Here is a 57671-nt window from a genome sequence, read left to right on the forward strand (position 1 = left end):
TTTCTGACAAATATTTCTCAAATAAACTTCGAGTCATTTCTACCATCAATCAATGAAAATAATTTCGATCGATCAACCAGTAAAAATCCACACAAGTTGTTCTTCATAATCTCTTAATGATCTTCTTTCTGATTCGTCACCAGCAAGCTAGGTCGGCTATATTACACTGAATTTCTAAAGTGTCAATCCGTAATTCAAATTAATTTAAACTTATCCAACAAAACCTAATCTTAACACTTCGTGCTAAGTTACTGTTTTATCAGAAGTTTTAATCTTCATCACTGCCGATGGATGTGCATTCTACAGGATTTCACACCCAACACAACCCCTATTTCTAAATAATTCAGCAAAAAACCAACGACTGTTTATTTATTCTACAAAAAGTGCAGGTTTTCCTATTTCCTGAGTAAAAAATATACATTCCAAGGAGGTTTATAGTGTTTATTTACTTATAAAAGATATTTCTGGTGGATTTCAGATTTATATTGTAATTCATCTTTTCTTTAGTAAGAAAAATATAGATATCAAGACTGATAAATTATTTATATTTCCCTTTTATATAAATGCTGAGGAACGCATACACTTCACCAAAATAAAATAGTATGAAAATGAGAATGCCTCAATATTCCCCCATCCTTAAACGCATCATAATCCTTCTTCAGCAAAAGACATAAAATAAAAAACCCATCTCACCTGCATAGCTATATTGAGTGAAAAATAAATTGATATAGAGATACAAGTGATTACATAAACAATTATTAAAAAGGCGACTATAAATAATATTGTGTATTTTTTATATTTATTAAATTTTAGGCATAAAAAAACCGCTTAACGCGGTATCTTTTATCTCGACCATCTTTAAGGAGATGGTCGGAGCAGTAGGATTCGAACCTACGACCCCCTGGTCCCAAACCAGGTGCACTACCAGGCTGTGCTATGCTCCGATTTCAACTTTAAAAGTTGGGGTGAATGACGGGATTCGAACCCGCGACAACTGGAATCACAATCCAGGGCTCTACCAACTGAGCTACATCCACCATCATTTTGATTCTTAACATCAAGCGACCAAATGGCGCGCCTGACAGGATTCGAACCTGTGACCATCCGCTTAGAAGGCGGATGCTCTATCCAACTGAGCTACAAGCGCGTTACTGATGCAAACATCATTTGCCTTGAAGAATTGGTCGGAGCAGTAGGATTCGAACCTACGACCCCCTGGTCCCAAACCAGGTGCACTACCAGGCTGTGCTATGCTCCGATTCATCTCAGCTTTCGTATCGAACATCGTTCGGTACGGTGTGCATTCTAGGCGTGACGCCCGGAGACGTCAACACCTATCTTAAAAAAAAACCTAAAAAACGCGCCAAGCGTTTATTTATCAAGCGCTTCAGACATTTTTTATACAAATTTTAACGTTTTAGTCCGGCACTAAAATTCAACATGCGATCTAGAGGCAGTTTTGCGCGTTCAGCCAGTACAGGATCGACATGTACTTCCTGATCCTTATGCTGTAATACATGCAAAATACCATCCAGCTCATTCATTGCCATCCACGGACAATGCGCACAAGAACGACAGGTTGCCCCTTCCCCCGCAGTTGGTGCCTCAATCAGGACTTTATCGGGAACTGCTTGCTGCATTTTATAGAAGATACCACGATCCGTAGCCACAATTAAACGCTGATGTGGCAAAGTCTGTGCGGCTTTAATCAGTTGCGAGGTACTGCCTACTGCATCGGCAATCTCAACTACAGACATGGGGGATTCCGGATGTACCAACACCGCAGCATCTGGATAGAGTGCTTTCATATTGACAATACCGCGTGAACGGAATTCTTCATGCACGATACAGGCACCATCCCAGAGCAACATTTCTGCACCGGTTTTGCTTTGGATATATCGGCCCAAGTGCTGATCCGGCGCCCAGATAATTTTTTCACCGAGACTATCCAGATGTTCAATAATTTCCACTGCACAGCTAGAAGTCACTACCCAATCGGCACGCGCTTTCACCGCTGCGGAAGTATTGGCATACACCACCACGGTATGATCGGGGTGCACATCGCAAAAAGCTGTAAATTCATCAACCGGACAACCAAGATCCAGTGAACAGGTTGCTTCCAGGGTTGGCATCAGCACGGTTTTATCTGGAGATAAAATTTTTGAGGTTTCACCCATAAATTTCACTCCTGCCACCACCAACGTAGAGGCTGGATGATCGCGACCAAAACGTGCCATTTCCAGAGAATCCGAAACACAACCACCGGTCAACTCAGCCAGTTCTTGCACTTCAGGATCGCAATAATAATGCGCCACCAAAACGGCATCCTGTTTTTCCAGCTCAGCCTTGATTTGTGCAAATTTGTCTAATTTTTCCTGCTGGCTCATTTGATGTTCTTGAGGAACGCCTAAACGATCTAAATGCGCCTGCACAATCGACTTTGCTTCATTGGCTATTAATTTGGTCGCACTATTCATAACAACTCTTACTCTACCCTAATTATCCGTTATGACACGGACATTTACCCTACACCCTAATCACAATTGGCAAAATGCCATTTTTGACCAGTCATTAAAAATCATAAGATATAAAAAAAGCCCCACAACGGAGGCTTTAGAAACGATCTGAATTATGAACGATAATCTGCATTAATCTTGACGTAATCATAAGACAGGTCACAGGTATAGACCGTGTCTTTCGCTGTACCACGTCCAAGATCAACACGAATCGTCATTTCAGCTTGGGCCATCACACCTGCACCAGCTGCTTCAGTATAGTCTGCCGCCGCACCACCATCTTTACAGATTTGTACATCATCTAACCAAACCTGAATTTTTGCAACGTCTAAATTCGGCACACCAGCATAACCAATCGCTGCCAGAATACGCCCCCAGTTTGGATCAGAAGCAAAAATCGCAGTTTTAACCAATGGCGAATGTGCAATGCTATAAGCCACATCACAGCATTCCTGAATATTAGCACCACCTTCTACCGCAACTGTAATAAATTTGGTGGCACCTTCACCATCACGCACAATCAGTTGCGCCAAGCGTTTCATGGTACGCATTAACACATCAAGCACGACTGCATAACGTGGATCTTCAGTCGAAGTAATTTCAGCCCCCCCGCCTTGACCTGTGGCAATCAAGATGCAGGAATCATTGGTTGAAGTATCACCATCGATGGTAATGCGGTTAAACGACACATTTACTGTTTCTGTTAATAACTGCTGAACCAGTTCACGGCTGATTGGAGCATCGGTTGCCACATAACCCAGCATAGTCGCCATATTTGGACGAATCATGCCGGCACCCTTGGAAATACCGGTCATGGTATAGGTGGCACCATCCAGCTCGAACTGCTCTGAAGCGCCTTTCGGTGTAGTATCTGTGGTCATGATTCCCGTTGCAGCATCGACCCAGGCATCATCACGCAATGAGTCTAGCGCAGGTTGTAAACCGCTGAGCAAACGCTCCATTGGCAATTGCTCGCCAATGACACCCGTAGAGAATGGTAAAACTTCAGCAGCCTGTACCCCTGCCAGTTCAGCCAGCTTGGCACAGGTAGCTTCTGCATTTGCCATGCCTGTAGGGCCGGTTCCTGCATTGGCATTGCCGGTATTGATCACCAGGTAACGCGGATTCCCTACCTGTAAATGCGCTTTAGATACATGCACAGGGGCTGCACAGAAGGCATTTTGAGTAAATACCCCTGCAACATTGGAGCCTGCAGCCAGTTCAAATATCACCAGGTCACGTCGGTTCTGATAGCGCACATAGGCTTCAGCCGAACCAATTTTAACCCCTTTCACCACATGCATCTGTGGCATAGATACGTCACCAACTGCCATTTTAAAGTCCAATATTGAAGTTTCGGAAAAATACAGCTTAGTTGATCTGCAACAAAAAATCGAGCCAAAGCCTGAGTCAGCTTGAGATTTATGATGGATTTTCACAATAAAAAACCAGTCATCAAGACTGGTTTCTGCATTTTAAAAAATCGGAGATTTTAATTTTTCGCAAGTTGCCCTGCTTCATTTAATAAAGCCTGCTTCGCTTGCTGCTGACTCGCAGCAGAAAGTGCCGGATTAGATGCCACAATACGATCTGCATTGGCCGCATTGGCCGGTGCGATCGCAGCGGTCTGCAACACAATCGGGCGATTCTGATTGGCAAAGGTATAACGAATCCCGGTACGCGGGCTGGCCACGGTCACTTGTTCATCTGTACGTTGTACTTGAGCTGTAGTAGAACCCACTGCTTGCTGAACTTTATCAAGTGTCGTGGTGGCTGCAGTTTCTGCAAAACTTAAAGCAGGCATGGCCAAAGCGGCAATCATGAGCGTTTTTAATACTTTTTTCATTCAGGTTATTCCACTTTTCGGTGTTGAATGAGCCATTAAATACCATTTAATCCGCAGGACTGCAAATAGTATTCAGTTTCTGAAAAATCTTTATACATAAAAAGTCAGAGCCATGTGGCTCTGATTTTCAATATCGCTTAGATTCTGCCATGACACTGTTTATATTTCAGGCCTGAACCACATGGACAAGGTGCATTACGGCTTGCCGGCGCTTCAAAGACTGGCGCTACCGGATTTGCCTCAGCATTTTGTTCAGTCGTATTTTCATGTTCATCTGCCAGTAAACCGTCGAACTCATCATGAGATAACTGCAAACGCATTGCCTCAGCCTGTGCCAGCTGCTGCGCTTCCATTTCAGCCAGCTCTTCAGGTGTTGGAACATGAATACGCGATAAATCTGTAACGACATCCGATTTGATGACACCCAGCATATTCACAAACAGGTTATAGGCTTCTTTTTTATATTCCTGCTCTGGATTTTTCTGTGCATAGCCACGTAAATGGATGCCCTGACGCAAGTAATCCATCGCTGCCAGATGTTCTTTCCAGTGACGATCCAGAGAATTCAGCATAAAGTGACGTTCAAGCGATGCTGCAGATTCCGCACCCATTTGTTCACGACGTGAACGGTAACGATTCAGTACTTCATCGCTAATACGCACCACCAATGCCTCTTCATCGAGACGACGGTCCTGTTCCAGCCATTGTGCGATAGGAAGATCCAGTGACATGTCTTCACGCAAGGCCAATTCCAGACCTTCAATATCCCACTGGTCATGAATCGATTCAGGTGGAATATAGTTGGCGATCACACCCTGCATCACTTCACGGATCATTTCTTCAATATAATCCTGCAGTGAATTTTCTGCCAGAATGTCATCACGCTGACTATAAATAATCTTACGCTGTTCGTTATTCACGTCATCGTATTTCAGCAAGTTCTTACGAATATCGAAGTTACGTGCTTCGACTTTACGCTGTGCATTCTCAATCGAGCGAGACACCATTTTGTGTTCAATCGCTTCATCTTCCTGCAAGCCCATGGCACGCATCATACCCACCACACGGTCACCGGCGAAAATACGCATCAAGTCATCTTCAAGCGACAGGTAGAAACGCGATACACCCGGATCCCCCTGACGGCCTGCACGACCACGCAACTGGTTATCGATACGGCGTGATTCATGACGTTCAGAACCGATAATATGCAAGCCACCCGAATCCAGAACAGATTGATGATTAACATCCCATTCCGCTTTCAGACGCGCTTCGTCATCGCTTGTCGGATTTTCAATTTTGGCCAGCAGCGCTTTCCAGTTACCACCCAGCAGAATATCGGTACCACGCCCCGCCATGTTGGTGGCAATGGTTACGGCACGCGGCGCACCGGCTTGCGCAATAATATCCGCTTCACGTTCGTGCTGTTTGGCATTCAGTACTTCGTGGGTAATACCGGCAGCTTTCAGCTTATCGGATAGAATCTCAGATGCTTCGATGGTTGCCGTACCAATCAAGATTGGCGCAACACCGGCTTCATGCACACGCTGAATTTCTTGAATAATCGCGTTATATTTGCCTTCACGATTTAAATAGATTAAATCGTTCTGGTCATCACGGATCATTGGACGATGGGTCGGAATCAGCACCACATCCAGACCATAAATTTCTTTCATTTCCGCGGCTTCAGTATCAGCAGTACCGGTCATACCCGATAATTTTTTATACAGACGGAAATAGTTCTGGAAGGTTGTGGTTGCCAGGGTCTGGTTCTCTGGTTGAATTTCCAGACCTTCTTTGGCTTCTACCGCCTGATGCAAACCTTCAGACCAGCGACGGCCCGGCATGGTACGACCGGTATTTTCATCGACGATAATCACTTCACCATCATTGATGATGTATTGCACGTTACGTTGATATAAATAATGGGCACGAATTGCCGCAGTCACATGATGCAACAGGTTCAGGTTTGAAGCCGAATACAGGCTCTCACCTTCAGCCAGCAAGCCCATTTCAATCAGTTCACTCTCAATGGTTTCAAAACCCACTTCAGTGATTTCAACTGAACGCTGTTTTTCATCAATCCAGAAGTGACCACCATCCGGCACTTTCTCTTCTTTTTGCGGTTGTAATTTTGGTGGAATATTATTAATGGCTGCATAAAGCTGCGAAGAGTCTTCACTTTGACCGGAAATAATCAGCGGAGTACGTGCTTCATCAATCAGGATCGAATCGACCTCATCAATAATCGCATAGGTTAAACCACGCTGCTTTTTCTCAGCCAGCGAGAACACCATGTTGTCACGCAGGTAATCAAAGCCAAATTCGTTATTGGTACCGTAGGTAATATCGGCACGATAAGCTTCCGCTTTTTCCATCGGATTTTGCATGGAATAAATAATCCCGATGCTTAAACCCAAAAATTCAAATAATGGACGGTTGAGCTCGGCATCACGTTGTGCCAGGTAATCGTTCACGGTAATGACATGCACACCCTGACCGCTGATGGCATTCAGGTAACAGGCCAAGGTACCCATCAGGGTTTTACCCTCACCGGTACGCATCTCTGCAATTTTACCTTCGTGCAAGGTAATACCACCGATCAGCTGCACGTCATAATGACGCATGCCCATGACCCGCTTGGCGGCTTCACGACAGACTGCAAATGCTTCAGGCAATAATTTATCGAGGTTTTCACCCTTATTATATCGTTGTTTGAATTCTTCAGTTTTTGCAGATAAGTCTGCATCGCTAAGGGTAGATATCGTCGGCTCGAGCACATTAATCTTGTCTACGATTTTACGCATGCGTTTGAGTTCGCGCTCATTTTTGGTACCGAAGATTCCTCCGATCAGACTTGCCAACATGAATAGACTCTCTAAATCTTGCTTGTCAAATGAATATGTTCTTAGTCGTTATTATGGTGCTAGAAATTTGAACTACAAGGGTTTTGCTATAAAACCGCTGAAAAAAATCTGATCCTGAGTTCTAGCCCCGAGATCTAAGGCAAAGTAATGTAGCAAACTTTAGCTGTGCAATATAGTCAATTAGACGACTGATTTGTTTGATTCTAGATAGATAAAACAAATCACTTATGCATTTTATTCATAAAGAAAGCTAAAAACACTATTTTTAATCATAAAAAAATTAGTTCATATTAAATCTCATCTCTACATTAAAAGACCAATTGAGGCAAAAAGATGAGTTTACGTCTAGGCGACACCGCACCGAATTTTGAACAGCAATCCAGTAAAGGCCTGATTAATTTTTATGATTTTCTGGGCGATAGCTGGGGCATTTTATTTTCACATCCGGCGGACTATACGCCGGTATGTACTACTGAACTTGGTTATACCGCAAAGTTGAAAGATGAATTTGAAAAACGTGGTGTCAAAGCCATTGCCTTATCGGTTGATGATGTTGAATCACATCATGGCTGGATTAAAGACATCAATGAAACGCAAAATACCACGGTCAATTTTCCGATCATTGCCGATCAGAATCGTAAAGTGTCTGAACTATATGACTTTATTCACCCGAATGCCAGTGAAACGCTCACAGTTCGCTCTTTGGTGGTCATCGATCCAAACAAAAAAGTACGTTTAATCATTACCTACCCTGCATCGACGGGTCGTAATTTCCATGAAATCTTGCGTGTGGTGGATTCATTACAACTCACCGACAGCCATAAAGTCGCAACACCTGCCAATTGGCAGCATGGCGATGATGTGGTGATTGTGCCATCGCTAAAAGATGAGACTGAAATTGCACAACGTTTTCCTAAAGGGTATACCGCGATCACGCCTTACCTGCGCTTAACGCCACATCCTGAGTGAGGATCAGCAAGACACTGCCTTGCCCGAACGCAAGACGAGAAGCTATGCTTCGAGCAACAAATTAAAAGGATTCCTTTTTAATTTTGCGCAACACAAGTGAAGTGCGCAGTAATAGATAAGCAGAGCACTGCTCTGTTCATAAAGAATATGTATAAGTACATCCACTCTTAACGTTGATGTATCTATATAAAAAGCAGCAAGATTAAAACTGAATTTCTAACCCGAATGACGTGCCGGTTTCGAAGTTCATCACCAGCCTATCTTTAGATAGGCTTTTTTAATCCTGAGAGTTTTGTCACCTTTTTAATTTTTGCTCCCCAATAAAAATGGATCCAGGCATAACCTGAATCCATTTTAAACCAAAGTACAGTAATACGCTGTCTTAGTTACGCTTATCTAAAGGCACCCAGTCAATCACCCAGGCAGATTTCATATTCAGACTGTCATCTGCAGCGATTTTTTTACGCGAAGCATCAGCAGTTTCCCGATCCTTTGATGGACCGACCATGATACGAATCCCTTTAGAGGTTGGACTCTTGGTCACTTTATAACCCTTGGCACGCAGTTTTGCCGCAACCGCATCTGCATTGGCTTCATTGGCTGCCAGTGCGACCTGCACCATCCACTGCTTGTCACTTTCACCTTCCAGCAATTTACGTGCCTGCTCAGCTTCTGCTTTCTTTTTGGCGTCTTCTGCTGCCTTTTTCTTGGCTTCTTCAGCCTTACGTTTGTCTTCGGCTTTACGTTTTTCTTCGGCGGCTTTACGTTCAGCTTCTTTCTTCTCGGCTGCCTTACGCTCTTCCTCAGCCTTACGTTTTGCCTCAGCCGTCTTACGTTCTGCTTCGGCTTTTTGCTGTTGCTCCAATTTACGTTTTTCTTCAGCCGCTTTGCTTTCAGCGGCTTTACGCTCCGCTTCTTTCTTGGCCGCTTCAGTTGAACTGTTGGCTTTTTGCTGCTCAAGCTTCTGCAGGGCTAGCTTTTTGTCTTGTGCAGCCTTTTCTTCAGCCAAGCGTTTCTGTTTGGCCTGTTCGTCTTCGACCAGTTCTGGTGGAATATTATCCGAGCTTTGCTGTCCCATACGATGCGCATTAAGTGCAGCATATTCTTCAGCCGCTTTACGCGCCGCATCTGCTTCTGCCTGCTGCTGCATCGCTAAAAATTCAGCCGCACGAGCCTCCTGCTCTGCCACAGATTTTTCCCGATCACGGCGTTGCTGTTCAAGTAAACGCTTTTCTGTTTCCACATCGACCGTCAAGGAACCCAGCGAATGATTCACTGCATCCTTAGTTTCCACTTCCGCAACCTGTGCCGGTTTCTGCTGACGATCCTGCTTGATTTCATCTTGACCTTTCAGGAGTAATGCTGCCAATAAAACACCACCACCGAGTAAAACAACACCGCCCATCCAGCGCTGTTTGTTATTCATTGACATTCTTCCAAATACTCCCATACCGCTTCTAAGGTATGAAATGATCCACATACCAAAATCAGCTGATTATTATCTGTTTGATCCAGTGCTGATTTAAAAGCTAATTTCACATTGTCAAATTGTTCTACCGCCTCACCGCCTAGAGCCTCAGCTAAAATTGTGAGCTCTGCCGCACGTGGGACGGATAATGGTGCAATTTTCCACAATTGAACCGTGTCTTTCAATAACTTGGTGACAGAATTTATATCTTTATCTGCCAACATTGAAAACACACAAACGATATTTTTATAGTTTTGATTGTAATTTAAATAGTTTCGCAACTGTTTCAGCAGAAACTCGACCCCATGCGGGTTATGTCCGGCATCAAAAATCACGGTTTTATTCTGGATTTGACAGACTTCAAAACGTCCCGGCAACTTTGCCGTTTGAATCCCTTGTGCCATCACATCCTGACTGACGTTTAATCCGCTCAGCAGAATGGTAGCCACAGCGGTAGAAATATTATCTAGCGCCAACGATCCTGTAGAAAGTTTTAAGGTCGTACCCGAAGAGGCAAAGACCCAGCTTTGCCCATCTGCACATGCTTCATAGAAATAATCACGATTCACCGCATATAGGGGCGCGTTGCATTGCTGAGTTTTAGCTAAAATGGCTTGTGGAATCTGTTGCTGTCCACCAAACACCACCGGAATATTCGGCCGGATAATTCCGGCTTTTTCAAAGGCAATTTTCTCGATGCTATCACCGAGCCAATCGGTATGATCCAGACCAATATTGGTAATCACTGCTACATCCGGATTAACCACATTGACCACATCCAGACGACCGCCCAGACCGACTTCCAGCACCCAGACATCACATAACTGATCTTTAAAAATCACAAAAGCGGCCAAAGTGGTCGCTTCAAAGAAAGACAGGCTCAAATCACATTCGCGACGAGCCTGATCCACCTGAACAAAAGCATCCACCAACAACTGATCTTCAACTTCAATGCCGCGCAGTTTTACCCGCTCATTGAAACGGTACACGTGTGGAGATTGATACAGTCCGACCTTGAAGCCTTGTGCATTCAAAATCGCAGCCAGTGTGGTGGTGGTTGAACCCTTACCATTGGTTCCAGCCACCGTCAGCACTTTGGCCGCCGGACGTGTCACACCGAGCTTTTCAGCCACCGGAATAACCCGTTCCAGACCTAAATCAATACCCGTAACGTGAACATGGCTCCAATAATCGAGCCATGTACTTAAAGAATCTGTTGCTAGCGGTGCTGTGTTCAATGCAGGTTCATCAATTTCGTAACAATACGGTAAACTGTATCACGTAATGCGTGACGGTGAACAATCTGATCGATTACCCCATGATCAAGCAAATATTCCGCGCGCTGGAACGGTTCTTCCAGTTTTTCACGGACAGTTTGTTCGATCACTCGTTTACCGGCAAAGCCAATCATCGCCTTCGGTTCAGCCAGATGTACATCACCCAGCATCGCCAATGATGCAGTGACACCACCGTATACCGGATGCGTCAATACCACCACATAAGGCAGGCCTGCTTCTTTTAAACGCTGGATAGCAGCCGAAGTACGTGCCATTTGCATCAAGGACAACATGCCTTCCTGCATACGTGCACCGCCTGAAGCAGCAAAGCAGATCAAGGGCTGACGGGCTTCAATCGCACGCTCTGCCGCCTGAACAAAACGGTCACCGACCACTGTCCCCATAGAGCCGCCCATGAAATCGAATTCAAATGCACAGGCAATCATTGGGACATCTTTTAGCAGGCCTTGAATCACGACCAACGCTTCGGTTTCGCCGGTTTTCTTTTGCGCTTCTGCCATACGCTCTGGATAAGCTTTGCTATCGACAAACTTTAACGGATCTTTAGCCTTAAACTCCTGACCCAGTTCAGTCTGTACCTGGTCAAAGAACCAGTTCAGGCGATCACGGGCTTTCATGCGTAAATGCTCATCACACTGCGGACAAACATAGGCATTGAATGACATCGCGGTACGGGTCACCAAAGCATGACATTCAGGACACTCGACCGTAGGCTCGGTAAATGTCGCTTTGTAGATCGTTTGCTCATCAGGTACATGAATGCCTGGAACAATGCGTTCCGTCCATGGGGTCGATGGGCTCAGAATTTTGCCTGATTTCACGGGTTGACTCATACTATAACTCATCGAGCGCTGCTCGAAGCTCCTTGACTTTATTCACCGTCGCAATAACGGCTTGTTCTGGTGCAAGCGTTGCAAACTGCTTTACAAACGCACTTCCCACAATAACTGCATCGGCAGCAACACCCATCGCTTTCGCAGATGCAGCATCGCTGATACCGAAACCTACGCCTACAGGAACATCAGTCACAGCTTTAATCTTTTGAATGCGGGCAGCGGCTTCAGAGACATCTAAAGTTGCTGCACCGGTCACGCCTTTCAAGGATACATAGTAGATAAAGCCAGTGGCCTGTTTCGCTACGTGTTGAATACGTGCATCGGTTGAAGTAGGTGCCAGCAGGAAAATCTGATCCATGTCATATTTTTCCAGTACTTCACCCAGACTTTGTGCTTCCTCTGGCGGTAAGTCCACCAGCAGCACGCCATCTACTCCACATTCGTAAGCATAAGCCACAAACTTTTCATAGCCAATCACTTCGACCGGATTCAGATAACCCATCAGCACCACAGGTGTTTCGCGATCTTTCAAGCGAAATTCTTTCACCATGTGCAGTGCGTCCAAAGTATTGGTTCCGCCTGCCAGCGCACGTTCAGCCGCTAAAGCAATTACGGGACCATCTGCCATCGGGTCTGAGAAAGGAAGTCCCAGCTCAATCACGTCGACACCCGCTTCCACCATCTCATGCAGCAAAGGCACTGTGACTTCTGGATGCGGATCACCCGCCATGACATAAGAAACTAAAGCTTTACGCTGTTGAGATTTAAGTTGTCCAAATCGTGTGGCTAAACGTGACATAGGGTGGTATTTTCCTTAACGTGTTTCAAACTTGAGGCATTGACTATGTAGAAATACAAGACATCGCATTGTAACGCTATTTTTTGTCCAATGAACAGTCTGCGATACCGACCTCGAGTACTTCATTTCCTGTGCGAAGATTTCAAAACAATTCGGAAGGGTCTATTTACGATTATTTTGATTTTTTTCACAATGATCAAAGATGCCTAATTTTGCTATTAGCTAAAATCTTGAATATTTAGATAAACTTATTTTTATCATATAAAAATTAATAAAAATGCAGATGTTAGCGCATTCATTTAAAGTTTTCTGAAATAGCAAAACCTGCTTTATACTAGTCCTATTCTCTTACTTTTTTATCTCCTATGCAGACTGATTCTGAGGCGACAGTGCAGGCACGCGCCATTGCACTGCTGCCACTTATTGTATTTTTAACCCTATTTTTGGGTAGCGGGATCTATCATTCCCTGATCGGAACCGAGTTCGCGTTCTATCAGGTGAAAGCGCCTGTGGCTGCCCTGCCTGCGATTATCTTGGCTGCATTAGTGTATCGCGGCAAACTCAACCAGGGCATTGAGGAATTCCTCAGAGGTGCCAGTCATCCGAACTTAATTCTGATGTTTATGGTGTTTATGTTGGCCGGCGCTTTTGCCAGCGTCAGTAGCGCCATTGGCAGTGTTGATGCCACCGTGCAGATGGGCTTGTCGGTGATTCCACCCACATTTATTCTGCCGATGTTATTTGTGATCTCGGCCTTTATTGCCACGGCGATGGGTACCTCCATGGGCACCATTGCGGCCTGTGCGCCGATCGCTTTTGGTTTCACCCAGGTGACCGATATCGATGTGATTTATGCCATTGGTGCAGTCGTAGGCGGTGCCATGTTTGGTGATAACCTGTCCATGATTTCAGACACCACCATTGCGGCGACCACCAGCCAACGCGTACAACTGCGTGACAAGTTCAGGGTCAATATCTGGATTGCGGTTCCTGCATCGATCGTCACTATTCTGATTTACGTGTTGAGTACTGGCAGTAGCAATGCGGTGGAATACAAGGCCTTTAACTGGCTTCTGGTTTTACCTTATATCGCCGTATTTATTTTAGCCTTTAGCCGTTTACACGTTCTGGCTGTACTGACCATTGGGGTGCTACTTTCCGGGTTGTTTGGCCTGTTTGCCACAGCTGAATTTGATCTGCTCAAACTGAATACTTCAATTTATGACGGCTTTGTCGGCATGTTTGAAGTGGCGTTATTGTCGATGTTCCTCGGTGGCCTGTCGGCAATCATGCAACGTGAAGGCGGTTTACGTTGGCTGATCGAGCGTATTTATAGCCTGACTCGTCTGTTTAAAGTCGGTCAGCAACGTGCCGGTGAAATCGGGATTAGTTTTCTAGTGGTGTTTTCGAATATCTTTGTGGCCAATAATACCGTGGCAATTATTCTGTCGGGTGATATGGCACGTGAAGTCGCCAAAGAATACGGCGTGGATCCCAAGCGTTCTGCAGCACTGATGGATATTTTCTCCTGCGTGGTACAAGGTCTGATTCCTTATGGTGCACAGTTGCTCCTCGCCTGCTCGATTGCAAAAATCTCACCGGTTGAACTGATTGGCGGCTTGTACTATTGCTGGATTCTGGCCATCTTCGCAATTGCTGCGATTGCGTTGAGATTCCCCAACCTTAAAGCAACCGCTTAATCTCTGTATCATCCTCACATCAAAAAGCGATCTGATTGGGTCGCTTTTTTATTGCTGTGCATGCTTTAACTGTTTCTTGCGCTGGAACAAAGTCTGTCCGGTGGCTGCTTTATAGGCGCGGGCCAAGGCCGACTGGTCGGAATAATCCAGCGCTTCAGCAATCTCGCTCAGACTAAGCCCCTGCTGTAACAAAATCTCACAGCGTTTGATGCGCTGCTGTTGCAGCAGTTTTTTAAATGAAGTTTGATATATGCTGAATAAGCGTTGCAAGCTTCGGGTCGACATCCACAACTGCTGGGCAAGCTGCTCAATTTTGATCGCCTGTTGCCTGGTTCGCAACTGTTCGGCAATGATTTGCTGTGCTTGCTGCAAGGTATTTTCAACAGGTACTTTTGCTGCAATCGCCTGTTCCGCCTGAAGAGTCAGCAACTGCAATAATATGGGGTCAGCATGCTCAGACCCATGAGCTAACCCCTGTACATCCAGTTCCAGAGCATAATAATCTTGAGAAAACTGAACCTCACAGGCAAAGAATTTTTGATAATGCATTTGTGCCATTTCAGCTGCATGAGCCAGTCGTACACAACGCAATAAAAGTGGCTGCTCTTGCAAAATAACCCGTCCCAGTTGCACCATTGCTGCCATGGTGAGCTCATTTAACAAATTATATTTTTCATCTAAATAGCCCCAATAGAGTTCCATACTGTGTTCATGCTGCTTCAACTGTAAAGGCACGAATTCACTGCCATCAATCACCAGCCGCTGAAAGCGCATGCTATAGCCGATCATTTCCGCGACACTACTGCTACGTGAAACCATATAACCCAGTACACCAAAATGCTCAGGACGAATGACCTGCACGATTTCAAAAATCAGCTGCGGACAGTTCAGATGTTGCCGAGTAGTTAAAATAATATGATTCAACAATTCCAAAGGTACTTGTGTATCAAAAGGCTGATCGATGAGGGTCACAAGCGAGTCATGCACATCTTGCAGAAAGTCGGCAGTTAAGGGTTCAATCCCCACATCACGCAAATAAGTCGCCCAGAGCTGAAGATAACCATTGGATATTTTTATGTCTTGCATGTGCGATTCTCGCTGGCAGCTCTAATCTGACCAGTTTTATTTTCATTTGGCATAAAATGTATAAAAATTGGCAAGCTCTGTCAAAACAATGGCGAGATTCGCCGACATACTGTCAGCATCGTCACAAAAAAGAATCTACAAGATGAACGCCATATTAAAATCCGCCCTACAGCCTGTGGTTCGCACCCAACTTGATTTTAAACTGGATGAAATTCCACGTTACTGGTTCGGCGGCGATCCCTTTATGACACGCATGTTCGATGCCCTGAGCCTGACCTTTCCAGACGGCGAGCGCTATTTTATTCAGAGTGTCCGCCTGTTCCGCGATCAGATCCAGGACCCAGAGCTGCAACAACGTGTCGCGGATTTTATCCGCCAGGAAGCCCAGCACGGCATCGCGCATGACAAAATGAATCAGTTGATGCGCGAGCAAGGCATGCCTGTAGACCAATTTATTGAACGTTTAAATAAAATTTTCAATTATGATCTGAAGCACCGCTCACCCCAGTTTAATATTGCCATTACCGCTGCGGCAGAGCATTTAACGGCGCTTATGGCAGAAACTTTTTATGGACAAAAACAGACCCTGAAAGATGCCCATCCTTTTGTACGGGCATTATTGGCCTGGCATGCCATTGAGGAAATGGAACACCGTGATGTAGCTTTTGATGTGATGAAAAATGTGGCTAAAACCCCAGAATTTACCCGTCGAGCCACCTTAGTCAGCACGACCATTTTAATGTTTAGTTTTACCGTCTACCGTGCCAATGTCATGCTGAAACATGATGGCTTTAGTCTCTTGCAACGCTTGCAGATGAATCTCAAGAGCTTACCCTGGTTTTTTGGCCCAAAAGGCACATTGACCCGAATGGGCAAACAGTATCGAGACTGGTTTAAAAAAGACTTTCATCCGAGTCAGCACCCAGTGATTGCCCAATACGATGTCTGGATCAACACCCTAAATGAAACCGGCGATCCGATTCAAACCGGTGAAGCCTTCTGGCAGGCCGCGAAAGACTAAACGTGAGCATCGCTTAAATCAAAAAACCTTCATTAACTTGAAGGCTTTTTGATTTAAGATGATTTACCATTTGGCATAATGCTGCTCAAGCAAGGCATATTCATTCAGTAAAATAATTTCCTGATCATCCTGCTGAATGGTGCCACAGACTTTGGCCTGCCACTGGCTAAACTGGCTGCCGACCAGACGCAAATTCAGATTTTCATAACGTCGCCAGCCTGTGCTTACAGTCAGATTTAGCTTTTCATCTAGCGATTGAATCGTCCATTGAGTTTCGGATGCCTGCTGAAAGAGCACATCAGCCAATGGATAAATTTTTCCGTTGATCCACAAACAGTTTTCATTACCAAAGCTTTCGTTAACACCGGATGCTAAATTAATTCCAATCCGCTGATTGGTCGCATCCCAAAAGTTACACGACAACCAAAACCAGGCAGTTTCTGGACGTAGAAAACCACAGGTGTCATCCAGCAAGGCAAAAGTTCGTTCGTTAAATTGAATCTTTTGTTTTTGTTTATTTAGAAAATAGCCTTCACAACCTAAGGTCGTGAGCTTTTGCGTATAAGTCCAACCATTAATACCAGTTGGGCTACACATACTTAAAGGATCGGTTCCTGCACAAAAGATTCGTGCACTGAGCTGAATTTCGCCGTATTTACTGACATTGATATAGCGCACACCGTTGGCATGCTGAATATCGACCTGAAAAGGCGATTTATGAAAATAACTGTGATTGAATAATGGCTGTTCATCCAGCACAGTATGGCGAGACAGGAAATTAATCGCATTCCATTCCAGAACGTCATTGGTCATATGGTTGTAGACATAGACAAAACTGTGCCCTGCCCATGCAATATCGGCAATCGCCAGCCCAATGGTATAATGTTCGTGCTGAATACTACAAAATTTGAATTTCTTATATTTTAGATGCTTACGCCAGCCTGACAGCACCTGACCATAAGGGTTCTTGTATTGATATGCCTGATAGTCAATACTTTTTGGAAGTTCCTTGAAACGTCCATAGTGCGGTTGTCCATTTGCCTGAATTAAATCCATTTAAGATGTTCCATCTCAGTCAAAAGCTGTTTTTCCTTTCCGGTATTATGCAGATTATTGAACTTTGATAAAGATTTTTTTTAAGTCACTCGTCGAATCCTGACACTCAGCCACGCTATAGCCCTATGCTTCAGTTTTAAATCGTGAGATAGGTATTTTCCCAGCGATTCGCACTAAAATGTCCCTCGACCAGCTGTACATATCGGCCATACACCTGATCAATCGCAATGCAATCATCGACATCCAGCACCCGGTCAGTATGCTGTTTTTGCCAGTGCTTGGCGAAATAAGCTTTACCGCGCTGTTTTGCCACCATGGCATTCTGTGCCACCACCAGCACATAACGGTGCAGCTCACCAAATTCACGTGCATCATAACCCCCTAAATTAATCAGCCAAAGCTTTTCGGCAGCCTGATTCGGGGCAGCATCGCTAAATTGAACGTGATAATTTTTGCCCTCGAACTCCAGTCCATTAATTTGCGCCCAAGCATCAATATGCAGCCCTTTTTGCTCGGCAAACCAGGCATTTTTCAGTTGAGGATAGGTTTCTTCCAGAGTTTCGCCTACTGCCAGTACCACATCATGAACTTCTGTATTGGCACGGGCATGACGGCCACCAAGCATCACAATAAATAAACTGGGCATCCGATTTCCTTATTTCGCTGCAATTTTAAGAATGATTTGATCAATGCTTAGAAGTATATCGCAAAGTAATTCCATGATATTGAGGTGGCGATTCGTCAAGGCAAATTGCCTCAATTGACCCGAAGAAACTGCCCCGAAATAGCATCTGATCACTCAACATTCATTTGTATTTCGGGATCATCACGATCCGACCCAATGCTCAAAAACTCATCTTCAGTGAATACAATCTGGTAGCATAAAATTTCTTTCCAGCACCATAATGATTTCTAATCGCAGAAAATTATTTTTTTGTACAAAATACAAACACAGCTAAACCATACAAATCTGTACAAATTTTCGCCCAAATTTCAATCTAAAAGCATATTTCGTTGACTGAAATGCGCTGAAAGACGATACTCTCAATGTTTTTATTTAAGCAAATCGGTTCAATGAGGCTGGACCAAAAGTTCGGCCCTCAGAAACTCAATCCAACGCAAGGGGCTATATATGGCTGGTGGAAAGTCAACTATCATTTACACACTGACCGACGAGGCGCCATTACTGGCGACTTATTCTCTGCTGCCGATCATTGAGACCTTTACTAAGCCAGCTGGCGTTGAGATCGTCAAAAGTGACATCTCTGTAGCTGTGCGCGTGCTCTCTGAATTTACAGATTACCTAAGCGAAGAGCAAAAGGTGCCTGACACTCTAGCTGAGCTAGGTCGTCTTACACAAGATCCAGACACGAACATTATCAAACTCCCAAATATCAGTGCTTCTGTTGGCCAGCTAACAGCGTGTATCAAGGAACTCCAGTCTAAAGGCTATGCCCTTCCTGACTATCCTGAAAACCCGGCCACTGAAGAAGAAAAAGCAATCAAGGCACGTTATAGCAAATGTCTTGGTTCAGCAGTAAACCCGGTACTACGTGAAGGTAACTCAGACCGTCGTGCACCTGCTGCCGTTAAAAACTATGTGAAAAAACACCCACACTCTATGAGCGAGTGGAAACAGTGGTCTCAAACTCACGTTTCACACATGGACGAAGGCGACTTCTACCATGGCGAAAAGTCGATGACTTTAGACCGTGCACGTAATGTGAAAATGGAATTGATCACCAAGTCTGGTAAAACCATCGTTCTTAAGCCAAAAGTTGCGCTTCAAGATGGCGAAATCATCGATTCAATGTTCATGAGCAAAAAAGCGCTTTGCGATTTCTATGAAAAAGAATTAGATGATTGTAAAGAAGCCGGCATCTTGTTCTCACTTCACGTGAAAGCAACCATGATGAAAGTTTCACACCCGATCGTATTCGGTCACTGTGTGAGAATTTACTACAAAGACGCATTTGAAAAACACGGCAAGTTATTTGATGAGCTTGGCGTGAACGTAAACAACGGTATGGCTGGTCTTTATGAAAAGATCGAAACTCTACCAACCTCTGTACGTGAAGAAATCATTGCAGATCTACATGCTTGCCAAGAACATCGTCCAGCACTTGCGATGGTTGATTCTGCCAAAGGCATCACGAACTTCCATTCACCAAATGACGTGATTGTAGATGCTTCTATGCCTGCAATGATCCGTGGTGGCGGTAAAATGTGGGGCGCTGATGGCAAACCTTATGACTGTAAAGCCGTCATGCCTGAATCAACATTCGCACGTATTTACCAGGAAATGATCAACTTCTGTAAGTGGAATGGCAATTTTGATCCACGTACAATGGGTACAGTACCGAACGTTGGTTTGATGGCACAAAAAGCGGAAGAATACGGTTCACACGACAAAACTTTCGAGATCTCTGAAGCGGGTATTGCTAACATCGTTGATCTTGAAACTGGCGAAGTGTTGATGTCACAAAACGTGGAAGAAGGCGATATCTGGCGTATGTGTCAGGTGAAAGACGCACCGATCCGCGACTGGGTGAAACTTGCGGTAACTCGCGCGCGTAACTCCGGCATGCCGGCAATCTTCTGGCTTGACCCGTACCGTCCACACGAAAATGAACTGATCAAGAAAGTTGAAAAATACCTGAAAGATCACGACACTGCCGGTCTTGATATCCAGATCATGTCACAAGTACGTGCAATGCGTTATACGCTTGAACGTGTTGCGCGCGGTCTAGATACCATTTCTGTAACAGGTAACATCCTGCGTGACTACCTGACTGACTTGTTCCCGATCATGGAATTGGGTACATCTGCGAAAATGTTGTCAATCGTGCCGTTAATGGCGGGTGGCGGCATGTACGAAACAGGTGCAGGCGGTTCTGCGCCTAAACACGTACAGCAGTTAGTTGAAGAAAACCACTTACGCTGGGATTCACTCGGTGAATTCATGGCGCTTGCAGTTTCTCTAGAAGAAATGGGTATTAAAGAAGGCAATGACAACATCAAGTTACTTGCTAAAACTTTAGACCGTGCAACTGGCAAATTGCTAGATAACGACAAGTCACCTTCTCGTCGTACTGGCGAACTCGACAACCGTGGTAGCCATTTCTACCTGGCGAAGTTCTGGGCTGAAGAACTTGCTGCTCAAGACGAAAATGCTGAATTGAAAGCGAAATTTGCACCACTTGCAAAAACTTTAGCTGAAAATGAAGAGAAAATCGTTACTGAGCTTGCTGAAGTTCAAGGTAAATCAGTAGACATCGGTGGTTACTACGCTGTTGATCAAGAGAAAGTAAATGCAGTGATGCGTCCAAGTGCTACTTTGAATGCAGCACTTGCTACGATCTAAGCTTTTGCAAAACTGACTTGATCAGTAATGTAAAATAAAAAAACCGGCGTCTAGGCGCCGGTTTTTTATGTCTGATTGATGTATCAAAGTTATTCAATTAATCTATTTTTCGCTATAGATATAAATCATCATCTTACTGACAAAACCACTCAAATTCAGTCAAAAACCATTTTAAGAAATGATGAAAATAAATACTTTTAAATATACAGACAATAAAAAACCCCAAGACTGAATGTGCTTGGGGTTTTCTAGAATCTTGGTCCCGAGGGTCGGACTCGAACCGACACGTCATCTCTGACAGCGGATTTTGAGTCCGCCGCGTCTACCAATTTCACCACCTCGGGAGTGGATGAAAGGTATAATACGCGATTTCTCGGCACTGTCAACGCAGAATATTTACATTTGTTTATTTTTAAAACAAATGGCATTTTTTCGTTTTAAAATCGAGCAATTCCCGCCATAAAAAAGAAAAAAGTTTATACTAGCCGCAGTTTTTTTAGCGTAAATCATCATGCAACTTTCTGATTTTAATTTTGATCTCCCCGATGAGCTGATTGCTCGCTATCCTCTGGAAACACGCAGTGCCTCTCGCCTGCTGCACCTCGACGCACACGGTCAATATCACGACCATCAATTTACCGACATTCTGGACTTGCTTGAAGACGGCGACTTACTGGTATTGAACGACACCAAAGTCATGAAAGCACGTCTAAAAGGCAAACGTGCCTCAGGCGGTGCCATAGAAGTACTGGTTGAACGCATGATGGATCAGTTCATTGCACATTGTCATATCAAGGCCAGCAACTCACCGAAAGCCGGTGCAGAACTGTTTATTGGCCCAGATGCAGTAAAAGTGACCGTGCAAGGTCGTCATGAAAACCTGTTTATTGTGGAATTTTCACAGCCGATTTTAGATGTCTTAGACAAATATGGCGCCCTCCCTATTCCGCCCTATTTCAACCGTGAAGCAGAAGAAATTGATACCGAACGTTATCAAACTGTGTTTAATGATCCAACCAAGCTGGCCAGTGTCGCAGCACCTACGGCTTCTCTGCATTTCGATGAAGACTTATTGAAAAAGTTAGCAGCCAAAGGAATTCAGACCACCTTTGTCACACTACATGTGGGCGCAGGTACATTCTTACCAGTCCGCACTACCGATATTGAAAATCACATCATGCACAGCGAATGGTGCCAGGTGTCCGATGAGTCGATGGAACTCATCAAAACAACTAAAGCGCGTGGCAATAAAGTCATTGCCGTTGGTACAACGGCTACCCGTGCCACAGAAAGTGCGGCGCAGGCCAATGGCAGTGAGCTGAAAGGCTGGACCGGTGATACCCAGATTTTCATTTATCCGGGTTATCAGTTCAAAGTGGTCGATCGTCTGATTACCAATTTCCATTTACCGGAATCTACCCTGTTAATGCTGGTTTCTGCCCTATCTAATCGTGACAACATTCTGAATGCTTACAAGCATGCAGTAGACAGCCACTATCGCTTCTTCAGTTATGGCGATGCCATGCTGATTGATCAGGCACAATAGCGAGAATAGCTGCCCATGCCGATCGAGTCTGTACAACAGTCCATTCATATTCGCCGCAAGAAAAATGCAGTGGTGTTTCAGAATATTGCCCGGCTGTGGGATTTGGGCCGTCAAGCCAAGAGTCATCAAGACCTGCTGGACGGATTGCATCCCTGGAATGGCCCGATAACGCTAAAATTTGAAAATAATCTGCCATTGGCGCTGGCTGGTATTGGTTTGTTGCTCATCGTCAGCATTTTTATTGCACCGGAAAATATCTGGATTCAAAGTGGCGTTTTTCTGGGCAGCCTGCTGCTGTTCTGGGCCTATCTTTGCTATGAGCAACAACAACCATTAGATGAAGTTATTGGCTTTCTGGAAGATGCAGCACTGGCCAAAAAATATCAGCTTGCCTTTCAGCAACAGCCACAGCATATTTCAATTCCTTTAAATCCCCTGCATTTTATTGGACATTTAAAACGTTTATTCCCCTTATTCAATCAAGGTTCTTTGAGTAATGAGATTACACGTTATGCCAGTACGATATGGGAAGATGAAAACGGCCAGCAACATCAGGTGCTGCTGTTTCAATATCACTATATTGATGAAGTACAGGTTCGCAACAAGCAAGGGCAGCCGGTTAAATTAATGCAGGTTCACAAAGACCTGTGGGGCGTATTTGTATTTGATATCCAGATTCAGGGGCTGGCGGTCACGACTTCTCGACGTAAATTTTATTATCCTTATAGCCATCCTTGGCATAGTAGCGATATTCGTACCAATCAACGCTTAAACTTTTATGGCAGTGATCCGATGCAAACCGCCAAATTACTCAGTCCGGGTTTTGTACTGCGTCTGGCCGATTTTTTTGCACAGCGTCAGGGGGATTTACTGTTTCATCCAGAAAATCGGATGCTCTGCTATCTGGGGCCTCATGACCTATTTCAGGTGTCGAGCAAGCATCGTCATATCAATGATATTTCGACATTGCGCGGCCATCTCAGAACGTTTAAATTAAGACAACTCGAACAGTTACAACATGATCTTGTGCAGTTTTTAAAATAACTGCTTTTTTTTAAATCAATATTTTCAGAATATAAATATGAATTGGGGAGATCTCGCATGGGATTTTTGGTTTTATGTTTGATCATTATTGCGCTGATTGTGCTGATCATTATGATCCGCAACAGTATTGTCCGTCATCACAACGCGACGATTCGCGCCTGGTCGGATGTTGCCAGTTATGAACGGCAGAAACTGAAAATTCTGGATGGGCTGCAGCCGCTGGTCGAGCAATATTCTTCTTTTGAAAAAGGCACACTGGAAAAAGTCACCGAACTGCGTCAGAACATCATGAATTTAAATATCAACGATGCCGACATTTCTCAGTTACAGCGCATTGAAAGCCTGAACAAACAACTCATGCATAGCCTCAATGTAGTGGTTGAAAACTATCCCGAGCTAAAAGCCAATGACATTTATCTGAAAATGATGGCTGAAATTGAAGAACAGAATGAAAATGTCGGTGCGGCAATTACCATTTATAATCGCAATGTGGAACTGTTTAATAACCAGATCCAGATTTTCCCACACAATGTGATTAATAATATGCTGTTAGGAAAAAAAGCAGTTCGCCCTTTTCGCGATCAGAGCGCAACCCAGAGTTTTGACTATCGTCCAAATTTTCACTGAGCAACTATCTCATCTGATCGACTTTCTCATCCTGGCGTACTCAACTTATAATAAAATGCCCCAGGATGAAGCTACACCTTTATAAAACCAATAAAATAAAGAATAAAAATTATGCTGAATTATGTAGAGCGCTTAGAGCAGACGCTGGTGGAAGAATTTTATCCGCTTTATGACCATTATCAGGACGATGGAATCTATGCCTGTAGTCTGGTCTTTGACGAATTTTTACTGCTGGATGATCTGGCTATTTCGACTGAGTGCAGTATTTTTAAAGATCCGGAGGATCAGCGGCAATATCTGGCTGAACAAGATCGCTGGAATGTCCCAAAATGGCGTTATCGGGCACAAGCTGCGCCCGACTCCGGACTGATCCCGTTCAAAACTTTGCTGGCCGATTATTTTAAAACCCAGCATAGTTTTGGTCATCCGCTATTGGGACAGCAACAGCTCCACACAACACATCTGGACTTATTACTGCAAACGTTCAAACAGGCCAAATATCGCCTCTCCGAAGCCTATGGTCTGGATCTGGGCAATATACTTTTTTTCCTGAGCCTGCCAAACCAGGCCGAATTTGAACGCCGATCTGCACTGGAACTCAACCCAGAAAGCGCCTTATTGCAAAACTTTCTAGCCTCCCGACATGCCCAGCCTTTTTCTGAAATCAGTAAGCGATTAAAACTCTCGCAAAATGACAAAGACATTCTGATTGATCTGGAGCAAATGCTGGTGATGGAGCCTTATGATTATCTGCAAGTGGCGCACGATGCCTATTTGCTGACCTTGGAATCCTACTTTATCGACAGCAATATCTATATCCAGAAACTGATCCAGCATATTGCCGCCATGGCCTCTGAACCGGATGGCAGCTGTGCTCTTAGCCGGGAAGATATCCAGCAGCGCTTGCAACAGTTTTCTGCAAATTCGACTATTTCACCAGATCTTGCATTTATTCAACGATAAATAAAATTACAGAGCGAATGCTCTACAATGCTGGCGTTTAGCGTAAGAATCAAGGAAAATAGCGCCCTTTAGCTATGAACTAGCAGCGAACTGTTTTTTCGCCTGGATGTGGAACTCCTATGAAGTTTGAAAAATTAGGTCAGTCGGGTCGCGCCCGTCGTGGTCGTTTAACGCTTGAACATGGTGTGGTTGAAACCCCGATGTTTATGCCTGTCGGCACTTACGGTACGGTCAAAGGCCTGTTGCCGCGTGATATTAAAGAGATCAAGTCTCAAGTCATTTTGGGCAATACCTTCCATTTGTATTTACGTCCAGGACTCGATGTGATTCGTGAACATGGTGGCCTGCACGAATTTATGAAGTGGAATAATCCCATTTTGACCGATTCCGGTGGCTTCCAGGTGTTCAGTCTGGGCGCAATGCGTAAAATTAAAGAAGAAGGGGTCACCTTCCGCTCACCCATCGATGGTTCAAAAGTATTTTTATCGCCTGAAATTTCAATGGACATTCAGCACACGCTGAACTCTGACATTGTGATGATTTTTGATGAATGTACGCCGTACCCTGCGACGCATGAAGAAGCGCAAAAATCCTTGCAACTGTCTTTGCGCTGGGCGAAGCGCTGTAAAACCCAACATCACGAGGTTCTGAAAAACCGTAATGCACTGTTTGGGATTATTCAGGGTGGCATGTATGAAGACTTACGTGAAGAATCGTTAAAAGGCCTGCTTGATATTGACTTTGATGGTTACGCGATTGGCGGTCTGTCCGTTGGCGAGCCTAAAGAAGAAATGATCAAGGTACTGGATTATCTTCCAGAACAAATGCCGGCAGATAAACCGCGCTATTTGATGGGGGTCGGCAAGCCTGAAGATATTGTGGAAGCGGTGCGCCGTGGTGTCGATATGTTTGACTGCGTGATGCCAACCCGAAATGCACGTAATGGTCATTATTTTGTCACAGATGGTCTGGTACGGATCCGTAATGCAAAATATCGTCACGATCAAAGCCCGCTTGATCCACATTGCGATTGCTACACCTGTACCAACTTCACTCGTGCTTATTTATTCCACCTCGAAAAATGTGGGGAAATGCTTGGTTCGATGCTCGGTACCATTCATAACTTGCGTTATTACCTGCGCTTGACTGAATCCATGCGTGATGCCTTGGACAACGGTACATTTGATGCGTTTGTGCAGGACTTTTATGCCCGTCGTGGCCTGGAAGTACCCCCTTGCCCGCAAGATTAATCCATCAGCATTTGCGCTGAGGAAAAAGACAATGTAAATTGCAAGAATATGTCAATTTATTATCAAGTTGATCACCAGTTTTTTTATTTTAGGAAAATGTAATGAGCCTTTTTATTTCGACTGCTCACGCTGCAGGTGAAGCTGCACAACAACCCAGCATGATGGCGAACCTTTTGATGATTGCGGTTTTTATTGCAATCTTCTATTTTTTGATCTGGCGCCCTCAATCTAAACGTGCCAAAGAACATCGTGCTTTGGTTGAAAGCCTTGGTGTTGGCAGTGAAGTCGTTTTTGCAGGCGGATTAATGGGCAAAATCACCAAGATTGAAGGTGACTTCGCAGTGGTTGAATTGAACCGTGGCGTAGAAGTTAAAGTTCAGCGTGCGAGTGTGATTTCAGTCCTTCCTGAAGGCACTTTAAATAACCTTTAATCAAAAATAGTCGTGCCCTTGCACGACTTTTTCATTTTAAGAAGAAAATAAATGCGTTACCCAGCATGGAAATATGTACTGATTCTAGTTGTACTAGTCATCAGTACCTTATATGCCCTGCCAAGTTTGTATCCAGATGAACCTGCTGTACAGATTTCGGGTGCCAAAGCCGGTACTCAAATTGATGCAAGCATCGTACAAAAAGCAGAGCAAATTTTAACAACTGAAAATATTGCCACCCATGACAATAGCTTTAGCAACAATGCTGCCTTATTACGTGTAGATTCAAGTGAATTGCAACTTAAAGCCAAAGAAGCTTTACGTCGCGGATTAGGTGATGATTACGTGGTTGCACTGAACCTTGCCCCGACCACGCCAGAATGGCTGCAAAAAATTGGTGCCAAGCCAATGAAGCTGGGTCTGGATTTACGTGGCGGTGTTCACTTCTTACTCGAAGTGGACATGGACAAAGCGATTGCGCAGCGCATGGAAACCTCTGCGACAGACCTACGTCGTCAGTTGCGTGATAACAACCTGAAATTTAATAGCCTGAACTTAAGCAGCAACACCATTGTGGTGCAGTTTGCCAGCAATGATGATCGTGCTGCAGCGATGGACTTCTTGCGCCGTAATGGCAATGAGTTTACCCAGCAGGCTGTTGCGACTGATACCGGTTCGACTTTACGTTTGACTTATACTGATGTACGTAAGCAAGAAATCGAGTCTTATGCAGTCAACCAGAACTTGACCACCTTACGTAACCGTATTAACGAGTTAGGTGTGGCAGAAGCACTGGTGCAAACCCAGGGCAGCAACCGTATTGTGGTTGAATTGCCGGGTGTACAGGATACTGCAGAAGCAAAACGTGTCTTGGGTCGTACCGCAAACCTTGAGTTTCGTCTGGTTTCTGACCTGAATGATCAATATATTGATCCATATACCGGTCAGGCGACTGGCACATTGCCACCAGGTACAGAAGTATTCGCTTATGAATCCCTGGACAGTGGTCGTCAGCTGCTTTTGAACCGCAACCGGATCTTGACTGGTGAACGTGTTCAGAATGCATCTTCTGGCTTTAGTCAGGACACCGGCGGTGCTGAAGTCAACATTACGCTAGACAGCGCAGGCGGCAAACTGATGTCGGATGCGACCCGTAATGCGGTTGGCAAACGTATGGCGGTACTGTTCATCGAGAACAAACAGCGCATTAGCTATGTGGAAGACCCTGCGACCGGTACTCAAACTGAAGTTCGTACCCCATATACTGAATCTGTCGTGATTAATGCTGCAACTATTCAGGCGGTACTCGGCTCTCAGTTCCGTATTACTGGTCTGGATTCTCCGCAGGAAGCTGCTGAACTTGCCTTGATGCTACGTGCAGGTGCTTTGGCTGCACCAATGTACTTTGTCGAAGAACGTGTGATTGGTCCAAGTCTGGGTCAGGAAAACATCGATAAAGGTGTCCTTTCAACTCAGATCGGTTTCCTCTTAGTTGCGATCTGGATGGTGGTCTTCTTCCGTCTGTTTGGTGTGATTGCCAACTTTGCTCTGGTCTTTAACCTGGCCATGCTTCTTACCGTCATGTCATGGATTGGGGCTTCTTTAACCCTTCCTGGTATTGCCGGTATCGTGATTACCATCGGTATGGCGGTCGATGCCAACGTACTGATCTGTGAACGAATACGGGAAGAGATGAAATGGGGTGCCTCGCCGAAACAGGCGATCGTGGCGGGTTATGATCGAGCCTATAACACCATTTTTGACTCGAACCTCACCACCTTCCTGGTTGCATTCATTCTGTTCGCGATTGGTACAGGTCCGATCAAAGGCTTTGCCGTGACCCTGATGATTGGTATCGTCTGCTCGATGTTTACTGCCATTACAGTAACCCGTGCCGTGGTACAGATCATTTATGGCAAAAAACGTAACTTGAAAAAGTTGAGCATTTAAGGAGATCGATGATGACTGAAAATACTCAACTGAATCAGAAACAGTATGGTCGCCCTGAAGACGAACGCGTCATTCCGTTTATGAAGATTGCTTTGCCTGCGGCATTGTTGTCTATCTTCTTAACGGTTGCGAGTCTGTTCTTTATTGCCACTAAAGGTCTGAACCTGGGTCTGGACTTTACCGGTGGTGTGGCAGCCGAGCTGAACTATACCAATCCGGTCAAACCGGAGGATGTTTCCAAGGCACTGAGCCAGGCTGGCTTCAACGATGCCGTGGTGCAGACTTTAGGTTCAGAACGCGACCTGATGGTACGTATGCCCGTTCAGGAAGACATTGAAGCTGAAGACCTGACTAAAGCGGTCACAGCAGCGGTTCAGCTGCCAAATAATGCGGCAGAGGTACCGAAGCTTGATGTAGTCGGCGGACAGGTGGGTAATGAGCTGTATGTCCGCTCTGGTGGCGCGGTGGCACTGGCACTCTTGCTGATGCTGGTCTATGTCACCATCCGCTTTGAGCTCAAACTGGCGATCGGTGCAGTACTGTCGCTGTTCCATGACATCGTGGTGACCCTCGGGATTTTTGCCATGACGCAGTGGCCATTTGACCTGACGGTACTTGCGGCACTCCTTGCGATCATTGGTTTCTCACTGAACGATAATATCGTGGTCTCTGACCGTATCCGTGAGAACTTCCGTAAGATTCGGGGTGCAGAACCGCTTGAAGTGATTAACATTGCCCTGACCGAAACCTTACGCCGTACCATTCATACCTCTATGACGCTATTGCTGGTTGTTGTTGCAATGATGCTCATGGGTGGTGATGGCCTGAAATGGTTCTCGATTGCGATGTTTGTCGGCGTTTTTGTCGGTACCTACTCTTCAATCTATATCGGGACTGGATTTGCACTTTGGCGTGGTTTAAACCGTCAGGACTTTATCGTACAAGTCAAGCCAGAATTTGAAGACGAAAACCAGATTCCCTAATCTGATATTTCATTTTCATCGTTCAGCCCGTCCTAGGATGGGCTGAATTATTTCTGCTGTTTGAATGTTGAAGTAGCCGGCAGAATCGCAATCACTGGATGGATTTTTTCAATATCTGTTTTTTGGAAAATGACTTTCCGATTTTCATCCAGACTTCGAAATTCATAAACATCCTGAGCTTCGCCCAACTCTTCTAAAATGAGCTGCAAGCCGTTGACCAGATACACACAGCACATCCCAAAAACTGGCAACTCTTTATCACAAACCAGCCACCAGTCCGGTTTCAGAATGGGAAAATAATAGTGCTCTGCCACCTGAATCGCATAATGCTGTGCTTGCAGATGAAAAATATCTTGATTGAACGAAACCATAGAATCTATGGGATTGAGTTTAAAGGCCTGCTGCTGTACCACCTGCATCTGAAATAAAGCGACCTGTTCTATAGCTGTAGCAAGTTCAATCTTCGGTTCGACCGTCTGATCCAGAATTAAATGAGCTAAGCCAAGTTGCTGTTCCAGTTCCCTTGCCACCTTCTCTCCGATCTGGCGTTTGCTATTCAGTAACTGCGCGATATAAGCAGCAGACAAGCCAAAATGCTCGCAGATCTCTTTGCCGGTTTTAAATTGCTGGGTGTCAATCAGCTGATCAATCACTTTTGTCAGATGATGTCGTCTTCGTTCAAATATTTCTGGCGCACTCATATCGGTCTGTTGATCTGTTTTTATCCATTTTGTTCAAATACCTTACAATAAAAAAGCCCACAATTGAATTGCAGGCTTTCTTCAGCTTAGAAATAAAGAATTAAGTGCCCTGTACCAGACGGCGGGCGCTGATAATGCCCGGCTGCTGTTCAAGACGCGCCAGCAGTTTGGAAAGTTGCGCCAGACCTTTAACTTCAATCAATAGCTTCATATTGGCAATACCGTCCGCTTCCGAAATAGTATTGACCTGACGGATATTGATCTGGTCGGAAAAAATCACTTGCGTCAGATCTTTGAGCAGACCACGTCGATCATAGGCTTCCACCACAATCTGTACGCTCTGGCCACGTGTTGGCTGCATTTCCCAGTCGGCTTCTACCGCACGTTCAGGCTCTTGGGTGATCATGCGCACATAGTCCGGACAAGCCACCTTATGAATGCTTACCCCACGATTCAGGGTGATATAGCCAGCGATCGACTCACCATGCACCGGTTGGCAACATTGCGCGACATGCAGCTCTACGTTATCCAGCCCGTCAATCAGAATACCGTGCGCTGACAGCGTATGACTGGCACGCGGATTCAGCGCTGGCTTCAGCACCAGCTCAGGTTCATCCTGATCCAGATGCATATGACGATTCACCTGATTAATCAAGGCATGCAGGCTGATATCACCATTGACCAGATTCACCAGAATGTCATCACCGGTTTTGACATTAAAATGATTGCAATAATCACTCAAATCGATCGATTTTGGATGAATCGCCAGACGTGACAATTCTTTATTCAGCACTTCACGGCCGACTTCCAGGTTTTTACTGCGGTCCTGTTGACGGAACCAGTGGCGCAACTTGTCGCGCGCACGTGCAGTCTTGATATAACCCAGAGAGTTAACCAGCCAGTCCCGATTCGGCTCACGGTCTTTTTTGGTCAGAATCTCGACCTGTTCCCCGGTTTTCAGGGTATAGGTCAGTGGCACATAGCGCTGATTGACACGCGCGGCATAGCATTTGTTACCAACTTCGGTATGCACATGATAAGCAAAGTCGAGCACAGTTGAATCACGCGGCAACTCTTTGATATCACCATCACGACTAAACACATAAATTTTTTCGAAGCCTTCGAAGTCTTGAATATGTTCGAAGTTTTCGATTTCATCTTCTGCTTCTTTATGTGCACTGGACTCATTGCGTTCCTGATAATGCTCGAGAACTGCGCGTAAAGAATGCAAACGATGATTAAAAGAATGATCGGTGGTTTTCGAGCCTTCTTTATAATTAAAGTGCGAACACACCCCCAGCTCTGCTTCTTCATGCATGCTGTAAGTACGAATCTGCACTTCAAGTGATTTGTTCTCGGCAATTACAGCCGTATGCAGGGAACGATAGCCATTGGCTTTTGGATTGGTAATATAGTCATCAAACTGATGCGGAATATGTCGCCAGATCTGATGTACAATCCCTAAACTGTGGTAACACTCCGGTACGCTCTTGACCAATACCCTTAAGGCACGAATATCATAGAGCTGGTCAAAACTCAGGCTCTTGCTTTTCATTTTTCGATAAATCGAATAAATGTGTTTTACGCGTCCGTTAATTTCAGCTTCGATGCCATATTCAGACAATTCATTGCGTAATTTATCAATCACGAATTGAATATATTGCTCTCGCTCTAAACGTTTTTCATTCAGTAAAGAAGCAATTTCTTTATAACGTTCTGGCGCAAGATAACGGAAGGCCAAGTCTTCCAGTTCCCACTTTAACTGGGCGATGCCTAAACGGTGCGCCAGTGGTGAGTAGATCGTCAGAATTTCTCGGGCAACCCGCTCCTGACGTTCACGCGAGGAATTGGTCAGCTCACGCAAGGCATAGGTACGCTCTGCCAACTTCACCAGAACCACACGCACATCTTCAGTCACTGAAATCAGCATTTTATAAATGCCGGACAGATGTTCACGCTGATTATTATCGAAATGGTCTTCCAGACGTTTATTTTTTTCGATCAGTTCAGACAGTTTACCCATGGCCAGCGTGCCCTTGACCAGGCTATACACTTGCTCACCAAATTTTTCTAACACTTCAGTCAGTGGCATGACGCCTTCACGCACCGAACGATAGAGCATGGCCGCAGACAGGGTATCTTCATCGACATGCAGATGTGCCAAAATATCTGCCATCTCAATACCGGTATAAAAGGTATTGGAACGATGCTGAACCGTACTTTGCAGCTCTCTTTCTAATGTTAAGTGGGCGACTTCTTCGAGCTGCTGTAAAGGTGCCCCATCTAATATGCCACGAACCCGATCCAACCACTCAGTCAGATCGTGGTGTGCTTGTTCGGCATGTTCTACAGTCGTCTCCTGTGACAACTCATTGAGTCGTCCAGGGAGTTGCTCACGTACTGTGACCATACCCTTCTCCTACTTGTAAATACATCATTTCTTCAATCGTTCATTTAATTTTCTTTTTCGAACAATGCAATCGATTCAACATGCCCAGTATGCGTGAACATATCCATCACTCCGGCTTGAGTGAGGCGATAACCCTGTTGTACCAAGAGCCCTGCATCTCTTGCGAGTGTCGCAGGATTACATGACACATAAACGATTCTTTTTGCGCCAAACTGAGGAAGATAATGCATGACTTCTTCTGCGCCAGCACGTGGCGGGTCAATCAATAATGCATCAAAACCTTGATTTGCCCAAGTCTGGTGCGAGAAATCTTTGGTTAAATCTTGTGAATAAAAAGCAACTTGGGCAATACCATTATTTTTGGCATTTTCCGCACCGCGTTGCACCATTTCTTCACTCCCTTCCACCGCAATCACCTGACCGGATGTGCCTACACAGCGTGCCAGTGCTAGAGAAAAATTTCCTAATCCACAAAATAGATCCAGAACCCGCTCACCCTGTTGCAGCTGTAGCAAATTACATGCCAGCGCTACCATTTGCGGATTGATAGTCGAATTCACCTGAGTGAAGTCCACAGGATTAAAACCGAATTTCACATCAAAGTCATCAAGACTATAGTGCAAGCGCGCCGCGGCATCTGGAGCATCAATTCGCGAGAGTGTATCTTTGCCGGCAGGCTGCACATACAGTTGCCAGCCTTTCTGTAACGTAAATTCGCGCAATTGGTTGACATCAGCCACTGATAATTTTGCAGTTTCACGCACCAGTAAGGCAATATCCTGATCCCCCATGGCCAATTCTATATGACCAATGTCAGCCTTGCCATTGAGACTTTGCAGCAATTGTTTAAGGCTTGTAAGCGATCCAAATTCACGATCCAGAATCATGCAGCGATCAATCGAGGTTAATTTATTGCTTTGATTCTCACGAAAACCCACCACCAATGTGTCCTTAGCCGGCAGATAACGCACTCCGATCCGGGCTTTACGGCGATAATCTTCACGCTCGGAACGTAGCGGTGCAAGCCACTGCACAGGCTGGATGCCAGCAAAATGCTGTAAATGCGATTTCAGCACATTCTGTTTTAGTTCAATCTGTGCATCGGCTGCGATATGCTGCATATTACAGCCGCCACAGACCCCAAAATGTGCACAGATCTGCTTGACGCGAATTTCGGAAGCTTCGCTGAGTAATTCAAGACTGTCAGCTTCTTCCAGTTTTTTAACTTCACGGGTAATGCGAGCACGCACGGTTTCACCGGGCAAGGCATAACGGATAAAGACTTTCTTGCCGTGTTTATGCGGTGGATGATCCGGGTGTGAACCATAATGAGCGATGCCACGTCCCTCATGCGAAAGTGACTCAACCTGAAAAATGTACTCGGGTTGCTGGGTAGGACGTGTGTGTGCTCGATGCTTCATGAAAACCTAGGATGTGGGAGTTGGAAAATCAAAACGGGTAAAGTCAGTTCTTTGTGACGTTTCACGCCAAACCGATAAAAAGTCCGCATGCTGCGGTTGGGTATGCAAATATTGAATCGTACTGTGCAGCAAATGCTGATAATCCGGCAATAACAGCTGTCCTTTTAACAACAGCCAGCGGATATAGACCAGCCAGGTATTCAGCACATCGCCTTCACAATAAGAGGTCAGTTCGGTCCATTGCTGATTGCGGACATATTCAGGAACCCGATAGGCCCCGTCACCGCGTTTACCCGGATAACCCAGCAAATGTGCAACATCGTCCAGCTTCTGGAAATGACGCGCATGGAACATGGCCATCACATCCATTAAGTCGACATGACGATGATGGTAACGATTCTGGTAGTTATTATAACGCTTTTGCGTGTCAATTTCGCCCTGATCGAATAGACTCGGTGCAGAGAGTCCATGATACATGGCACGGTATAAAATCACCGGTAAATCAAACTGTGAACCATTCCAGCTGACCAGCGTCGGATGACGCTTATCAAAAATCGATAAGAATTTTCTTAAAATTTCCGCTTCAGAATGCTGTTCCCGGCTAAAAGAAAACAGCTTCATGCCCTGCTCATCGATCCATAAACCGGAAATACAGACAATTTCATGCAAGGGCGGACGCTGAAAATCAGAGCCTGAATCCTGACGGCGCAGTTTGGTCAGGGCCTGATCCAGATCTGCTTCAGGCAAGTCCAGACCAAATAAATGCGCGCCTGATTTGAGATCGGTTTGGGTTTCAATATCGAAAGTTAAAACAGGCAGGCGCATAACACAGTGCTCAAATAATTATTCAGAATCTTGCACAGAGAATAACCCTGTAGACAAGTAACGGTCACCACGGTCACAAATAATACACACAATGACGGCATCCGGATGTTCTTCCGCCAGCTTTATGGAAGCCCACACTGCACCACCAGATGAAGTACCAGCACTGATGCCTTCTTTCTGCGCCAGCTTACGCATGGTTTTTTCAGCTTCAATTTGTGGAATATCGATAATACGATCCACGCGACTGCGATCAAAAATGGTCGGCAGATATTCTTCCGGCCAGCGACGGATTCCGGCAATGCTTGAACCATCAGATGGCTGTAAACCCACGATCTGAATCTCCGGATTCATTTCCTTCAGATATTTCGAGACACCCATAATAGTGCCGGTTGTACCCATAGAACTGACAAAGTGGGTAATCTTGCCACCGGTTTGCTGCCAGATTTCAGGACCTGTAGTCAGATAATGTGCTTCGACATTATCCGGATTGCCAAACTGATTCAGTACCAGACCCACGCCATCATTTTGCATTTGAGCGGCCAGATCACGTGCACCTTCCATGCCTTGTTCTTTGGTAACTTCAATCAGCTCGGCACCATAAGCACGCATCGCATCCTTACGTTCCTGACTCATATTGTTCGGCATGATCAGCTTCATTTTATAGCCACGCATCGCTGCGACCATCGCCAATGCAATCCCCGTATTTCCGCTCGTTGCTTCAATCAGGGTATCACCCGGCTTGATCTGACTGCGTTTTTCCGCCTGCATGATCATATTATAGGCCGGACGGTCTTTGACCGATCCTGCCGGATTATTGCCTTCGAGTTTCGCGAGTACTGTAGCTTGAGTGTGACTTACCAGACGCTGTAAACGCACCAGTGGCGTTTTGCCGACATAGTGGTCTAACAAAAATTCATCTGCTTGAAAATCGGGGGTGGTATTACTCATTGTGTGCACCTATATCGAGGTGCGGCTATTGTATGAAAAAATGCTTTTCCCTGCATCCATTTAGCACTGCTTTTTCAGGAAACTCTCTAAAACAGACTCAGTATCCTGCTATAAACTTCATTTCCCTGTGATTTAGCAAGATCAAGCAGCTCAGCTGTGAATATAAAAGCGTTATTTTCAGCCCCGGACTTTCAGACGACTGAAGTCTTCATCGCCCGCTTTTCACTGTATTTCGGCAATCATTTAACTGAAATCTCTTGTATTTTTAAAGGTTGATCTGAACCCTTATAAAAATAATGCTTAAATTTTAACTGTCGATTTAAAGCATGCTAATATGCCAGACATAAAGAAAATACTGCTTAAATCATGTCAACGATCAATAAAAAGCTGTTTAAACGCCTACACTTAAATCACGCCTATGGACAGTTGATTGCGCTGATTTTTGTGCCGATTACTATTTTGGCCTGTGTTGGCGCGATGCTGGTGTTGACTGAAACCTCGAATGCCGCACGTGCCCAGCAAAAGCAGATGGCAATTGCCATTATGACGCGTTTTCAAGGCACGTCTGAGTATGCACTGGATATTTTAAGCCTGTATCCCTGGCAATATGATCAGGCCCACAATGCCATGCAGAATATGCTCAATGAAAAACACCTGGTTCGGGCAGCCATTCTGGATGACAGTGGCAAGAATCGTTTAGGTATCGGCTTTCAGGAACAGGCCGCTTGGCCCGATTTTGATAAAAGCGGTAACTTTATTGGCCCGATTCTGCATAAAGACAATCATATTTATGCCATTAAAGTGAATGAAAACAGTTTTTCTAAAGGCTGGCTGGCAATTGAACTGGATAATCAGCCGCTGGAAATTGCCCGTTACCGGGTCTTGATCGTGTTGATTGCGACCGGTCTGTTGACCTTATTGCTGTTATTACTCTGTCTGAATTTCTACTCACGGCGCTGGATTGCACCGATGTATGAAATTCGCATGCAGCTGCAACGCCTGAATGCCGACACCCTGGGTCAGCATATGGTGATTAACAGCACTGGAGAACTGCGTTTATTGCAGCGTGATATCGCCAATGTGGTGAAACGTCTGCATTTCAGCTTTCTGGAACTGCGCGAACATACCGAACAGACCGAAGATGATTTACGCCGTACTCTGGACACGTTGGAAGTCCAGAATATTACCTACCGTCAGGCACGTGACCAGGCAATCTCGGCCAATCAGGCCAAGTCGGTATTTCTGGCCAACATTTCCCATGAGCTACGTACCCCGCTAAACAGTATTGATGGCTTTATTCATCTGCTCTTGCGTCAGGGCAATCTCAGCAATGAGCAAAGCTTATATTTGCAGACCATTCGTAAATCTTCGGCGCATTTGCTGGCACTGATTAATGATGTACTGGACTTTTCCAAAATTGATGCCGGCAAACTGGAACTGGAAACAGCAGCTTTTGATCTGGAAGAAGCCATTTTTGATGTGATGGACATGCTCTCGCCACTGGCCGCGCAAAAACATATTGATATGGCGTTTTACTATGCGGACAGTGTACCGAAACATGTGATTGGCGATGCCTTACGTTTTAAGCAGATTCTGACCAACCTGATTTCCAATGCGATCAAGTTCACTCCGGATGGCGAAATCATCGTGCGGGCACGTATGGAACATGATGGCATCGATCGATGTGTCTTGCATTTTAGTGTACAGGACAGCGGCATTGGCCTGAGTGGTACCGATCGTAAGAAGTTGTTTGAATCTTTCTCACAGGGCGATACTTCGGTCACCCGTCAGTTTGGCGGTACAGGACTGGGGCTGGCCATTTCCAAACAGCTGGTCAGCCTGATGCATGGCCAGATTGGTTTTGAAGATAATCAGGAACGTGCCCCAACCGAAAAAGGCTCGACTTTCTGGTTTACTGCACAATTCCTGGTCGATGAAGATACTGTAATTGATCATCCAGATTTCAATGAATTGACGGTGGTGTCTTATCTGGCCCATCCGGCAACCGCGAACGTCTTGCGTCATTATCTGGAAAATTATCAGGTCAAGCATATTGAATGCGCATCGATTCTGGATCTGTTTAGCCGCCTGAATCATCTACAGAACTCTGAAAACACCTGGCTCATCGTCGATCATAGTGGCGACAGCGAAGTCCTGTTACGCGAGATCCGCTCGCGTTATCAGGGTCATTTGGCCGTATATGGTTATCAGATGCAACTCGATCCAAGCATGCTGAACGACCATCGTGCCCGTGCTCTGCATCAGCCACTCAGCCGCAGTGCCTTGATTCAGCTGCTGGGCAATCAACCGGTCTTCGATCAGGAACAGCATGAAGACTTTAATGGTCAGGGTCTGCATATTCTGGCCGTCGATGACCATTTGCCCAACCTGATTGTTCTGGAAGCATTACTCGCTGAACTGAATGTCACCACCAGCAAAGCCCTGAGCGGACAGGAAGCGATTGATATCATCCAGCGCCGTTATGAGCAGAAACAGCCGGCTTTTGATCTGGTCTTTATGGATATTCAGATGCCGGTGATGTCGGGAATTGATACCACACGTGCGATTCGCTCACTGGAATCGACCTTTGAAAACCATAACCGACTGCCGATTATTGCCCTGACTGCACATGCGCTGTCAGATGAAAAACATAAGCTGCTGCAAAATGGCATGGATGATTATGTCACCAAGCCGATCCAGATCGAGCAGATTGTGCAGATTCTGACCCACTGGACCACCGAACATTTTAAACGGCTTCCAGTGCTGGAACGCGCCCATGTGATTGATGCACTGGATCCGAATATTCTGGACTGGCAGCAAAGCCTGCAACTGGCAGCCAATAAGGAAGATCTGGCAGTAGACCTGTTGCGCATGCTGGTCGACAGTTTTGCCGATGAACTCACTGAAATGCAGCAGTTAATTGAGCTGGAAGATTTCCCGCAACTGGAACATGTCTTGCATCGTTTATATGGTGCAACCCGCTATGTCGGCGCACCGACTTTGCAGAAAGTCACGGGCGGATTTGAACAGTTCGTTTCAACCCTGCGCAAAGAACGTCGCAAGGCCGACGAAAACTTTGTTCAAGACGTGCTGAAACATTTTGATGAACTTAAAGCCGTGGTCGAACAAGTTGAACAGGCCGCCCAGCAAATTCTGAAACAACATTTGAATTAAAACTTGAAGCTGCTCAGTCCGTGACTTAGAAAGTATGACTGAGCTGTCATGCAAGCTCATAGGCCACATGCTATGCTCGGCTCAGGAAAAATAAGGAAGAATGCCATGTCACTCGTGCGCTTGGAAAAAAATAACGGCATTGCCACAGTTACACTGAATCGCCCGGATAAACGCAATGCCATGAGCTTTGCCCTGCTGCGTGAACTGGTTGCGACTGCGCAGAAAATCAAAAAAGATAAAAGTATCCGTTGCGTCATTTTAACCGGTGAAGCGCAGGTGTTTAGTGCCGGCATTGATCTGGCCGATTTAAATAATCCTAAAAATCGTGCCTATGCGGCCTGGGAGTTAATCCGTCCGGGTCAGAGCCTGTTCCAGAAAGCCTTTCTGGTCTGGCAGGAATTACCGGTGCCGGTGATCGCTGCGATGCAGGGCTTCTGTTTTGGCGCTGGTATGCAGCTTGCTCTGGCCGCAGATATCCGTATTGCACATCCTGATACCAAAATGTCGATTATGGAAACCCGTTGGGGACTGGTACCAGATATGGGACTCAGCCGTTCGCTGAAAGGCCTGATTGGGATTGATCTGGCCAAAGAGCTGACCTTGACTGCCCGGATTTTTGACGGTGCCTATGCCAAAGAGATTGGTCTGGTTACCCATGTGGATCAAGAACCACTGGCACGCGCACAAGCATTGGCTGAGGAAATGCTGCAACGCTCTCCGGATGCCCTGATGGCCTCTAAGTTTGTACTGGATGCCATGCAGCATCGCCCAAATAAATCTTTACGTATGGAAAAAATCTGGCAGCTCAAATTATTGCTAGGTAAAAACAGTCAGCTGGCTCGCAAAAAGGACAAGAATCCGGAAGTCCAGTTCGTGCCACGCCAATATAACTAAATCGAGTTAGAGTCCAAGCAAGGAATAAGAAAAAGCATGCAGTTAAATCGCGATACTAAGATTGCCTTTTTGGGTATGGGCCTGATGGGACGCCGGATGGCGACCCGTCTACTACAGGCAGGTTTTCAGGTCGCGGTATGGAACCGTACCTCGGCGGCTTGCCATCCCTTAATCGACTTGGGTGCAACTGCGCTGTCTTTGAATCAGATTGCGGATTATCCAGTGATTTTGACTTGCTTGGCAGATGATCAGGCGGTGCAATCGGTCTTTGAGCAGATCGTGCCGTATTTGGTTGCCGATCAAATCATTGTGGATTTTTCCAGCCTTTCGGTGCAGCAAACCCACGCGCTTGCAGCACAAGCACAGACCAGACAGGTGAACTGGATTGACTCCCCAGTTTCAGGCGGTACCGCAGGTGCTGAACAAGGCAGTCTGGTGATTTTTGCCGGTGGTGATGCCACAATGATTGAACATCTTGACCCAATTTATGCAGCACTTTCACAGCGCGTTACCCGTATGGGCGACACCGGTACTGGTCAGGCGACCAAAATTTGTAATCAGCTCATTGTCGCAGCCAATAGTACCCTGATCGCGGAAGCAGTGGCATTGGCGGGCCTTGCAGGTGTAGATACACGCCTACTGGCACCTGCCTTGGCGGGTGGTTTTGCCGATTCCAAACCTTTCCAGATTCTGGCGCCACGTATGGCCACACAAACTTTCGAACCGGTGCAATGGAAAGTGCAGACCTTATCTAAAGATCTGAACAATGCCGTGCAACTGGCCCAAAGCTTTGACCTGAATGTTCCGGTCGCGACTCAGGCCTTATCACAGCTGCAAATCCATCAGGCCCAGGGCTTTGCCGAGGCCGATCTGGCCACTGTGATTCAACAGCTCAAGCACGCATAATTTTTACTTTTGTAATACCCTGAATGTATAAGGAAAATACATGATTAAACTCGCCGTTAACCTGTCGATGATTTTTACCGAAGTGCCACTCATCGAACGCTTCGCACTGGCTCGAGCACAGGGCTTTAATCATGTCGAAATCCAGTTTCCTTATGAATTAACGATTGGCCAGATTCAAAATCAGCTCAGCATCCATCAACTGAACTTATGCCTGATTAATGTGCCTGCCGGTGATTTAATGCAGGGCGGCCATGGCCTGGCCGGTATCCCGGGGCGGGAAATCGAGTTCCGTCATGCTGTTGAACAAGCCATCCAGTATGCCACGGCCTTAAATGTACCTCGGGTCAATATTCTGGCAGGCAAACAGCCTCTGGATTGTGACCTGTTGCCCTGCCTGAATACGCTGGCAAGTAATCTGAAAATGGCCTGTTCAATGCTGCTCGAGCATCAAATTGAACCGGTCTTTGAAATGGTCAATGGCACCGATATGCCACGTTTTTTGATTCAAAATGTTGCACAAGCTCAGGAAATGCTGGAAGCAGTCAATCATCCGGCCTTAAAAATGCAGTATGACTGCTATCACATGGCGATGATGGGCGAAGATGTACTGGAAAATTTAAAAGAAAATATTCACCTGATTGGTCATATCCAGTTTGCGGATTGTCCGGGACGACATCAACCCAATACGGCGTCCATTCAATATCATGATATATTTCAGTGGTTAAAACATAGTCAATATCAAGCTTATGTCGCTGCCGAATATAAGCCGATGCAGCATTCCAATGACTCCTTTGTCTGGAAAGCCGAATTCTTTCCGGAGCATGACTGAGTGGACTGCGGCTTCATTTGAAATTCAGCACTAAAACCGCTATATTAGACCATGCATAATTGTTAGGAAATTACACACCCCATGAATTTAGAACCATCGCCCAGCGCTTCTAATTCTCACGATCTTACTATGAATTCAAATTCTCAAGCTGTACAGGACTGCTTAAAAGTCGTACATGCTGCACTTGAAGATGTAAAAGCAAAAGAAATTGTTGAGCTTGATGTCAGCGGTATCAGTAATGTGGCTGATGCTATGGTCATTGCAAGCGGCACATCGACACGTCATATCAAATCACTGGCCAATAACGTTGCTGAAGAAGCACGTAAAGCTGGCTTCCGTCCGCTTGGTATTGAAGGCGAACGTGATGCTGAATGGATCCTCATCGACCTCGGTTATGTAGTGGTTCATTGTATGCTTCCAACAGCGCGTAAATTCTATGATCTAGAAAGCTTATGGCGCAATCCTGCAGATACAAACTCTGTAGCGTAAAATCAAATATTCAAAAAAGCGACCTGTGTAGGTCGCTTTTTTATTGCCTGTTCATCGGACTTTATAAGCATTAATACAACTCAAGCTACAGCTATTTTTCTTTAATTTTCATCTTGTCTTATGCACCGATTTGATGGGTATTTTAGGATAAATTCATCATAAACATAGACGTTCGATGACCGCTCAATCATCTTTTTTCCAAAATATAAAATAAAAAATCCCCCTTTATTAAAGGGGGACTTAGGGGGATTTAAATGATTAGTGACCCGTACCATTAATGGCTTTGGTCATATCTTCCACCACTTTCTTGGCATCACCGAAGATCATCATGGTCTTGTCGTTATAGAACAAGTCATTGTCCAGACCTGCATAACCGGTCGCCATTGAACGTTTGATTACCATAATAGTACGTGCTTTATGCGCTTCCAGAATCGGCATGCCATAAATCGGCGATGTTGGATCATCTTTGGCTGCCGGGTTGACAACGTCGTTTGCACCAATCACCAGCACCACATCCGTTGCCGGGAAGTCAGAGTTGATTTCATCCATCTCTAAAATATCTTCATAGGGTACGTCAGCTTCAGCCAGCAATACGTTCATATGACCTGGCATACGACCTGCCACCGGATGAATTGCAAAACGTACGGTTACGCCCTGCTCTTTTAAGATGTTCGCAAGTTCTTTGACCGCATTCTGTGCACGACCTTGCGCCATACCATAACCCGGTACAATCACCACGCTGTCCGCATTTGACATGAGGAAGCCCGCATCATCTGCTGAACCAGAACGGTGGTTACGTGGCGCTTTATCGCCTGCATCAGCTGCTGCAACCGCTGTACCGCCCATTGCGCCACCAAACAGAACGTTGATGATTGAACGGTTCATGGCTTTACACATGATATAAGACAGAATCGCACCTGAAGAACCGACCAGTGAACCTGCCACAATCAGCATGTTGTTTTCAAGCGTGAAACCAATCCCGGCTGCAGCCCAACCAGAGAATGAGTTGAGTAGCGAGACCACCACCGGCATATCACCACCGCCGACAGGTGCAATCCATACCCAGCCAAAGACCAGTGCAAGTGCTGTCATTGCCCAGAATGCGGTCATATTCCCTGTTGAGAAGAACATGAAACCAAACACCAACATGGCAATAAAGATGATGGCCTGAACAGGTTTTACCCATGCGCCAGAAATGGTTTTTGCCCATTTCTTCGCAGCCAGTTTTCCATAAGCAAAGACTGATGCTGTAAAGGTAATTGCACCGACAAAACAACCCACGAACAGTTCAAATAAATGAACACGGCTCATTTCATGGAAATTGACGCCATTGGCCGCCAAAAGGTCTGGACCGAGTTCAATCAGTTTGTTGTTATGAATAATTGCAGCAATCGCAATCAAGACCGCAGCCAGACCCACCAATGAGTGCATCAGCGCCACAGTTTCTGGCATTTGGGTCATAGGGACAGTACGCGCACGGGCAATACCCACCACCGCACCTGCTACCATTGCGCCCACAATCATCCACACCACAGGATTATCTGCAACAAAGAAGGTGGTCAATACTGCAATCGCCATGGCGATCATACCGTAACGGTTACCTTGGATTGCAGTTTTAGGACCTGATAAACCACGTAGCGTCAGGATAAAAAGAACGGCACCAATCAGGTAGAACCAATCCGCATATTCTCGAATCATTTCCATGGATTAACCCTCTTTTTTCTTTTGCTTAGGTTTAAACATTTCCAGCATACGAGCAGTCACGGCAAAGCCACCGAAAATGTTAATGCTCGCCAGGAATACTGCAATTGCGCCAAGTACGCTCACCACGTTAATGGTCTGGAAATCCACGCTGCCTTCAACGCCGATCACCGGCAGACCAACAGTCTGGATCATTGCACCGACAATAATGATCGATGACAAGGCATTGGTGACCGCCATCAACGGCGTATGCAATGCTGGCGTTACCCCCCACACCACGTAGTAACCTACGAAAATAGCAAGGACAAAAATCGTAATTGTTTCAACCATGAGTCTTCTCCTTAACCACGTTTCAGCAGCACTTGGCCGGCATGAGTGACAAGTAGGGCTTTTTGAATTTCTTCTTCTGGATTCAGGACAAAATTCTTATCGGCATCAAACAGCGTTTCGACAAAATTAAACACGTTACGTGCATATAAAGCCGATGCTTCAGTCGATACAGTCGAAGGAATATTGGGAATACCCAAAATTTTGACGCCGTTGTCGGTATGCACAGTTTCACCGCATTTCGAACCTTCAACGTTACCGCCCGATTCCACTGCCATATCTAAAATGACTGAACCCGGTTTCATTTTCGCAACTGTTTCAGCACGGATTAAACGCGGTGCATCACGGCCGGGTAAAAGCGCTGTGGTAATCACAATGTCAGCATTTGATACGGCTTTATCCACAATGGCAGCCTGATCGCGGATGTATTCCTCACCTGGCATCCAGCCATAACCATTCTTGGCCGCATCCGCCGCTTTTTGCTGCTCTTCGGCAGACATCGGCACGTCCAGCCATTTACCGCCCAATGATTCCACTTGGTCTTTTGCTGTTGGACGCAAGTCTGTGGCTTCCACAATAGCGCCTAAGCGTTTTGCAGTGGCAATGGCTTGCAGACCCGCGACCCCGACGCCCATGATCACCACACGGGCCGGTTTGACCGTCCCCGCAGCCGTCATTAGCATCGGGAACATGCGCTGGTATTCAGCCGCAGCCAAAAGCACCGATTTGTATCCTGCAAGGTTGGCTTGAGAAGACAAGACATCCATGTTCTGCGCACGAGACAAGGTCCGTGGCAAAAGTTCCAATGCAAATGCAGACACGTTCTGTGCCGCAAATTGGTCAAGCTCAGTATTACGGTAAGGATCAAACATCGCCACGATGGCGGTGTTCGGATTGAGTTTTTGAATTTCCTCACCTTTCGGTGCACGAACTTTTAAAATCAATTGACTGCCGGTGTAGGCATCATCCGTAATTTTGGCACCAACTTGTTCATAGGCGCTATCGATATAGGCAGCTTTAAGCCCTGCACTACGTTCGATAATCACGCTATGTCCTGCGCTGATCAATTTCTTTACTGTCTCTGGCGTCGCAGCGACGCGATTTTCACCGACAACAGTTTCGGCTGGAATTCCGATCTGCATGAGCGTTCCTCAAGCTAATTTTTCTTAAGTAAACATCGCTTAAACGATGCTTCCCCTCAGGATGTGTTCTTGTTGAATTTTTGGATTCTAATCAAACTGTTTGAAATTACTACCTACTATTTATTTAATAAATGCCTATATATTGAACTGATGATTCATAAAAATGTTGCTGTACTGGTGCATGGCTTATATACGCCAAATATTTATATTTGATTATTTTATAAACGATATTCATTTACCTGAATGAAAACCTGAAAATGCGCTCGGCTGATAAGCCGCCTACTTGAGATTTTTTTTGTTACATTGATCTTTCTGACCAAAATTCCTGTTTTGGTTCTTTATGCTACCCGTTTCTGAATAGGTCTCTCTGCTAAGGACAGCGGCACTTTAGCTCTCCAAGTTTTCTAAATTTGACTTTATTGACAAATAAAGAACTTATTCCAGATAAGCTATCTGATCTGTAAAGTAATACCTTTTATTCAATTTAGTTATGATTTAGCACCCATCAGGCTGAGGTTGAATTGATGGATGTGACACAACGAGATCTGTGGGTCTAAAGGTCACTTATCTCTAAAATGATCAGACCAAGAGGAACAAAAATCTTGCTGACCATTTATTATATTAATGTCATAAACCGAATAAGTGACTAAAATAAAGTTTATGCACCATATCTGCGCATAAAATGAGAGCCATTATTTAATTTTTTTCATTTTCAGGGGATTTTCCGTTCTTTCTTTGTCCTATGCGTTGTAATAAAGCCAGCTATTGATCAAAAATCTGGCAACCTGATCATTCCTGACTGGTTTTCTAATTCAAGTCTTGTGTAGTCCTTGCGATCTAAGATCTTTTCATTGAGTCATTGTAATATTTTTCTACTTTTAAAGCCTAAAGTTCTCACTTATAGTGCCTTTCATTCCTGCATCAATGCGCTGCTTGTTTTAAATTCTCCTCGGCTTAGATAAGGTTGCTGCTATGAACACGCCCCTCGATATCAGTCAAAACAAGCCCTTATTATGGCTGATGGCGATTGCCTGTGGTTTATGTGCCGGCGCCAACTATTATTGCCAGCCACTGATTTCATCGATTCAGCAATATTATCAGGTGCCGGAATCACAAGTGGCACTCACCGTTACCTTTGCTCAAATCTCTTATGCATTAGGCCTGCTGTTTATTGTACCTTTGGGCGATATGCTGAATAAAACCAAGCTGATTCCCTTTCTCATGCTGGGTGCAGCTGCAGGTTTATTTATTTGTGCCAGTGCGATAAACCTGCCGATGCTGTGGGTTGGCACCATCATTGCCGGACTGTTTTCCGTGGCTGCACAGATTCTGATTCCCTTGGCCACCATGGCAGTCAAACCGGAAAAAACTGGAGAAGTAGTGGGTTTCCTGATGAGCGGCTTGCTGGTCGGTATTCTGCTCTCGACCAGTATTGCGGGATTATTGTCCGACCTGTTTCACTGGAAAATGATCTATATCGTCAGTGGCATCAGCATGCTGGCTTTAAGTTTTTATCTGCGAGGAAAATTACCGAGTCTGCCACGCCTAAGAATCAGCTATGCAGCGATTTTCAAATCTATGGCGAGCTTATTAAAACATGAACCACGATTGGTCTTGCGCTCTCTTACCGGTGCCTGTGCTTTTGCCGCCATGAGCATGCTGTTCTCGACCATTGCCCTGCTGCTGACCCAAGAACCTTTCCAGCTGTCTGATGTCATGGTCGGTCTGGTGACACTGGTCGGCGTCTTTGGCGCATTGTCGACTCAATTCATTGGTAAATGGGCCGATCGGGGCCATATCAAAACCTTGAGCTGGATTGGCTGTTCGATCCTGATTGGGAGCTGGCTGTTCCTATATTTTGGTGCGGTATCGCTGCTGAGCTATATTCTGGGCTATGGACTGATTAATCTGGGGTTGGCGATTACGCATAGCTGTAATCAGAATGTGATTTTCCGCCTGCGCCCCGATGCCAAATCACGGGTCAATTCACTGTATATGACCCTGTATTTTATTGGCGGTGCCTGTGGTTCAGCCTTAGGGGTTTATGCCTGGCATCATGGGGGCTGGAGCATGACCTGTATGGCAGGACTCGGGCTGGCCCTAGGCGCTACCCTATTCGCCTTACTGGATCAATGGCATCACGCCCGGACAGCAGCCTAGATGCTTAACTATACTTAGCTGACTTGAGCCGCTGGATAGAAAGGTTTATTTAAATCTAGAGCAACTGAATTTTCCAATAAAATACAGATAAAGACCGGCAGCAAAGCGGCCAGAATCCGACAGCTTTCCTCGAGTAACTTGTGGTTCAGGGAACTATGATAGGTAATTCCGCCCTGCATGAGCTGATGGTGTAATGTATATAAACGACGAAACACCCCGACTAAAATTTCGACAGAATTCCGCTCATTTAAAGCATGCTGTATGATTTTTTTCTGTGTTTCCAGTTCAGCATTACAGCGTTCCAGACTAATTTTCTGGTGACGATAATCCCAAAAACTTTGTTCCATATAGGGGTTCGCTAAGAGTGAGTGGATTGGCTGACTGTACTTTTCCCAGACAATATGATTAATCTTCTGGTCCAGATCATTTTGGCAAAGTATTTCTAGAAATTGATGCAGCTTATCCTTTCCCTGAACCCGATCATCCTCTTCTGCATAAATAGCCTGAAAACCAATCCATAGACTGATGAATTTAAAATCCAGATCTTGATCCAAGTCTAGCGCTTTTTTAAACCAGCCTAAGCCACGATGAATTTTTAAGTTAAAATGTGCTGAATTTTGTGCTTTATGGCTTTTATAAATCTCCTCCAATAACAGCATAATTATTCTCCTTATTTCTATCATTTTTTATATTGGTGTTTCTACTATCAAAATATACCATTCTGGAATGACTTGGAATTCTAATTTTATTTCTTGTTTCATGTCCTGGACTTACTGGCTTGACTCAAGTTCGCCGGGTTGTTCTGCTGATTTTATGCTAGTATTACGCCCTCTTTTTTTGCGATATTGGCCTAGCGGGCTTGGGCAAAAAAATAATCTTTGGGCGATTTATTCATCCCTTCTTCTTCCATTTCGTTAAGGCGTAATTTTGAATGACTGATCTGACCACCATTGAAAATAAACTTCAACCACGAATCAGTGTGGCGCCGATGATGGATTGGACCACCAAAGACTATCGCTTCTTTGCCCGTCTGTTTAACCCAAATGTGATTATGTACACTGAAATGGTCACCACAGGTGCCATCATTTATGGGGATGCCAAACGGCATTTGGACTTTAACACCGAAGAACAGCCGATCGTACTACAACTTGGTGGCTCGAATCCTAAAGATCTCGCGATCTGTACCAAGATGGCACAGGATTGGGGTTATAACGAAGTCAATTTAAATGTGGGTTGCCCGAGTGACCGGGTACAGAATAATAAAATTGGGGCCTGCCTCATGGCTGAACCCGATTTAGTCGCGGAATGTATTGCTGAAATGCAGCATGCGGTGGATATTCCAGTGACTGTAAAACACCGGATCGGGATTGATGATATGCAGTCTTATGAAGAAATGCTGCATTTTGTCGATACCGTAGCCAAAACCGGCTGCAATAATTTTATCGTACACGCGCGCATTGCCTTATTAAAAGGTCTATCGCCTAAAGAAAACCGCGATGTGCCGCCCCTGCGTTATGAAGATGTTTATCGCCTGAAGCAGGATCGTCCTGATCTGCTGATTGAAATCAATGGCGGGATCAAGACCTATGCCGAAACGCTGGAACATCTCAAACATGTCGATGGCGTGATGATTGGTCGTGAAGCCTATCATAATCCGTACTTATTGGCTGAACTGGGCCAATTGTGGAATCTGGATGCACCGGATCGTTTCGAGATCATGCAACAAATGCTGCCTTATATTGCCCAGCGCATGGCAGAAGGTGCACCATTGTCAATTATTAGCCGTCATATTTTAGGACTGTTCCAGAACTTGCCGGGTGCACGTAAATGGCGTCAGGCACTAAGCGGTGGTAATGCCAAAACCTTGAAAGATGTGGAAACTGCGCTGTTTAATATTCAAGAAGCAATGCAACGTACTGAAGACTATGTGCGTGAACATCAGCAAGTTGAATCCTAAATACGAATTTAAAAGTCTAATCGATATAAAAAAGCACCGATGATCGGTGCTTTTTTATAGAGATGAGCGAAGACGTTATTGAGTATATGCGGTGATATTACCGACCGGAACCGGTTCTTCCTGATAAGAAACACCTTGAAATTCTGGCTCGGCAATGGGTGTGACCAGAGAACCGCGCTCATGTTCTTTTGACTCATCTACAGGTTCCAGGTCATCTAAGGCTGAAGCCAGCTGCTGTAACTCCCGATCCAGTTGCTGCCGGTATTGCTCTATTTCAATTTCATCAATAAAAGCAAAGGCATCCTCTTCGATCGACCACCTATAGCCTCCATCGACCTTAAAAATTTTGACATTGACCGGATATGCCTCCCCCTGATAATTCAGATGAGAAATCGCTTTAAATTGATTGCCCTGCCGCTGGACAATTTTGACCTTCTGCACAGTAAAACGATAGCGTTGATAATCCTGATTGGAATTAAATTCCTGTTGCATCTGCGCTTGAATATTTCTGGCCAATTCATCCATCGAGACAAAGTAACTGCATCCAGCCAGACAGGCGATCATCCATAACACAATGATTGTTCTCATAGCGCCTCCTTCTTTTTCTTTCCTGTTCCTGCTTATAGCTGATATATGCAGTATTGTTATGCTTGCTTATTCTGTGACCTATTTTATGCTTTTTTGAAAAAACAAGAAATAAGCAGTGCATGAATCATGACTAAATTATTTAAGATTTCTACAGCTTTTTGAATAAATGATAAAAATTTACTCATAAAAAAGCCCTGAGTCTAACAGGGCTTTTTTTTGTGAAGATTCTTTTAAAAATCGTCATCACTGGATGGATCACGATGCAAGGCATCATGAATCGCTTCGATCAGCTGCTGGGCAATTTCCTGCTTGGAGGCTTTTTCCAGATCACGCTTATCCATCTGATACTGTTCGGCAAAAAATACGGTCATGGCATTTTCATCCGATGCAAAACCGATATCGGCACGTGAGACATCATTGCAGGCAATCATATCCAGTTTTTTCGCGACCAGTTTGCCCGCGGCATATTCTTCAATATTGCGGGTTTCCGCCGCAAAACCGACCATAAACGGACGTTTCTCTTGCTGGGCGATGGTCGCAACAATATCCGGATTTTTCACAAGCGCCACATTCAGCTCATCGCCAGATTTTTTAATTTTGTGTTCTGCAACTTCCGCCACGCGGTAATCCGCCACCGCAGCAGTTGCAATAAAAATATCACAGCCATCTTCCAGCATCTGCATGCTTTCATTGAGCATTTTTACGGCAGAACTGACATTTTTGCGTTTGACGCCATTTGGTGTATCCAGAGTCACTGGCCCTGCAATCAGGGTCACATCTGCCCCAGCGGCATAACAGGCAGCTGCCAGAGCAAAGCCCATTTTACCGGTACTGTGATTGGAAATATAACGTACCGGATCAATCGCTTCACGGGTTGGACCTGCGGTGATGGTGACACGTTTACCCGCAAGCTGACCAAATTTTTCTGCGATCGCACGCTGTGCTTGATGGAAATATTCTGTGACTTGTCGTGCCAGATCTTCCGGCTCAGGCATACGGCCTAAACCCACATCGCCACAGGCTTGAGATCCGGCATCCGGCATGATCACATGCACACCATCTTCAATTAAAGTGGCCAAGTTGCGTTGTGTTGGCTTAGCTGCCCACATTTGCTGGTTCATGGCAGGCGCTACCCAGACCGGTGCCTTGGTCGCCAGATATAAAGTACTGAGCAAATCATCTGCCAGACCTGCTGCAAACTTTGCCAAGGTGTCACAACTTGCAGGTGCAACCAGTAACAGATCCGCCCAACGTGCCAGCTCGATATGCCCCATACCTGCTTCCGCTTCAGGATCCAGTAATGCCGTATGGACCGGATTGCCTGATAAGGCTTGAAACGTTAAAGGTGTAATAAAAGCCTGTGCCCCTTGGGTCATCACCACCCGCACATTAAATCCGGCATCTTTCAGACGACGAACCAGAATCGCACTTTTATAGGCAGCAATGCCGCCAGTCACAGCTAAAATGATATTTTTATGAGGAATTACACTTACGTCGAAGCTCACAAACAGGCTACCTTTCTGTTGCAGTGGGGCTCACAATAGCATTAAATAACCGCATTCCCAAGAGATCGGTTTGCGGGAAAACTGATAATTCATAATAAATAAGTCTAATAACTATGCAATTTTCTATTAAAAACTGGCCGGAACAAGAACGGCCGCGAGAACGCTTAATTCAATATGGCGCAGAAAGTCTGTCCGATGCCGAGCTACTGGCCATCTTTCTTCGTTCGGGCTCCCAGCAACATTCCGCAGTCGAACTTGCCCGACTCTTGATTCAGCATTTCGGTCATCTCACTGCCTTACTGGATGCACCTTTACAGGAAGTCAGCCAGTTTCATGGCATGGGCATCAGTAAATATACCCAACTCATGGCCGTCAAGGAACTCGGACGGCGTTATATTTCCGAACATCTGAAACAGGATGCACTGGAGCTCAATAATTCCAAACGGTTACGGGATTATTTACGTTTTGAACTGCTCGGTGAAACTCAGGAAGTGTTTGCAGTGCTGTGTCTGGATGCCAGTTTAAGAAAAATCAGCTTTAAAAAACTGTTTTATGGCTCTGTGAATGCATGTGATATTTCGATTAATCAATTACTGCGCTATGCAATTACCCAACAGGCAACCTCAATTGTAATTGCGCATAATCATCCACTCGGCCGGGCCTATCCCTCTCCAGCAGATCGGCATCTGACTCGCCAGATTCAGCAAGCCTGTCAACTGGTCGATATTTATTTAATCGACCACTGTATCATTGACCTAGAGGGCAGTTTTTCTTTTGCCGAGCAGCAACTCATTCAACCCGAAATACACAGGTGATTAGCACTTGACAAAGCTGGCACAAGTCAAGAAGATCATGAAAAAACTGTGATGATTCCAATAAATGATTGTACGTGACCAGCCAAGTCTTTTTAAATTGCTGTTTTCCTGGCGAGGTACAATTTTGCCGAAAGTTTTGCCACCTTTAGGCGTAGTGATGTTGATCTCGGCCATTATCGGTGGCTTGTCACATATTGGCTCTTTTCATTTTCCAGAATTACCCCTGGTCGGCTTTACCCTGATTGGAGTGGTACTGTCGATCTTTCTCGGATTTAAGAATTCGGCCTGTTATGACCGCTGGTGGGAAGCCCGCAAACTCTGGGGTATTCTGATTGCCAATTCACGACATTTTGACCGGGATTGCCGGATGCTGTCTCAAGGTCGCCGTGAACGTGTAATTCAGCACGTGATTGTCTTTGCCAATGTTCTCCGTGACCGGCTACGCCATCAGACAGCCAATCCGACCGAACTGGTTGAAACCAGCGGCATGAGCCAGCAAGCTGTGACCCAGCTCTATCAACAGGCCAACGCGCCGCAATATACCTTAAGCCTGATTCAATGGGAGTTAATGCAGGCGCTCAAAGAAGGTGAAATCTCAGACATCATCTATATGCAGATGAATAATCACGTGGCGGAGTTGAGTATTGTCCAGACTGGTTGTGACCGGATTGCGACGACGCCTTTACCTTTTGCCTATTCAGTCTTGCTGAATCGTACCGTCTATTTTTTCTGTTTTATTTTGCCCTTTAGCCTGGGTTCAACATTAGGTTTATTTACGCCTTTACTGGTCGGTATTTTAGCTTATACCTTTTTAGGACTAGATGCCTTAAGCTCAGAAATTGAAGAACCTTTTGGCACGCAAAGTAATGATTTGCCACTCGATTCGATGGTACGTACCATTGAAATTGAACTCTTAGGCACATTAGGCAAACCAACCCCACCACCGATTCAGGCCAAAGATCATAACCTACTGTAATTTATTTTTCTCTTGCCCTTTTCTATCAGCAAAGGGCACTTCTGCTTTGCAAGAACAAAGTTCGAGTAAAGCACTCAATCAACAAAACTCTCCCAAATCCCGACTTGTCCCGGTTTTAGGCTCGGCACATTCCCGAGTCTGATCCATGGCATATGGTCGCCATGAAAGTCACTGCCAATCGAAACTTTCAGACGATGCTCCGCAATCATCCGATCGACCATCTGGCGAGTAGAACTTGGATCTACCGCTGGCGGCAGTTCAACGGCGTCGCCACCAAACTTGGCAAAGATCTCGATCAGGTAACGAATGTTGGTCGCAGATAGGTCATATTTGGTCGGATGTGCCAGCACCGCAAAACCGCCACTTTCATGAATCACCTGAACCGTGTCTTCAAGACTCAAGCCATCAAATTTGACATAGGCTTTCTTGCCTTCCTTGATGTACTTATCAAAAGCCTGTTGCGGGCGAGTCACAATACCTTTTTCTACTAAGGTTTTGGCAATATGCGTCCGTGTTACCCGATCAGGGATATTATCGACTTTGACCAGTACATCGGCATAAATATCCTGACCAATTAAAGGAATCAGTAAGTCACAGATCTGTTTCGAGCGTTCCGCCCGGATTTTCTTCTGCTGATTGAGGGCTTTTTGTAAAGGCTCAGGATTTTGCATATTCAGTGCAACAATATGCACGCCATAATTTTTCTTGGTGGCTGGACGTGACCACTGGCTGGAGATTTCCACCCCAGAAATGATCTTAATCTCATGATTTTTAGCGGCTTCTTGTGCCAGTTCCAGGCCATCCATAGTGTCGTGATCTGTCAATGCCAAAGTATGCACCGATTTCTCTACGGCAGCCTCGACCAATTGCTGTGGAGTTAAAGTTCCATCAGAAATATTGCTATGTGTATGTAAATCTACGCCGTGCATCTCTATACTATGACATTTATTTAATCAGATTTAGATACTCTAACATGAAAGCACTTTTAGACTTTGTGCCACTCATTATTTTCTTTTATTTATATAAAACTGTAGATCCAAAAGACACTGACCATCAACTTTTGCAATTGATCGGTTCTGCGGGGGGTGTCGACAATAATAATATTCTTGTGGCAACCACTGGTCTGATTATTGCTATGCTGGTGGTCTATGGTGCGTTATTTGTCATGCAAAAATTCCGCCTGGATAAGCAGCAATGGATTGTGCTGTTTATGACCGTGATTTTTGGTGGGATCACTCTGATGCTGAGCGATGATTTTTATATCCGTTTAAAGGCGGTATTGCTGAATCTGGTCTTTGCCGGCGTATTCCTGCTGTCGCCTTGGTTTAGTAAAGATAAAAAGCCACTGATTCAGCGTCTGTTTGGTCCGGTTTTCAACTTAAGTGAAAAAGGCTGGATCAAACTGAACTATGCCTGGGTCGCCATGTTTGCACTGATGTCATTTTTACATACCTTCTTTGCCTACTTGTGGCTGGATGGAAAATATTGGGGCGAATTCACGGCATTCGGTGACATGATCGTGATGTTTTCCTTTATCATTATCCAGTTTATTGTATTGCGTAAATACTTTAAGACTGCTGAATAAATCCAACTACAAACAATTGAGAATCATCATGCCATTATTTGTCGTTAGCTGTACCGATCAGGAAGGTACAGTGGAGAAACGTCTTGCCATTCGTCCACAACATCTTGCCCGCTTGCAAAAGCTGAATGATGAAGGCCGTCTGATTGTTGCAGGCGCGATGCCGAAAGATCCGAGTAATCCACAAGCCGGCTTTTATGGTAGTACCATCATTGTCGATTTTGACAGCCGTGAAGACCTGGATACCTGGCTAGAGGATGAACCCTTCCTGAAAGAAGGTGTATATGCACAGATTGATGTGAAACCGTTTAACAAAGCATTCCCTCAAGGATAAGGTTTATGCGTGTTGTTCTTGCCAGTGTTATTGGCCTCTGTTGTACCTTTCATTCTGTATGGGCAGTAGAAGTTGCCACAGTTCAGACAACACCAAACAGTGTCGCCGCTGCTGCTGTACAAGCTGCGGTCGCAACCCCCACTGCTACGCCAAAACCTGCAATTATCCCTGTGGTTGCAACAGCATCTCAAGCCCTTCCGGCAACTGGAAATAAGCCACTGACTGCTGAAGAACTTGCCAGAAATAAAGCTCAGCAAGACGCCAAAGTAAAAGCTTTGGTGAAGGATCAGGCGACGCGTCTGCAACAGCTGGAAAAAGCCAATCTGGAAGCGTTAGCACAAAATCAGGAACTACAGCTCAGAAATGACAATCTTGGCGTGCAAGTACAGGTTTTACAAAGCGAACGCAGTGCGCAGATGTTCCTGTATGGTGCTGCCACTTTGGCCGTGGGCGTTTTGCTGGGCTTTCTGATTGCCAGTTACGTTTATACCAAGCGTCGCCGTCAATGGTAATCTATTCCCCTTTCGGACTTATTTAAGGTTGTAGTCGTTTTGTCGCATGCAATTCAAACCGCCGATCTCGATTGGCAATTGGTGGATGGCATTGAAGTGCCTGTCTCTAAACAGTTTGGCGATGTTTATTTTTCTAAAGACAATGGTTTGCTGGAAACCCGCCATGTTTTTTTAAATGGCAATGACCTGCCGACCCGCCTGACTGACTTAAAACCGTTTGAATATTTTTGTGTGGGCGAAACCGGCTTTGGCACAGGCCTGAATATTCTGGCGTTATGGCAGCTCTGGCAACAGACCCGTCCGGACAATCACAGTCATTTGCATGCGATTTCAGTGGAGAAATTTCCGCTCTCTAAACCCGATCTGATTCGCGCTTTAAATGTCTGGCCTGAACTCAAGCCATTGGCAGATCAACTGATTTCCCAATATCCGATGCCAATTGCAGGCTGCCACCGTTTAAGCTTCCCTGAACAACGTTTCTCAATCGACTTGTGGCTTGGAGATGCCCATGATGTATTTCCCATCATGGAAAAAACCGCACCTGTGAATGCATGGTTTCTGGATGGTTTTGCGCCGTCTTGTAATCCAGACATGTGGGAAGAAAATGTTTTAAATAATATTGTGCGTTTATCCGAGATTGGCACCACTTTCGCTTCTTTTAGTGTCGCAGGTGTCCTGAAACGTGGCCTAAATAACCATGGGATTTCCATTTCACGTCCAAGAGGTTTTGGACATAAACGTGAAATGCTCAAAGCCATCTGGAAGCTATCTGAACCAGCCAATTCGGGTGCAGATCAGGATATTACTCAAAAAAAAACAGCATTAAATCCTGAGCTTGAATTTAACGTACGCCAGATTGCGGTTATTGGTGCCGGAATCGCAGGTTTAAGTGCTGCCTGGGCCTTTGCGCAGCGTGGCCACCAAGTCACGATTTACGATCAATCAGCGCCACTTGCTGGTGGTTCTGGTAACCCGCTTGCGCTCCTGAACCCAAAACTCTGCCCGATTGAGCAGAGTGCAGAACATTTAATGACCTTGGCTTGGCAACATGCCCTGACTCATTATGCAAAATTCAAAGCCTTTCGACCGATTCAGGTCAGTCAATTGGCACTCAAACATCCTGAAACTCTTTTAAGTCTGGCAAATGAATATCCAGCACATATTCTTTCAGTGCAAACGGCGGATGAGCAGAAACTGCATACTGAATATTCAAGTTTAAAACTTTTAGCAGCAGGAACTATTTCTCCGCATCAATTGCGTGATGAAATTTTACAGCATCCGAATATTAAATATATCCAAGCAAAAATCACCAAAATTGAGCAGCTATCTCAACCCAAACTTTTTGAAAATGAAAATTGTTTGGGTCAGTTTGATCATGTGCTGGTTTGTAGCGCGCGCGAGACAGCACAATTCTTTGAGCATTATCCGGCACTCAAGCCAATTCGTGGACAAGTGAGCTGGCTAAACAATAGCGCTCAGCCTTTAAGCAAAGATACTGCTTATAACTACGGTGGGTATTGTATGCAACTGGATGATACACATTTAATTCTCGGTGCATCTTTCCATCCCGGCCGGGAGGATACAGAGGTGCTCCCAGAAGATCATGCACATAATCATGAGCTGCTCCAGAGCGTCTTTCCAGATTATGCCGCGTCATTAGCACCGATGGACACCTGGCAAGGCCGTGCAGCGCTACGTGCCCAAAGTCAGGATTACTTTCCTTTACTCGGTAAAATGCAGCCTGAACAGGAAATTTATAGTTTTGCCGGTCTAGGCTCCAAAGGCTTTTTATTTGCACCCCTTTGTAGTGAAATTCTGGCCGCCCAGATTCTGGGTGAAGCCTGTCCTGTTCCGGCAA

48 protein-coding genes and 5 tRNA genes (1 of these 53 running past the window's edge) are annotated in these 57671 nt (G+C 45.3%); 25 read left to right on the plus strand and 28 right to left on the minus strand.

The window, feature by feature from the left end:
* Positions 1-867: 867 nt before the first annotated feature.
* From FTV30_RS09380 to secA, 8 genes are all read right to left on the minus strand, one after another.
* Positions 868-944, minus strand: a tRNA-Pro gene (locus FTV30_RS09380).
* A 17-nt stretch (positions 945-961) separates the two neighbouring features.
* Positions 962-1037 (minus strand) — tRNA-His (locus FTV30_RS09385).
* Positions 1038-1070: 33 nt separating this feature from the next.
* Positions 1071-1147, minus strand: a tRNA-Arg gene (locus FTV30_RS09390).
* 34 nt (positions 1148-1181) lie between these two features.
* A tRNA-Pro gene (locus tag FTV30_RS09395) sits at positions 1182-1258 on the minus strand.
* A 151-nt stretch (positions 1259-1409) separates the two neighbouring features.
* On the minus strand, positions 1410-2477 hold the full coding sequence (gene nadA / locus FTV30_RS09400; protein WP_180001490.1) for a quinolinate synthase NadA: 1068 nt from the start codon (positions 2475-2477) through the stop codon (positions 1410-1412).
* Positions 2478-2629: 152 nt separating this feature from the next.
* Positions 2630-3850, minus strand: coding sequence for a bifunctional glutamate N-acetyltransferase/amino-acid acetyltransferase ArgJ (gene argJ / locus FTV30_RS09405; RefSeq protein WP_074383508.1), 1221 nt, complete (start codon positions 3848-3850; stop codon positions 2630-2632).
* A 158-nt stretch (positions 3851-4008) separates the two neighbouring features.
* Positions 4009-4362, minus strand: a complete 354-nt coding sequence (locus tag FTV30_RS09410; protein ID WP_005098054.1) for a hypothetical protein — start codon at positions 4360-4362, stop codon at positions 4009-4011.
* Between the two features lie 137 nt (positions 4363-4499).
* Positions 4500-7226 carry a preprotein translocase subunit SecA gene (gene secA, locus FTV30_RS09415; protein ID WP_180001491.1) on the minus strand — a complete coding sequence of 909 codons (2727 nt, stop codon included), beginning with the start codon at positions 7224-7226 and terminating at the stop codon, positions 4500-4502.
* 333 nt (positions 7227-7559) lie between these two features.
* Here secA and FTV30_RS09420 point away from each other — a divergent pair, with 333 nt between their 5' ends.
* Positions 7560-8195 carry a peroxiredoxin gene (locus FTV30_RS09420; RefSeq protein WP_180001492.1) on the plus strand — a complete coding sequence of 212 codons (636 nt, stop codon included), beginning with the start codon at positions 7560-7562 and terminating at the stop codon, positions 8193-8195.
* A 382-nt stretch (positions 8196-8577) separates the two neighbouring features.
* Here the strand turns inward: FTV30_RS09420 and FTV30_RS09425 are convergent, their stop codons facing one another.
* Genes FTV30_RS09425 through trpA form a run of 4 tightly spaced genes read right to left on the minus strand, consistent with a single transcriptional unit; the run spans position 8578 to position 12596 of the window.
* Positions 8578-9627 carry an SPOR domain-containing protein gene (locus FTV30_RS09425; RefSeq protein WP_373683527.1) on the minus strand — a complete coding sequence of 350 codons (1050 nt, stop codon included), beginning with the start codon at positions 9625-9627 and terminating at the stop codon, positions 8578-8580.
* The gene (gene folC / locus FTV30_RS09430; RefSeq protein ID WP_180001493.1) at positions 9618-10901 is read right to left on the minus strand and encodes a bifunctional tetrahydrofolate synthase/dihydrofolate synthase; all 1284 of its coding nucleotides are present in this window, start codon (positions 10899-10901) and stop codon (positions 9618-9620) included. Before folC ends, FTV30_RS09425 begins: the two co-directional genes overlap by 10 nt.
* On the minus strand, positions 10898-11794 hold the full coding sequence (gene accD, locus FTV30_RS09435; protein ID WP_034608357.1) for an acetyl-CoA carboxylase, carboxyltransferase subunit beta: 897 nt from the start codon (positions 11792-11794) through the stop codon (positions 10898-10900). Before accD ends, folC begins: the two co-directional genes overlap by 4 nt.
* A gap of 1 nt (position 11795) precedes the next feature.
* Complete coding sequence (trpA, locus tag FTV30_RS09440) at positions 11796-12596, minus strand: tryptophan synthase subunit alpha (protein WP_180001494.1); 801 nt, start codon at positions 12594-12596, stop codon at positions 11796-11798.
* A gap of 365 nt (positions 12597-12961) precedes the next feature.
* Here trpA and FTV30_RS09445 point away from each other — a divergent pair, with 365 nt between their 5' ends.
* The gene (locus tag FTV30_RS09445; protein WP_180001495.1) at positions 12962-14296 is read left to right on the plus strand and encodes a Na+/H+ antiporter NhaC family protein; all 1335 of its coding nucleotides are present in this window, start codon (positions 12962-12964) and stop codon (positions 14294-14296) included.
* A gap of 48 nt (positions 14297-14344) precedes the next feature.
* Here FTV30_RS09445 and FTV30_RS09450 read toward each other — a convergent pair whose 3' ends face one another.
* The gene (locus FTV30_RS09450) at positions 14345-15382 is read right to left on the minus strand and encodes an AraC family transcriptional regulator (protein WP_005098065.1); all 1038 of its coding nucleotides are present in this window, start codon (positions 15380-15382) and stop codon (positions 14345-14347) included.
* Positions 15383-15524: 142 nt separating this feature from the next.
* Between FTV30_RS09450 and FTV30_RS09455 the strand changes: the two genes are divergently transcribed.
* Positions 15525-16403, plus strand: coding sequence for a metal-dependent hydrolase (locus FTV30_RS09455; protein WP_180001496.1), 879 nt, complete (start codon positions 15525-15527; stop codon positions 16401-16403).
* Between the two features lie 63 nt (positions 16404-16466).
* On the opposite strand, the gene FTV30_RS09460 is transcribed toward FTV30_RS09455, so the two are convergent.
* Both FTV30_RS09460 and FTV30_RS09465 read right to left on the minus strand, forming a co-directional pair.
* Entirely contained in the window at positions 16467-17459 is a 993-nt protein-coding gene (locus tag FTV30_RS09460; protein WP_074383514.1) for a DUF2804 domain-containing protein, read from the minus strand.
* Positions 17460-17595: 136 nt separating this feature from the next.
* On the minus strand, positions 17596-18105 hold the full coding sequence (locus FTV30_RS09465; protein ID WP_005098068.1) for a DUF1543 domain-containing protein: 510 nt from the start codon (positions 18103-18105) through the stop codon (positions 17596-17598).
* Between the two features lie 486 nt (positions 18106-18591).
* Here FTV30_RS09465 and FTV30_RS09470 point away from each other — a divergent pair, with 486 nt between their 5' ends.
* Complete coding sequence (locus FTV30_RS09470) at positions 18592-20823, plus strand: NADP-dependent isocitrate dehydrogenase (protein WP_159138812.1); 2232 nt, start codon at positions 18592-18594, stop codon at positions 20821-20823.
* 257 nt (positions 20824-21080) lie between these two features.
* On the opposite strand, the gene FTV30_RS09475 is transcribed toward FTV30_RS09470, so the two are convergent.
* Positions 21081-21167: transfer RNA gene (locus FTV30_RS09475), tRNA-Leu, on the minus strand.
* Between the two features lie 167 nt (positions 21168-21334).
* Between FTV30_RS09475 and queA the strand changes: the two genes are divergently transcribed.
* The 8 genes from queA to secF all read left to right on the plus strand — a co-directional run bounded on the left by queA (position 21335) and on the right by secF (position 29617).
* Positions 21335-22369, plus strand: coding sequence for a tRNA preQ1(34) S-adenosylmethionine ribosyltransferase-isomerase QueA (queA, locus tag FTV30_RS09480; RefSeq protein WP_180001497.1), 1035 nt, complete (start codon positions 21335-21337; stop codon positions 22367-22369).
* Positions 22370-22384: 15 nt separating this feature from the next.
* Entirely contained in the window at positions 22385-23413 is a 1029-nt protein-coding gene (locus tag FTV30_RS09485; protein ID WP_180001498.1) for a hypothetical protein, read from the plus strand.
* 57 nt (positions 23414-23470) lie between these two features.
* A complete protein-coding gene (locus tag FTV30_RS09490; protein ID WP_005098074.1) occupies positions 23471-24040 on the plus strand; it encodes a LemA family protein in 570 nt (189 codons plus the stop codon).
* Positions 24041-24151: 111 nt separating this feature from the next.
* Positions 24152-25003 carry a DUF4303 domain-containing protein gene (locus FTV30_RS09495; RefSeq protein WP_180001499.1) on the plus strand — a complete coding sequence of 284 codons (852 nt, stop codon included), beginning with the start codon at positions 24152-24154 and terminating at the stop codon, positions 25001-25003.
* Between the two features lie 119 nt (positions 25004-25122).
* Positions 25123-26253: a tRNA guanosine(34) transglycosylase Tgt gene (gene tgt / locus FTV30_RS09500; protein WP_005098076.1), complete on the plus strand. Its 1131-nt coding sequence runs from the start codon at positions 25123-25125 to the stop codon at positions 26251-26253.
* A 101-nt stretch (positions 26254-26354) separates the two neighbouring features.
* On the plus strand, positions 26355-26684 hold the full coding sequence (yajC, locus tag FTV30_RS09505; protein ID WP_005098077.1) for a preprotein translocase subunit YajC: 330 nt from the start codon (positions 26355-26357) through the stop codon (positions 26682-26684).
* A gap of 51 nt (positions 26685-26735) precedes the next feature.
* Positions 26736-28634, plus strand: coding sequence for a protein translocase subunit SecD (gene secD / locus FTV30_RS09510; RefSeq protein WP_180001500.1), 1899 nt, complete (start codon positions 26736-26738; stop codon positions 28632-28634).
* An 8-nt stretch (positions 28635-28642) separates the two neighbouring features.
* Positions 28643-29617 (plus strand): protein translocase subunit SecF, encoded by a 975-nt coding sequence (gene secF / locus FTV30_RS09515; RefSeq protein WP_171255744.1) that lies wholly within the window; start codon positions 28643-28645, stop codon positions 29615-29617.
* A gap of 47 nt (positions 29618-29664) precedes the next feature.
* Here secF and FTV30_RS09520 read toward each other — a convergent pair whose 3' ends face one another.
* The 5 genes from FTV30_RS09520 to cysM form a co-directional block, all read right to left on the minus strand.
* Positions 29665-30318 carry a hypothetical protein gene (locus FTV30_RS09520; protein ID WP_159516640.1) on the minus strand — a complete coding sequence of 218 codons (654 nt, stop codon included), beginning with the start codon at positions 30316-30318 and terminating at the stop codon, positions 29665-29667.
* A 100-nt stretch (positions 30319-30418) separates the two neighbouring features.
* A complete protein-coding gene (locus FTV30_RS09525; RefSeq protein ID WP_180001501.1) occupies positions 30419-32728 on the minus strand; it encodes a bifunctional (p)ppGpp synthetase/guanosine-3',5'-bis(diphosphate) 3'-pyrophosphohydrolase in 2310 nt (769 codons plus the stop codon).
* 44 nt (positions 32729-32772) lie between these two features.
* Entirely contained in the window at positions 32773-34149 is a 1377-nt protein-coding gene (gene rlmD / locus FTV30_RS09530; RefSeq protein ID WP_180001502.1) for a 23S rRNA (uracil(1939)-C(5))-methyltransferase RlmD, read from the minus strand.
* 6 nt (positions 34150-34155) lie between these two features.
* Positions 34156-34974, minus strand: a complete 819-nt coding sequence (locus FTV30_RS09535) for a 3'-5' exonuclease (protein ID WP_005098085.1) — start codon at positions 34972-34974, stop codon at positions 34156-34158.
* Between the two features lie 18 nt (positions 34975-34992).
* Positions 34993-35922 (minus strand): cysteine synthase CysM, encoded by a 930-nt coding sequence (gene cysM, locus FTV30_RS09540; RefSeq protein ID WP_180001503.1) that lies wholly within the window; start codon positions 35920-35922, stop codon positions 34993-34995.
* A 366-nt stretch (positions 35923-36288) separates the two neighbouring features.
* On the opposite strand from cysM, the gene FTV30_RS09545 reads away from it, so the two are divergent.
* The 5 genes from FTV30_RS09545 to rsfS all read left to right on the plus strand — a co-directional run bounded on the left by FTV30_RS09545 (position 36289) and on the right by rsfS (position 42214).
* The gene (locus tag FTV30_RS09545) at positions 36289-39096 is read left to right on the plus strand and encodes an ATP-binding protein (RefSeq protein ID WP_180001504.1); all 2808 of its coding nucleotides are present in this window, start codon (positions 36289-36291) and stop codon (positions 39094-39096) included.
* A gap of 105 nt (positions 39097-39201) precedes the next feature.
* Complete coding sequence (locus FTV30_RS09550; protein ID WP_100329837.1) at positions 39202-39990, plus strand: crotonase/enoyl-CoA hydratase family protein; 789 nt, start codon at positions 39202-39204, stop codon at positions 39988-39990.
* Positions 39991-40026: 36 nt separating this feature from the next.
* Positions 40027-40896 (plus strand): NAD(P)-dependent oxidoreductase, encoded by an 870-nt coding sequence (locus FTV30_RS09555; protein ID WP_179999653.1) that lies wholly within the window; start codon positions 40027-40029, stop codon positions 40894-40896.
* Between the two features lie 40 nt (positions 40897-40936).
* Entirely contained in the window at positions 40937-41725 is a 789-nt protein-coding gene (locus tag FTV30_RS09560; RefSeq protein ID WP_100329839.1) for a hydroxypyruvate isomerase family protein, read from the plus strand.
* Between the two features lie 81 nt (positions 41726-41806).
* Positions 41807-42214, plus strand: coding sequence for a ribosome silencing factor (gene rsfS, locus FTV30_RS09565; protein WP_005098092.1), 408 nt, complete (start codon positions 41807-41809; stop codon positions 42212-42214).
* Between the two features lie 258 nt (positions 42215-42472).
* On the opposite strand, the gene FTV30_RS09570 is transcribed toward rsfS, so the two are convergent.
* Genes FTV30_RS09570 through FTV30_RS09580 form a run of 3 tightly spaced genes read right to left on the minus strand, consistent with a single transcriptional unit; the run spans position 42473 to position 45384 of the window.
* Positions 42473-43918, minus strand: coding sequence for an NAD(P)(+) transhydrogenase (Re/Si-specific) subunit beta (locus tag FTV30_RS09570; protein ID WP_180001505.1), 1446 nt, complete (start codon positions 43916-43918; stop codon positions 42473-42475).
* Between the two features lie 3 nt (positions 43919-43921).
* The gene (locus FTV30_RS09575) at positions 43922-44245 is read right to left on the minus strand and encodes a proton-translocating transhydrogenase family protein (RefSeq protein ID WP_004281642.1); all 324 of its coding nucleotides are present in this window, start codon (positions 44243-44245) and stop codon (positions 43922-43924) included.
* A gap of 11 nt (positions 44246-44256) precedes the next feature.
* Entirely contained in the window at positions 44257-45384 is a 1128-nt protein-coding gene (locus FTV30_RS09580; RefSeq protein WP_074383527.1) for a Re/Si-specific NAD(P)(+) transhydrogenase subunit alpha, read from the minus strand.
* Positions 45385-46356: 972 nt separating this feature from the next.
* On the opposite strand from FTV30_RS09580, the gene FTV30_RS09585 reads away from it, so the two are divergent.
* Positions 46357-47544: an MFS transporter gene (locus tag FTV30_RS09585; RefSeq protein ID WP_005098097.1), complete on the plus strand. Its 1188-nt coding sequence runs from the start codon at positions 46357-46359 to the stop codon at positions 47542-47544.
* Between the two features lie 14 nt (positions 47545-47558).
* Here FTV30_RS09585 and FTV30_RS09590 read toward each other — a convergent pair whose 3' ends face one another.
* Complete coding sequence (locus FTV30_RS09590) at positions 47559-48203, minus strand: hypothetical protein (RefSeq protein WP_074383528.1); 645 nt, start codon at positions 48201-48203, stop codon at positions 47559-47561.
* Between the two features lie 272 nt (positions 48204-48475).
* Here FTV30_RS09590 and dusA point away from each other — a divergent pair, with 272 nt between their 5' ends.
* Positions 48476-49501: a tRNA dihydrouridine(20/20a) synthase DusA gene (dusA, locus tag FTV30_RS09595; RefSeq protein ID WP_005098100.1), complete on the plus strand. Its 1026-nt coding sequence runs from the start codon at positions 48476-48478 to the stop codon at positions 49499-49501.
* Positions 49502-49576: 75 nt separating this feature from the next.
* Here the strand turns inward: dusA and FTV30_RS09600 are convergent, their stop codons facing one another.
* Positions 49577-50089: a hypothetical protein gene (locus tag FTV30_RS09600; RefSeq protein WP_005098102.1), complete on the minus strand. Its 513-nt coding sequence runs from the start codon at positions 50087-50089 to the stop codon at positions 49577-49579.
* A 230-nt stretch (positions 50090-50319) separates the two neighbouring features.
* Positions 50320-51594, minus strand: coding sequence for a bifunctional phosphopantothenoylcysteine decarboxylase/phosphopantothenate--cysteine ligase CoaBC (coaBC, locus tag FTV30_RS09605; protein WP_005098105.1), 1275 nt, complete (start codon positions 51592-51594; stop codon positions 50320-50322).
* 113 nt (positions 51595-51707) lie between these two features.
* Here coaBC and radC point away from each other — a divergent pair, with 113 nt between their 5' ends.
* Together radC and FTV30_RS09615 are read left to right on the plus strand one after the other, a co-directional pair.
* Positions 51708-52409: a DNA repair protein RadC gene (gene radC / locus FTV30_RS09610; protein ID WP_180001506.1), complete on the plus strand. Its 702-nt coding sequence runs from the start codon at positions 51708-51710 to the stop codon at positions 52407-52409.
* A 64-nt stretch (positions 52410-52473) separates the two neighbouring features.
* Positions 52474-53385, plus strand: coding sequence for a bestrophin family protein (locus FTV30_RS09615; RefSeq protein ID WP_005168648.1), 912 nt, complete (start codon positions 52474-52476; stop codon positions 53383-53385).
* A gap of 74 nt (positions 53386-53459) precedes the next feature.
* On the opposite strand, the gene FTV30_RS09620 is transcribed toward FTV30_RS09615, so the two are convergent.
* Positions 53460-54314 (minus strand): PHP domain-containing protein, encoded by an 855-nt coding sequence (locus FTV30_RS09620; RefSeq protein ID WP_005098107.1) that lies wholly within the window; start codon positions 54312-54314, stop codon positions 53460-53462.
* Between the two features lie 44 nt (positions 54315-54358).
* Between FTV30_RS09620 and FTV30_RS09625 the strand changes: the two genes are divergently transcribed.
* The 4 genes in view from FTV30_RS09625 to mnmC are tightly spaced (at most 39 nt apart) and all read left to right on the plus strand, a layout consistent with a single transcriptional unit that may run on beyond the window.
* Positions 54359-54970, plus strand: coding sequence for a septation protein IspZ (locus FTV30_RS09625; protein ID WP_005168649.1), 612 nt, complete (start codon positions 54359-54361; stop codon positions 54968-54970).
* Positions 54971-54998: 28 nt separating this feature from the next.
* A complete protein-coding gene (locus tag FTV30_RS09630) occupies positions 54999-55301 on the plus strand; it encodes a YciI family protein (protein WP_005098111.1) in 303 nt (100 codons plus the stop codon).
* A gap of 5 nt (positions 55302-55306) precedes the next feature.
* Positions 55307-55813, plus strand: coding sequence for a hypothetical protein (locus FTV30_RS09635; RefSeq protein WP_005168651.1), 507 nt, complete (start codon positions 55307-55309; stop codon positions 55811-55813).
* 39 nt (positions 55814-55852) lie between these two features.
* Positions 55853-57671: the 5' portion of an FAD-dependent 5-carboxymethylaminomethyl-2-thiouridine(34) oxidoreductase MnmC gene (mnmC, locus tag FTV30_RS09640; RefSeq protein WP_180001507.1), read on the plus strand. 80 nt of this gene lie beyond the right edge of the window; 1819 of the gene's 1899 nt are visible here — the first part of the coding sequence; its start codon is at positions 55853-55855; the stop codon falls past the right edge of the window.

The organism is Acinetobacter sp. YH12255 (assembly GCF_013417355.1).
GTDB lineage: Bacteria > Pseudomonadota > Gammaproteobacteria > Pseudomonadales > Moraxellaceae > Acinetobacter > Acinetobacter pseudolwoffii.

Bases quoted from the DNA above. Each gene is read 5' to 3' on its own strand.
- nadA (WP_180001490.1), bottom strand. From the start codon at position 2,477: ATGAATAGTGCGACCAAATTAATAGCCAATGAAGCAAAGTCGATTGTG.
- argJ (WP_074383508.1), bottom strand. From the start codon at position 3,850: ATGGCAGTTGGTGACGTATCTATGCCACAGATGCATGTGGTGAAAGGG.
- FTV30_RS09410 (WP_005098054.1), bottom strand. From the start codon at position 4,362: ATGAAAAAAGTATTAAAAACGCTCATGATTGCCGCTTTGGCCATGCCT.
- secA (WP_180001491.1), bottom strand. From the start codon at position 7,226: ATGTTGGCAAGTCTGATCGGAGGAATCTTCGGTACCAAAAATGAGCGC.
- FTV30_RS09420 (WP_180001492.1), top strand. From the start codon at position 7,560: ATGAGTTTACGTCTAGGCGACACCGCACCGAATTTTGAACAGCAATCC.
- FTV30_RS09425 (WP_373683527.1), bottom strand. From the start codon at position 9,627: ATGTCAATGAATAACAAACAGCGCTGGATGGGCGGTGTTGTTTTACTC.
- accD (WP_034608357.1), bottom strand. From the start codon at position 11,794: ATGAGTCAACCCGTGAAATCAGGCAAAATTCTGAGCCCATCGACCCCA.
- trpA (WP_180001494.1), bottom strand. From the start codon at position 12,596: ATGTCACGTTTAGCCACACGATTTGGACAACTTAAATCTCAACAGCGT.
- FTV30_RS09445 (WP_180001495.1), top strand. From the start codon at position 12,962: ATGCAGACTGATTCTGAGGCGACAGTGCAGGCACGCGCCATTGCACTG.
- FTV30_RS09450 (WP_005098065.1), bottom strand. From the start codon at position 15,382: ATGCAAGACATAAAAATATCCAATGGTTATCTTCAGCTCTGGGCGACT.
- FTV30_RS09455 (WP_180001496.1), top strand. From the start codon at position 15,525: ATGAACGCCATATTAAAATCCGCCCTACAGCCTGTGGTTCGCACCCAA.
- FTV30_RS09460 (WP_074383514.1), bottom strand. From the start codon at position 17,459: ATGGATTTAATTCAGGCAAATGGACAACCGCACTATGGACGTTTCAAG.
- FTV30_RS09465 (WP_005098068.1), bottom strand. From the start codon at position 18,105: ATGCCCAGTTTATTTATTGTGATGCTTGGTGGCCGTCATGCCCGTGCC.
- FTV30_RS09470 (WP_159138812.1), top strand. From the start codon at position 18,592: ATGGCTGGTGGAAAGTCAACTATCATTTACACACTGACCGACGAGGCG.
- queA (WP_180001497.1), top strand. From the start codon at position 21,335: ATGCAACTTTCTGATTTTAATTTTGATCTCCCCGATGAGCTGATTGCT.
- FTV30_RS09485 (WP_180001498.1), top strand. From the start codon at position 22,385: ATGCCGATCGAGTCTGTACAACAGTCCATTCATATTCGCCGCAAGAAA.
- FTV30_RS09490 (WP_005098074.1), top strand. From the start codon at position 23,471: ATGGGATTTTTGGTTTTATGTTTGATCATTATTGCGCTGATTGTGCTG.
- FTV30_RS09495 (WP_180001499.1), top strand. From the start codon at position 24,152: ATGCTGAATTATGTAGAGCGCTTAGAGCAGACGCTGGTGGAAGAATTT.
- tgt (WP_005098076.1), top strand. From the start codon at position 25,123: ATGAAGTTTGAAAAATTAGGTCAGTCGGGTCGCGCCCGTCGTGGTCGT.
- yajC (WP_005098077.1), top strand. From the start codon at position 26,355: ATGAGCCTTTTTATTTCGACTGCTCACGCTGCAGGTGAAGCTGCACAA.
- secD (WP_180001500.1), top strand. From the start codon at position 26,736: ATGCGTTACCCAGCATGGAAATATGTACTGATTCTAGTTGTACTAGTC.
- secF (WP_171255744.1), top strand. From the start codon at position 28,643: ATGATGACTGAAAATACTCAACTGAATCAGAAACAGTATGGTCGCCCT.
- FTV30_RS09520 (WP_159516640.1), bottom strand. From the start codon at position 30,318: ATGAGTGCGCCAGAAATATTTGAACGAAGACGACATCATCTGACAAAA.
- FTV30_RS09525 (WP_180001501.1), bottom strand. From the start codon at position 32,728: ATGGTCACAGTACGTGAGCAACTCCCTGGACGACTCAATGAGTTGTCA.
- rlmD (WP_180001502.1), bottom strand. From the start codon at position 34,149: ATGAAGCATCGAGCACACACACGTCCTACCCAGCAACCCGAGTACATT.
- FTV30_RS09535 (WP_005098085.1), bottom strand. From the start codon at position 34,974: ATGCGCCTGCCTGTTTTAACTTTCGATATTGAAACCCAAACCGATCTC.
- cysM (WP_180001503.1), bottom strand. From the start codon at position 35,922: ATGAGTAATACCACCCCCGATTTTCAAGCAGATGAATTTTTGTTAGAC.
- FTV30_RS09545 (WP_180001504.1), top strand. From the start codon at position 36,289: ATGTCAACGATCAATAAAAAGCTGTTTAAACGCCTACACTTAAATCAC.
- FTV30_RS09550 (WP_100329837.1), top strand. From the start codon at position 39,202: ATGTCACTCGTGCGCTTGGAAAAAAATAACGGCATTGCCACAGTTACA.
- FTV30_RS09555 (WP_179999653.1), top strand. From the start codon at position 40,027: ATGCAGTTAAATCGCGATACTAAGATTGCCTTTTTGGGTATGGGCCTG.
- FTV30_RS09560 (WP_100329839.1), top strand. From the start codon at position 40,937: ATGATTAAACTCGCCGTTAACCTGTCGATGATTTTTACCGAAGTGCCA.
- rsfS (WP_005098092.1), top strand. From the start codon at position 41,807: ATGAATTTAGAACCATCGCCCAGCGCTTCTAATTCTCACGATCTTACT.
- FTV30_RS09570 (WP_180001505.1), bottom strand. From the start codon at position 43,918: ATGGAAATGATTCGAGAATATGCGGATTGGTTCTACCTGATTGGTGCC.
- FTV30_RS09575 (WP_004281642.1), bottom strand. From the start codon at position 44,245: ATGGTTGAAACAATTACGATTTTTGTCCTTGCTATTTTCGTAGGTTAC.
- FTV30_RS09580 (WP_074383527.1), bottom strand. From the start codon at position 45,384: ATGCAGATCGGAATTCCAGCCGAAACTGTTGTCGGTGAAAATCGCGTC.
- FTV30_RS09585 (WP_005098097.1), top strand. From the start codon at position 46,357: ATGAACACGCCCCTCGATATCAGTCAAAACAAGCCCTTATTATGGCTG.
- FTV30_RS09590 (WP_074383528.1), bottom strand. From the start codon at position 48,203: ATGCTGTTATTGGAGGAGATTTATAAAAGCCATAAAGCACAAAATTCA.
- dusA (WP_005098100.1), top strand. From the start codon at position 48,476: ATGACTGATCTGACCACCATTGAAAATAAACTTCAACCACGAATCAGT.
- FTV30_RS09600 (WP_005098102.1), bottom strand. From the start codon at position 50,089: ATGAGAACAATCATTGTGTTATGGATGATCGCCTGTCTGGCTGGATGC.
- radC (WP_180001506.1), top strand. From the start codon at position 51,708: ATGCAATTTTCTATTAAAAACTGGCCGGAACAAGAACGGCCGCGAGAA.
- FTV30_RS09615 (WP_005168648.1), top strand. From the start codon at position 52,474: ATGATTGTACGTGACCAGCCAAGTCTTTTTAAATTGCTGTTTTCCTGG.
- FTV30_RS09620 (WP_005098107.1), bottom strand. From the start codon at position 54,314: ATGCACGGCGTAGATTTACATACACATAGCAATATTTCTGATGGAACT.
- FTV30_RS09625 (WP_005168649.1), top strand. From the start codon at position 54,359: ATGAAAGCACTTTTAGACTTTGTGCCACTCATTATTTTCTTTTATTTA.
- FTV30_RS09630 (WP_005098111.1), top strand. From the start codon at position 54,999: ATGCCATTATTTGTCGTTAGCTGTACCGATCAGGAAGGTACAGTGGAG.
- FTV30_RS09635 (WP_005168651.1), top strand. From the start codon at position 55,307: ATGCGTGTTGTTCTTGCCAGTGTTATTGGCCTCTGTTGTACCTTTCAT.